We start from the raw sequence: 57,671 nt of genomic DNA on the forward strand, positions 1-57,671 counted from the left end.
GAACGCTGATCAGCCTGTGGGAGCGAGCCTGCTCGCGAAAGCGATCTATCAGGCGAAGCCAATTTCAGCGCTTCTCCAGCTTGTCCGGCAAAGGCGCAAACAACGCCTCGATATCATCGCTCTGCAGTTTCCAGTCCCCGGCCTGGCGCCCATCCAGCACACCGGCCGCGAGGTCGGATTTTTCTTTCTGCAGATGCTGAATCTTCTCTTCCACCGTACCTCGCGCGATCAGCTTGTAGACGAACACCGGTTTTTCCTGGCCAATGCGATAAGCGCGGTCGGTCGCCTGGTTCTCTGTCGCCGGGTTCCACCACGGGTCGTAGTGAATGACAGTGTCTGCTTCCGTCAGGTTCAAGCCGACGCCACCTGCCTTCAGGCTGATCAGAAAGATCTGACGTTTGCCGCTTTGGAAGTCCTTCACCGGCGTGCGCCGATCGCGGGTCTGTCCGGTCAACAAGGCGTAGGCAACACCGCGTTTGTTCAGCTCGTCTTCAATCAACGACAGCATTGAAGTGAATTGCGAGAACAGCAGGATTCGGCGGCCCTCTTCGAACAACTCTTCGAGCATTTCCATCAGGCTGTCGAGTTTGCCTGACGTGCTACCGCGAGTCGGCAGCGCAGCGTCGTTGACCAGGCGCAAATCGCAGCACACCTGACGCAGTTTCAGCAGCGCCTCAAGGATGATGATCTGGCTGCGCGCGACGCCCTTGCGGGTGATCTCGTCGCGGACTTTCTTGTCCATGGCCAGGCGCATGGTTTCGTATACATCGCGCTGGGCCTCGTTGAGTTCGACCCAGTGAATGATCTCGGTTTTCGGCGGCAGCTCGGTGGCCACCTGCTCTTTGGTCCGACGCAACAGAAAAGGTTTGATCCGACCGTTGAGGTGCTGAAGTCGTACCTCGCTGGTGCGCTTTTCAATCGGCACGCGGTAATCGCGGTTGAAGCTCTTCACATCGCCAAGCCAGCCTGGCAGGAGGAAGTGAAACAGCGACCACAGTTCGCCCAAGTGGTTTTCCAGCGGCGTGCCGCTCAGGCACAGACGCTGGCGGGCGTTCAGCTCGCGGGCGGCATGGGCGGCCTTGCTGTTCGGGTTCTTGATGTATTGCGCTTCATCCAGTACCAGGACATGCAGCGGCTGCGCCGCCAGGCGTTCGACATCCTTGGGCAGCAACGCGTAGGTGGTCAGGATCAGGTCGTAATCCGCCAGGTTCTCGAAATGCTTTTTGCGACTGGCGCCATACAACGCCAGCACTTTGAGCTGCGGCGTGAAGTGCGCTGCTTCATCGAGCCAGTTGGGGATCAGGCTGGTGGGCATCACGACCATGCACGGGCGGTCGAGACGTCCGGCGTTTTTCTCGCTGAGCACGTGCGCCAGGGTTTGCAGGGTTTTACCCAGGCCCATGTCGTCCGCGAGAATCCCGCCGACCTCCAGCTGCCGCAACGACTGCATCCAGCTCAGGCCTTCCAGCTGATAGGGGCGCAGCGTTGCGTTCAAGCCTTCCGGGACACTGGCGGTGTAATCCTTGATGTCGCGCAGGCGTTGGGCAAAGGTGCGGATCTGTTCGCCGCCCTCCCACAACAGTGGTAAGTCCTCCAGCGGATTCAGGCGCGTGGCGTCGGCCTTGCTCAGGCGCAGCGTGGTTTCGCCCGGCTCTTGCAGATAGAACTCGCCGAGGGTCGCCAGCACTGGTTTCAAGCGGCCGAAGGGCAGGGCGACTTGCAGGGGGCCGTACTCGGAATTCGGTCGATTGGGAATGTTCACCAGAATCAGCTCGTCGTCACGACGTCGGGCCAGGCGTTCCGGATTGAGGATTTCGGTGTGTGACCGCATCAGGTTCAGCAGGATCGGCAACAGGCTCAGGCGCTCACCGTTGACGATGATCCCCAGTTCCAGATCGAACCAGTCGCGCTCGGGCGCCTGTTCGACTGTGGCATACCAGTCATCCACTGCCGTCAGGTCGAAGCCGAAGTCCTCGTTGATCTGCAATTCCCAGCCCTGGGTGCGCAGCTTCGGCAGTTCATTGAGGGTGAAGGTCAGCCAGGCGCTGTCGTTGACCATCTCGAACAGTTCGCCAGCACTTTCCGGCAAGGCCTTGCTTTGGCGGGTGGCGATCTTGAAGCCGAGGATGCGTAACTGTTCCCTGTAGGACTGTTCCACTTCCGGGTGGCGTTTTATCCGCAGCGTCTGGGTCTCCTGACGAATCAGGATGTCGGCGTTTTTCTGCCCGGATACGTACTCATCCAGATAGCTGAAGGACAACGCCGCACGGTGCTGGATATAGCGCTGCATCCGGCCATTGCGCGGTTCGAAGGCACTGAACTCGATGCTCGCCAGCCACAGGCGCGGAACCGGTTGCACGTTGTCCACCAGCACTTGTGGTGGAGCCTTGGGGCTACGGTTTTCCAGCACAGCCTGGAGTTTTTCCAGAAGCTCGGCGTCTTTGGCCGCCGCGGGGTAGTCGAGGGTTTCCTGCACTTGCAGCAAGACCGCCGCGCAATGTTTGCAGTTGCTGTGGACCGGGCACGTGCAGGTGGCGTCGATCATCAGCAAAGTGCCTTTGGCTGACTCCCGCAAGCGAATGGTCTGACGGTAAACGTTACCGCCAGAGCCTTCGCAGGCCGCAATGATCGTAGCGTCGCCGGCCTCGACGATCCTGACGCGGTTCTCCAGCGCGTAGCGGCGGCCACGCTCCAGGCTCTGTTCCTTGAATCGGCTGACCCAGGAAGGTGCCAGGGGTTTGCTCAGGGTCGCGGCCATAGGGAGTTAGTCAGTCCGGAATTTCTTCGGGAGCTGGCCGTGGCGCAGGGGCGGTCAACGAGGTGATCTTGATCAGCAGGCCAAGATGGCCGGCATCGAGGAAGTTCAACTGCCCGTTTTTGGTATGGCTTTCTGTTTTCAAGCGTTCACTGGCGGTGACCAGGCCGTCGGTGTTGATCTGGTTGACCCAGAAGTCGGCGTCGACATCGGTGAAACGCCCCAGCTTGATGCTCAGAGTGCCCTCGATAGGGAATTGGCCGAATTGTTCCTTGCCCTCGCTGATCGCGACTTTGGTGGCTTCCTCGCCAAGGTTCTGTTGCCAGGCCTTGTGCAGCAATACCGTGTATTCATTGCTGGTGGTCAGCTTTTCCACTTCATCGTTAAGGCTTGGGGTGCGCAGGCTGTCGGGATTGATGTGTTGGGCGCCGGCGTCCCAGTCTTCCGGTGCGGAACGGGTGACAATCGCCGGCACGGCATTCTGCCGCACCAGAATCATTTCAATCTGATACAGATCATCGGCAAACACCGAGGGGGCGACCAGCGTTAACAACAGGGTCAGTGAGCGAAACAGGCGCATGCGGCGTCCTTCAAGCAGTTTTCGGAATGAGGCGCTCAAACAGCGCCTCTACAGTATTAAAGCGCTCTTCCGGGCGCTCCATCGGGACCATGAATTTGAACATCGTGGCACCTTCGAATTTGTAGCGTTTTGGCTGGCTCTGGATCAGTTTGATCAGGGTCAGCGGGTCGACCGGTGTTTGCGCCGCGAACTCGACCCGACCGCCTTGTGGGCCGCCGTCGACTTTCTTGATGCCCAACAGCTCGGCCTGCAATTTCAGGGCGGTGATGCGTATCAGGTTCTTGGTCGGCTCCGGCAGCAGGCCGAAACGGTCGATCATCTCCACCTGCAGATCCTTGAGGCCATCCTCGTCGGTGGCCGAAGCGATGCGTTTGTAGAGAATCAGGCGTGCATGAACGTCCGGCAGGTAGTCTTCGGGAATCAACGCCGGTACGCGCAAGTTGACTTCCGGACCACCGCCCAACGGTTGATCGAGGTTCGGCTGTTCACCCTTGCGGATCGACTTCACCGCACGTTCGAGCATTTCCATGTACAGCGTGAAACCGACGGCCTGGATCTGCCCGCTTTGGCCATCGCCGAGCAGTTCGCCGGCACCACGGATTTCCAGGTCGTTGGTGGCGAGGACGAAACCTGCGCCGAGGTCCTGGGTGTTGGCGATCGCTTCCAGGCGCTTTTCCGCGTCCGGGGTGATTTGCTGGCGCGGCGGTGTCAGCAGATACGCGTAGGCCTGGTGGTGACTGCGTCCGACCCGACCGCGCAGCTGGTGCAACTGCGCCAGGCCGAATTTGTCGGCACGCTCGATGATGATGGTGTTGGCGCTCGGCACGTCGATGCCGGTCTCGATGATGGTCGAGGCGATCAGCACGTTGAAGCGCTTGTGGTAGAAGTCGCTCATCACCTGTTCGAGTTCGCGTTCGCGCATCTGGCCGTGGCCGATGCCGATCCGCGCTTCCGGCACCAGTTCGGCGAGGTCGGCGGCGCACTTCTCGATGGTCTTCACGTCGTTGTGCAGGTAGTACACCTGGCCGCCGCGCAGCAGCTCGCGAAGCAGGGCTTCCTTGACCGTACTCTTGTTCTGCTCCATGACGAAGGTCCGCACGGACAGACGACGGGCCGGCGGCGTGGCAATGATCGACAGGTCACGCATGCCCGACACCGCCATGTTCAGCGTGCGCGGAATCGGCGTGGCGGTCAGGGTGAGAATGTCGACTTCGCTGCGCAATGCCTTGAGCTGTTCTTTCTGGCGCACGCCGAAACGGTGTTCTTCGTCGATGATCACCAGACCGAGGTTTTTGATCTTCACGTCGTCCTGCAGCAGCTTGTGCGTGCCGATGACGATGTCGATCTTGCCTTCGGCAAGATCCGCGACCGCGGCGTTCACTTCCTTGGCCGACTTGAAGCGGCTCATCACTTCCACGGTCACCGGCCAGTCGGCAAAGCGGTCGCGGAAGCTGTTGTAGTGTTGTTGGGCGAGCAGGGTGGTCGGCACCAGAATCGCCACTTGGCGACCGCCATGCACGGCGATGAACGCCGCGCGCATCGCCACTTCGGTCTTGCCGAAGCCCACGTCGCCGCACACCAGGCGATCCATCGGCTTCGGAGCGAGCATGTCTTCGCGCACGGCTTCGATGGTGGTTTGCTGGTCGGGGGTTTCTTCGAACGGGAAGCCGGCACTGAAGGTGGCGTAATCGGCTTTCGGATCGGCAAAGGCATAGCCTTCGCGGGCAGCACGGCGCGCATAGATGTCGAGCAGTTCCGCTGCCACGTCGCGCACCTGTTCGGCGGCCTTGCGCTTGGCTTTCTGCCAGGTCTCGGAGCCGAGGCGGTGCAGCGGTGCCAATGCGTCGTCGCTGCCGGTGTAGCGGGCGATCAAATGCAGGTTGGCCACCGGCACGTACAGTTTGGCGCCCTCGGCGTACTCCAGGGCGAGGAACTCGGCGGCCTGATTGTCGATTTCCAGTGTCGCGAGGCCAAGGTAGCGACCGACACCGTGATCGATATGCACCACCGGTGCGCCTTCGCGCAGCTCGGTGAGGTTCTTGATGACGGCGTCGTTGTTGGCATCGGCGCGTTTCTCGCGGCGACGGCGTTGCATCACGCGCTGACCGAACAACGGGCTTTCGGCAACCAGTGCCAAGGCTGGATCATCCAGCAGCAAGCCTTCATCCAGTGGCGCAATGGTGATCGCCAGGCGCTCTTTGCCGGCGACAAAATCCGGCCAGCTATCGACGGTCTTCGGCCGCAGTTTCAGGCGTTCCAGCAGCTCCAGCAATACTTCGCGCCGGCCCGCGGATTCGGCGGTGAACAGCACGCGCCCGGGGAACTCGTCGAGGAAACCCGAGAGCGCCGCCAGTGGCTGGGTGGCCTTGGCTTCGATGGCCAGGTTCGGCAGTTCCCGCGCGGGGAAGCGCTCACGGCCGACGCCGGTTTCCACGTCCTGTTGGCTGGCCACCACACGCGGCCAGTTTTTCAGGCGTGCGAAGCAGTCTTCCACCGGCAGGAACAGCTCGGCGGGCGGCAATAAAGGACGGGAGGGATCGACGCGACGTTCTTCGTAGCGATTGCGCACGTCGTTCCAGAAGTTTTCCGCAGCCTGTTCGATACCCGGCAGCGAGAACACTTGGGTGTCTTGAGGCAGGTAATCGAACAGCGTCGAGGTTTCCTCGAAGAACAAAGGCAGGTAGTACTCGATACCGGCCGGGGTAATCCCGCTGTTCAAGTCCTGGAAGATCGGGCAGCGACGGAAGTCGACATCGAAGCGCTCGCGAAACCGCGCCTTGAAGCGAGTGACGGCTTCTTTCTCCAGCGGGAATTCCTTGGCGGGCAGCAGCTTGACCGAATCGACCTTGTCGATGGAGCGCTGGTTTTCCGGATCGAAGGTGCGCAGGGTCTCGATTTCGTCGTCGAACAGGTCGATGCGATAAGGCAACTTGCTGCCCATCGGGAACAGATCGATCAGCGAACCACGTACGGTGAATTCGCCGTGCTCGTACACGGTGTCGACATAACGATAACCGGTGGCTTCCAGCCGGGTGCGCATCTGCTCGACATCGAGCTTCTGGCCGACATCCAGCACCAGGCTGCTGCCGAGCAGGAATTTGGTCGGCGCGAGGCGGTGCAGGGCGGTGGTGATGGGCACCACCAATACGCCATGACTCAGCTCCGGCAATCGATAAAGAGCCGAGATGCGCTGGGAAATGATGTCCTGGTGCGGCGAGAACAGATCATAGGGCAGGGTTTCCCAGTCGGGGAAATGCAGCACAGGCAAATCCGGGGCGAAGAAACTCAGCTCCTGTTCCAGCCGTTCGGCACTTTGGCTGTCGGCGGTCAGCAGCAGGGTAAAGCGCTTGGCAGCGCTGGCGGCCTCGGCGATGGCCAGGCTCAGGGAAGCACCGGGCAGGTTGCCCCAATGCTGTTTACCTGCCGCGGCAGGGAGATGCGGTAGACGCAGAACGGGCACGGAAGGTTGAGCTCCAAGCGTTGCGACAAAGTCGGTAATTGTAGCGGTCTCGGGTGCCGGCTGTCAGTTGCAGATGTGTCTATTACGCGGGTGGAGCGAAATGTAGTGGTAATGACAAAATCGGGCCGTTTATTCGTGAAAATAAGCGAGTATGTAGTGGCAAAACGAAGCGGTGTTACGGATGGTTACGGACAAGGTAGCGCTGCCCCCAAAAAATTGACGATGCTGGAGGCCCCGGTTTTATTGGGCTTCAGCGGAGCGTAATTTTTTTGAACAGGAATTTGTTACGGGCGGTGCGACAAGCGCGCATTGCTACGTGAAGCACAGGGCGGCATAATGTAGCCCCTTTTTTCTGCCCCTACATGTGGAAGGTTCCCGTGACTCAGAAGCCCGACCAGTGTCTTGGTGAATGGATCGACCGTGAAGCACTCGCAGAAGCGATGATTCCGCTTATCGGTCAGCTCTACCGCAATAACAACGTGGTGAGCTCGATCTATGGCCGCAGCCTGATCAATCGTTCAGTCATTGCGATTCTCAAAGCTCACCGCTTTGCTCGTCACCGTCAGTCCGACGACAGCGAGCTGTCCGTCCACGAAACATTCCCGCTGCTCAAGGCGATGAGCGAGCTCAAGCTCGGCGCCGCTTCGGTAGACCTGGGCAAGCTGGCGGCCAAATTCAAGGCTGAAGCCAATGGCCGTACTGCCGAGCAGTTCGTCCGTGAAGAACTGGCCGACGTGGTGGGTCAGCAGAACGCTTCCGGCCGCAAAGGCACCGACGTTGTCCTCTACGGCTTCGGTCGTATCGGCCGTCTGCTGGCGCGCATCCTGATCGAGAAAACCGGTGGTGGCGACGGCCTGCGTCTGCGCGCCATTGTCGTCCGCAAGGGCGCCGAGAACGATCTGGTCAAACGCGCCAGCCTGCTGCGTCGTGACTCGGTCCATGGTCCGTTCGATGGCACCATTACCATTGATGAAGCCAACAACACCATCACCGCCAACGGCAACCTGATCCAGGTTATCTACGCCAAGAGCCCGACCGAAGTCGACTACACCCAGTACGGCATCGAAAACGCTCTGATCGTCGACAACACCGGTGTATGGCGTGATGCTGATGGCCTGGGCCAGCACCTGGCCTGCCCGGGCGCTGCCCGCGTAATCCTCACCGCACCTGGCAAGGGCGCGCTGAAGAACATCGTTCACGGCATCAACCATGGCGAAATCACCCCGGACGACAAGATCATCTCGGCGGCTTCCTGCACCACCAACGCCATCGTGCCGGTGCTCAAGGCAGTCAACGACAAGTACGGCATCGTCAACGGCCACGTCGAAACCGTTCACTCGTTCACCAACGACCAGAACCTGATCGACAACTTCCACAAGGGCAGCCGTCGTGGCCGCGCCGCGCCGCTGAACATGGTGATCACCGAGACCGGTGCCGCCACCGCAGCCGCCAAGGCACTGCCAGTGCTCAAGGGCAAGCTGACCGGCAACGCGATTCGCGTACCTACGCCGAACGTGTCGATGGCCATCCTGAACCTGAACCTGGAAAAGGCCACCACCCGCGAAGAAATCAACGAGTACCTGCGCCAGATGGCCATGCACTCGGATCTGCACAAGCAGATCGACTATGTCAGCTCGCAGGAAGTGGTTTCCACCGACTTCGTTGGCTCGCGCCACGCTGGCGTTGTGGATGCCGAGGCGACCATCACTCAAGATAACCGCGTTGTTCTGTACGTCTGGTACGACAACGAATTCGGTTACAGCTGCCAGGTGGTTCGCGTGATGGAAGACATGGCCGGTGTAAACCCGCCAGCATTCCCGCGCTAAGCCTTAGCTGCACATGAAAACGCCCCGACTTTGGTCGGGGCGTTTTTGTTTGTGCGATGGAGTCACGAGTGTGTTGTCTGGTCCGGCCTCTTCGCGAGCAGGCTCGCTCCCGCAGGGATATGTGTGCGCCGCAGGTCCCATGTGGGAGCGAGCCTGCTCGCGAAGGGGGAATCTCAGCCGGCGTGAGGGTGTCTGATACACCGCTTTCCCAGGCTCGCTCCCACCTTTCTATCGCATAATGGCCGGAATTGGCGTTGTGCCGGGGTTGTTCCATGGGAGGGGGTTCGTTGAACTGGCGGCTGTTTGGAATAGTAGCGTTGGCTGGCATCCTCTCAGGCTGCGACAACAGCGACTCCCTGGGGGCTTTCGGCGGTCCGACCATGGGCAGCACGTACTCAATCAAGTACGTACGCCACGCCGGTCTTCCCGCTCCTGCACAAGTCCAGGTCGAAGTCGAAAAAATCCTGACTGAAATCGACCGGCAAATGTCGACTTACCGCAGCGACTCCGACATCGCCCGCTTTAACCAGTTACCCGCCAACCGTTGTCAGAAAATGCCCGCGTCGATCCTCGAATTGGTCCGCGTTGGCGAGCGGTTGTCGGAACAAAGCGAAGGGGCGTTCGATTTGACCGTGGAGCCGCTGCTCAATCTCTGGGGCTTCGGCCCTCAGGCTCGCGAGGAAAAAGTCCCGACTGCCGAAGCGCTTGCCGAAGTACGGCAGCGAGTGAGTCACTCACATTTGCGTATCGATGGCGATCAGCTGTGCAAGGATGCCGCCGTCGAAGTCGATTTCAACAGCGTTGCCGCCGGTTATGCGGTCGACAGGATCGCCGCCAGGCTCGAAGCATTGGGCATTCACAATTACCTCGCCGAAGCCACCGGTGAGCTCAAGGCGGCCGGCAAGAAGCTCGATGGCTCGCCGTGGCGCATTGCCCTGGAGGCGCCTCGCGACGATCAGCAAGTGGCCGAGCGCATCGTTGCCATCGACGGTTATGGCCTGTCCACCTCCGGCGACTACCGCAATTATTTCCAGCAGGGTGGGCAGCGTTATTCCCATACCTTCGATGCCCGGATCGGTGCACCGGTCTCACACACGCTGGCCTCGGTCACGGTGATTCATCCTTCTGCGTTAATGGCCGATGGCTTATCGACGCTGTTGCTGATTCTCGGCCCGGAGCGCGGTTGGGATTACGCAGAAAAACATGATATCGGCGCATTTTTTGTGATTCGTGCCGATACAGGTTTCGTCACACGCACCAGTCACGCTTTTGCACGCCTCAGCGGCGGGGAAACCGAGTGATTGCGGTGTTAAAGCATTGAAAACTGGTGTTCTGGTGCAGGCGAAAGTAGCCTACGACGCGACCAAGGGTTAATGTGCGCGGCGTTGACGCTTCTATAGACTGTGTCCGGGTTCTGCACTGGCCCCAAATTGTTCCTTCACGCCACAGATCGGCGTGATTTAGCCGCAGGTGCCGATGGCGCCACGGCCTGTTCTGAGGAGTACGCATGGCTGTCTACAACTACGACGTGGTGGTGCTGGGTTCCGGCCCGGCGGGAGAGGGCGCGGCAATGAACGCCGCCAAAGCAGGGCGCAAGGTGGCGATGGTCGATAGCCGTCGCCAGGTCGGCGGTAACTGCACCCACCTGGGTACCATCCCGTCCAAGGCACTGCGTCACTCGGTCCGGCAGATCATGCAGTTCAACACCAACCCGATGTTCCGGGCCATTGGTGAGCCGCGCTGGTTCTCGTTTCCGGACGTGCTGAAAAGCGCTGAAAAAGTCATCTCCAAACAAGTCGCTTCGCGCACCGGTTACTACGCCCGTAACCGCGTCGACGTGTTTTTCGGCACCGGCAGCTTTGCCGACGAGCAAACCGTCGAAGTGGTCTGCGCCAATGGCGTGGTCGAAAAACTGGTGGCCAAGCACATCATCATCGCCACCGGCTCGCGTCCGTATCGTCCAGCCGACATCGATTTCCACCACCCGCGTATCTACGATAGCGACACCATCCTCAGCCTCGGCCACACCCCGCGTAAACTCATCGTTTACGGCGCCGGCGTGATCGGTTGCGAATACGCCTCGATCTTCAGCGGTCTGGGTGTATTGGTTGAATTGGTGGACAACCGTGGGCAACTGCTGAGCTTCCTCGACTCGGAAATTTCCCAGGCCCTGAGCTACCACTTCAGCAACAACAACATCACCGTTCGCCACAACGAAGACTACGACCGCGTCGAAGGCGTGGACAACGGCGTGATCCTGCATCTGAAGTCCGGCAAGAAGATCAAGGCCGACGCCCTGCTCTGGTGTAATGGCCGCACCGGCAACACTGATCAGTTGGGTCTGGAGAACATCGGCGTGAAGGTCAACAGCCGTGGCCAGATCGAAGTCGACGAGGCTTACCGCACCGGTATTCAGAATATCTACGGTGCAGGCGATGTGATCGGCTGGCCAAGTCTGGCCAGTGCCGCCCATGACCAGGGTCGTTCGGCCGCCGGCAGCATCGTCGATAACGGCAGCTGGCGCTTTGTGAATGACGTGCCGACCGGCATCTACACCATTCCGGAGATCAGCTCGATCGGCAAGAACGAGCAGGAGCTGACCCAGGCCAAAGTGCCTTATGAAGTGGGCAAGGCGTTCTTCAAGAGCATGGCGCGTGCGCAGATCGCCGGCGAGCCGCAAGGCATGCTGAAGATTCTGTTCCACCGCGAAACCCTGGAAGTACTGGGCGTGCACTGCTTCGGTTATCAGGCGTCGGAGATCGTGCACATCGGCCAGGCGATCATGAACCAGCCGGGCGAACTCAATACCCTGAAGTACTTCGTCAACACCACGTTCAACTACCCGACCATGGCCGAAGCCTATCGGGTCGCGGCATACGACGGCCTCAACCGGCTTTTTTGAGTGGCTCCGGCCGGTGGCCTGAGCCGGCCGGGGAGACCGATTTCAGCAATTCTCGAGCGTGGCAGTGGCCAAACCGGGAAAGTCTGTAATCAGGCTGTCAACGCCGAAGTCGGCGAGTCTGCGCATCAGCGCGGGCTCGTTGACTGTCCACACCGACACATGCAGCCCCTGTCGCTGTGCCTTCTGCAGGCGTTCCGGCGTGCACAGGGTCCAGTTCAGCGCCAGAATCTCGCAGCCGTAGCTTGCCGCGACCTTCAGCGGGTCGAGCCAGGCGTATTCGGCCACCAGTCCCCTGGACACATCCGGCACCAGGTCCACGGCGGCTTTCAGCACTTCGCGCGAGCTCGAGGTGATGGTCACCTTCTCCAGCAAGCCATGCCGTTGCACCATTTCACGGATGGCCAGTACGGTGGTCGCGGCGCGGGTGCGTGAAGCGCTTTTGACTTCCAGTTGCCAGTGATCGAAATCGCATTTTTCGAACAGTTCTTCCAGCGTTGGAATCGGGCAAGGCTTGATCCAGCCAGGCCCGCCCTTGCGCGCGTCGTAGGTCACCAGTTCGGCCGCGGTATGTTCCACCACCTTGCCGCGCCGGTCGGTGGTGCGCTTGAGCGTCGGGTCGTGAATGACCATCAGCTCGCCATCACTGGACAAGTGCAGGTCGAGTTCACAGCGGCGTACGCCGTGCTTGAGACATTCCTGAAAACCGGTCAGGGTATTTTCCGGTGCTTCGCCCTTGGCGCCGCGGTGGCCGTAGATGAGGGTCACGGTTCTTCCTTAAATTAATTGCCTGATTCGAGTAGTTCGCGGGCCTGGCGTCGATCCTGGGCCTGCTTCTGCAAAATATGACGGGCCAGCAATTGTCGCTGGGCATCGGTCAGGTGCTCGAACTCGGTGCCGACGTCGTAACCATCGCCCTTGCGGTCGCAATGGGTGACGCGGGCGCGCAGCAGCAGGCCCAGCGCTTGCGGCATCAGCACCAGCTTGACCGACAGGTGTGCGCCGGCGGCAATCGGGGTGGGGTGCTGAAACTCGATGCCACCCTCGGAGATGATCACCGGCTGCGGCTCGCCGATCTGCCCGAGCACGGTGAGGGCGATGACCTGGCTCAGCAAATCGATGCGCTTGTTCTGGGATTTCAGGAACGCCGAGAGGGTTCGGTCGCGCTCGCTGATCTGGCGCAACAGGTGTTGCGACTCGAATTCGCTCAGGTGCAATTCGCTGAGCACATTGAAGAGTGGGGAAGCATCCTGCAACACTTCCTGGCCTGCGGCTTCGAGAGCGGACAGGGGCCGAATTTCCAGTGCGATCGTGTCCTCGATACGGTAGTATTCGCGGCGATCTTCTTCATCTAATGTCGACATGGCGAACCCATGGTAGCGGCGGTGGTCTGAGTGTAAAGCTGGTTATCGACCCCCGCCACAAGGACGTTCCTTTTCCCTCCGAACAAGCCCCGACATGTTCAGACCTCTCTTCGTATTTATCGGCACGCGTTATACCCGTGCAAAGCGTCGCAATCATTTTGTGTCATTCATTTCCCTGACTTCGATGATCGGGCTCGCCCTTGGCGTGGTCGTGATGATCGTGGTGCTGTCGGTCATGAACGGCTTCGATCATGAGATGCGTACCCGCGTGCTGGGCATGGTGCCCCACGCGACCATCGAGGCCGGTGAGCCGATCAGCGATTGGCAGGGCCTGGCCACCAAGGTCAAGCAGAACCCGCAGGTGACGGCCGTGGCGCCGTTCACCCAGATGCAGGGGTTGCTGACCAACAACGGCAAAGTTTCCAAAGTCCTGCTCAATGCCATCGACCCGGCGCTGGAGCGCCAGGTCTCGATCATCGATCACTTCATGCAGCAGGGCCAACTCGACGACCTGAAGCCCGGCGAGTTCGGCATCGTCATCGGCGACAAGGCGGCGGCCAAGCTCGGTGCGGCTGTCGGTGACAAGCTGACATTCGTGGCACCGGAAGTCACCGTGACCCCGGCCGGGATGTTCCCGCGCATGAAGCGCTTCACCGTGGTCGGCATCTTCCATGTCGGCGCCGGCGAAATCGACGGCTACCTGGGCATCACCAATCTTCAGGATCTGGCGCGCTTGCATCGCTGGAAACCGGATCAGGTCCAGGGCATTCGCCTGAAGTTCGATGATCTGTTCCAGGCGCCGCGCACTGCGTGGAGCATCGCCCGGGAGCTGGGTGAGGATCACTACTACGCCCGCGACTGGACCCGCACCCACGGCAACCTGTATCAGGCAATCCGTATGGAAAAGGCCATGATCGGCCTGCTGTTACTGCTGATCGTCGCCGTCGCCGCCTTCAACATCATCTCCACGCTGGTGATGGTGGTGAACGACAAGAAGGGCGACATCGCGATCCTGCGCACCCTCGGCGCCACGCCGGGCACCATCATGCGTACATTCATGGTGCAGGGTACGGTCATCGGCGTGGTCGGCACGGCCATCGGCGCAGTGGTGGGGATCTTCGCCGCGCTGAATGTCAGCGCCGCGATCTCGGCGCTGGAAGGTCTGATCGGGCACAAGTTCCTCAACGCCGACGTGTACTTCATTGATTACCTGCCGTCGCAGGTGCAGAGCCAGGACGTCGTGATGGTCTGCTCCGCGGCGTTGGTCCTGAGTTTCCTCGCCACCTTGTATCCAGCCTGGCGTGCCGCGCGCACCCAGCCTGCGGAGGCGCTACGTTATGAGTGAGTCGGGCATGAGTGATAAAGCAATCTTGAGCTGCCGCAACCTGGGCAAATCCTACGAGGAAGGCCCGGAGTCGGTGGAGGTACTGGCCGGTTTGCAGCTGGAGCTGCACCCGGGTGAGCGCGTGGCGATTGTCGGCAAGTCGGGTTCGGGCAAAAGTACCTTGCTCAATTTGCTCGGCGGCCTCGATACGCCAACCAAGGGCAGCGTCTGGCTCGACGGCGAAGAACTTTCGGCACTGAGCGAAAAGAATCGCGGCCTGCTGCGTAACCGTGCCTTGGGGTTCGTGTATCAGTTCCACCACCTGTTGCCCGAGTTCACTGCACTGGAAAACGTCTGCATGCCGTTGTTGATCGGCAAGACCGCGATTCCGGAGGCTCGCAAGCGTGCTACCGCATTGCTGGAGCGAGTGGGGCTGGGGCATCGCCTGGAGCACAAGCCGGCGGAGCTGTCCGGTGGTGAACGCCAGCGCGTGGCCATCGCCCGCGCCCTGGTGAACAATCCGGGCCTGGTGATGCTCGATGAGCCGACCGGCAACCTCGACTCCCACACCGCCCAAGGCATTCAGGATTTGATGCTGGAACTGAGCACTTCGATGCGCACCGCGTTCCTGGTGGTGACCCATGACATGAACCTGGCCCGCCAGATGGATCGCGTCCTGCACCTGCAGGAAGGTTGCCTTACCCCTATCTGATTGGTCGAAACCCGACGCCTGAGAAGGCGTCGGGTCTTTTATTTTTATACGGTGCCCCAGCGAATGTTCAGACCGTTATCGATCTTTATCGGCACGCGCTATACCCGCGCCAAGCGCCGCAATCGCTTTGTTTCCTTCATCTCGATGACCTCGATGATCGGCCTCGCCCTGGGCGTACTGGCGATGATCGTGGTGCTGTCGGTGATGAACGGCTTCCAGCGCGAAATGAGTTCGCGCATCCTCGGCATGGTGCCGCACGCGACCATCGTCGGCGTCAATCCGATTGATGATTGGCAGCCGGTGGCCGCCGCCGCGATGAAGAATCCGGAAGTCACCGCGGCCGTGCCGTTCACCGAGATGGAAGGCATGCTGTCTTACAAAGGCACCATGCAGCCGATCCAGGTCAGTGGCGTCGATCCGGCGCTGGAAGGTCAGGTGTCGATCGTGGCCAAGCACATCGTCCAGGGGCGGCTGGATGCCTTGAAGCCGGGTGAGTTTGGTGTGGTGATCGGCGAAATCACGGCACGCCGCTTTCGTTTGAACGTCGGCGACAAGATCACCCTGATCGTGCCGGAAGTCAGCACGGCACCGGGCGGTATTACCCCGCGTATGCAGCGCCTGAACGTGGTCGGTGTGTTCAAGGTCGGTGCCGAACTGGACGGTTCGATGGCGTTGATCCACGTCGCCGACGCCGCGCAGATGCAGCACTGGGAGCCGAATCAGGTGCAGAGCGTGCGTCTGGCGGTAAAGGACCTGTACGCCGCGCCACAGGTGTCGAGCACCATTGCCACCGGCCTGGGCGAGGCTTACAAGGCTGACGACTGGACCCACACCCAGGGCAGCCTGTTCAGTGCGATGAAGATGGAAAAAACCATGATCGGCCTGTTGTTGCTGATGATCGTTGCCGTTGCGGCGTTCAACATCATCGCAACCCTGATCATGGTGGTGAACGACAAGGGCGCGGACATCGCGATCCTGCGCACCATTGGCGCCACGCCGCGGCAGATCATGGCGATCTTCATGGTCCAGGGCACGGTGATCGGGATTGTCGGCACGCTGATCGGTGGTGTGCTTGGCGTGATCGCAGCGCTGAACGTGAGTGAACTGGTGGGCTGGGTGGAGCGGGTCAGTGGCCAGCACATCTTCAGTTCCGATGTGTATTTCGTCAGCAACTTGCCGTCTGAATTGCAGGGTGGGGATGTGCTGTTGATCTGCTCGGCGGGGTTCATCATGAGCTTTCTGGCCACCGTTTACCCTGCCTGGCGCGCGGCGAAGATCGAGCCGGCTACTGCGTTGCGCTATTCGTAAGCCGCAAGACCGCTTTCGCGAGCAGGCTCGCTCCCACAGGTGCTGCACGATCCTTGTGGGAGCGGGCTTGCCCGCGATGAGGCCGGACCTGCCGGCCTCAATCTCCCTTTGGTAACTCGATCACGAACCGCGTCCACCCCTGATCCGATTGACAACGAATCTGCCCACCATGTGCCCGGATGATCGATTGGGTAATCGCCAATCCCAACCCTGCATGCTCACTGCTACCTTCATGACGCGCCGGATCGGCCCGGTAAAAACGGTCAAACAGCCGCGGCAGCAAGTCTTCGGAAATCCCGTCACCGCTATTTTCGACTATCAGGCTCAAGCCTTTGGGCTGATCCTCGATTCGAATCAGAATCTCGCCATCGACCGGGGTAAACCGCAACGCATTGTCCAGCAAATTGGACAGCGCCCGTCGCAGCATGCTGCGGTCGCCCTCGATGCGGGCCTTGCCGTCACGGCTCAATTTCACCCGGGCGTCTTCGGCCAGCGGCGCGAAAAACTCCAGCAAGACATCCACTTCCTCCGCCAGATCCAGCGGTTCGCGCTTGGGCATCAACAGGCCGTGATCCGCTTTCGCCAGATAAAGCATGTCGTTGACCAGTTGCGCCATCCATTGCAACTCTTCCAGGTTGCTGTGCAGTGCTTCGCGATAGTCCTCGATGGGGCGCGGGCGGGTGAGGGTGACCTGGGTGTGGGTCAGCAGGTTCGACAGCGGGGTGCGCAACTCATGGGCGATGTCGGCGGAGAACGCCGACAGGCGCTGAAAGGAATCGTCGAGACGTCCGAGCATGGCGTTGAAGTGGTGGGCCATTTCCGCCAGTTCCGGCGGCATGTTTTCTGCCGGCAAGCGTGCGTTGAGCGATTGCGCCGAAACACCGCTGGCAACAGCGCTCATGCGCCGTAACGGCCGCAAGCCGCTGCGGGCTGCCCAGGCTCCGAGCAACGCGGTGGCCAGGGCCGACAAACCTACCGTCAACCAGATCAAATGCTGCATGCGTTGCAGGAAATGCTGGTGATGGGTGATGTCCAGCAGCAGGGTCAATTGCGGCGAATCGGGCTTGTCGGTAAACAAGGGGGCATTGAGGACGCGGTAATCGGTGCCGTCGTTGTTGAGCGTCGACAGCCCGGGTTTTTGCGGGAGTTTGTCGGGCAGATTCGCCGAACTGTCATACCAGTGCTTGCCATCGCTGCCGGTGATGCGCAGCGACAGATCGGCTTGGCGGCTCAACTCATCGGCCAGTCTGACGTCGCTGTCGCTCGATTGAATGTCATGAAGCGCCCGCCGCAAACCAATCAACTTGCCATCCAGCAGTTGCTGGTCGAGCTCAATGAAGTGCACTTCGCTGGCGCGGCTGAACAGCACCCCGGCGAACAGCGACACTACCGCCGTGCACGCTGCAAACAGCAATGCCAACCGACTGCTCAGCGAAAGTCGACGCATCAGGCGAGGCGCTCTTCAAGTACGTAACCCATGCCGCGTACGGTGTGGATCAGTTTATTGGGGAATTCATCGTCGATTTTCAGGCGCAAACGGCGAATGGCGACCTCGATGACATTGGTGTCGCTGTCGAAATTCATATCCCACACCTGGGACGCAATCAGCGATTTGGGCAGCACTTCGCCCTGACGGCGCAGGAGCATTTCCAGCAGGGAAAATTCCTTGGCGGTCAGGTCGATGCGCCGGCCGCTGCGTTCCACGCGACGGCGGATCAAGTCCAGCCGCAAGTCGGCCAATTGCAGGCTGGTTTCCTGGGGCGTAGCGCTGCCTCGGCGCAACAGGCTGCGCACCCGGGCCAGCAGTTCGGAAAAGGCGAAGGGTTTGACCAGGTAATCGTCGGCGCCGAGTTCCAGGCCGTGGACCCTATCTTCCACGGCATCCCGTGCGGTCAGAAACAGGACCGGCGTGTCCAGGCCGGCCCCGCGCACCGCTTGCAGAATCTGCCAGCCGTCGCGACCGGGCAGCATCACATCGAGAATCAGCAGGGCGTATTCGCCGCTTAGCGCCAGTTGCTGGCCGGTGTTGCCATCGGCCACCAGCTCGGTATTGAAACCGGCCTCGGTCAGGCCCTGGCGCAGGTAGTGGCCGGTTTTCGGTTGGTCTTCGACAATCAGCAGTTTCATGGGCGACTCAGGCATCTTGATGGAACGAAAGCTTTATACCGTGGGCGGCGACGGTGCAGGCCAACCTGACAAAGTTGTAATCCGGCTGTCAGGTTGCGGGCAGCGGTGGCAGTTTAGAGTTTTCCACAGGCTGAACCTTATTTTGTTGGAGTAAGACGATGTTTTTGCGCAAAACCGCGGCGCTGACCGCCTGTATGTTGGCATTGAGTTCGCCGGTGTGGGCGTCAGGCGGGCATACCTATGACTTCGGCCAACCTGCGTCGGCGGCCAAGGCGAGCCGCAGTGTCGAGGTAGTGATGGGCGACATGTCGTTCACCCCCAAGGCTATCGACATCAAGGCCGGAGAGACCGTGCGTTTCGTGCTGGTGAATAAAGGCCAGTTGTTGCACGAATTCAACCTCGGTGACGCGGCGATGCACGCCAGGCACCAGCAGGAAATGCTGCAAATGCAGCAAAGCGGTATGCTCACGCCTACAGGCGTGAAGGCGATGGACCACGGTGCCATGGGGCATGACATGAAGCATGATGACCCCAATAGCGTGCTGGTGGAACCGGGTAAAACCGCTGAGCTGACCTGGACTTTCAACAAGGCCACCAACCTCGAGTTTGCCTGCAACATCCCCGGTCATTACCAGGCTGGTATGGTCGGCAAACTGACAGTCAGTCAGTAAGCACTCAAAGGCGGGAGCAAAGGCTGTTAGAATCTGCTGATTCTTCAGTCAGGTTTCCGCCATGCATCCCGCAGCCGAACACTCGCCGCTGGGCAAATCCAGCGAATACATCGCCACTTACACACCGTCCTTGCTGTTCCCGATCCCGCGTACCGCAAAGTGGGCCGAGCTGGGCCTGACGGCTGAAACCCTGCCGTACAAGGGCGTGGACTTCTGGAACTGTTTCGAACTGTCGTGGCTGTTGCCGTCGGGCAAGCCAGTGGTGGCGATCGGCGAGTTCAGTATCCCGGCGGATTCACCGAACATCATCGAATCGAAGTCGTTCAAGCTGTACCTCAACTCCCTGAACCAGACGCCGTTTGCCGATACGGCGAGCCTTGAGGCGACGCTGGTCAAGGACCTGTCAGCAGCTGCCGGAAAACCGGTTGGCGTGCGTGTTCGCAGCCTGAAGGATGTCGAAGCCGAAGGTGTCGTGGCGTTGCCGGGCGTGTGCATCGATGAGCTGGATATCAGCGTCAGCAACTACGAGCATCCGCGTCCGGAGCTGCTGCGTTGCGACGAATCACGCATTGTCGAAGAGAGCGTGCACAGCCATTTGCTCAAATCCAATTGCCCGGTGACCAGTCAGCCGGACTGGGGCAGCGTGGTGGTTGAGTACCGCGGCGCGGCGCTGGATCACGCCAGTCTGCTGGAGTACATCGTCAGCTTCCGTCAACACTCGGACTTCCACGAACAGTGCGTGGAGCGGATCTTTCTTGATCTGCAGCGTTTGCTGAAACCGGAGAAACTGACGGTGTATGCGCGCTATGTACGGCGTGGGGGGCTGGATATCAATCCGTATCGCAGTACTGAAGAAGTGCAACTGCCGAACCATCGCCTGGTCCGTCAGTAAAGGTTTTCTGTAGGAGCGAGCTTGCTCGCGATGGAGTGTCAGCGACCTTGGCGTCGACTGATACACCATCGCGAGCAAGCTCGCTCCTACATTGCATCCGTTGGATTCAGATCCCCATGCTGTGCAGGGCCTGGCCAATCTGGCGCAGGGTGCCGGCGAGGGTCGGGTGTTCGAGTTCGAAGCGTTCGACGGCCAGATTGACGTTATCGGCGAGGTTGACGTCCTTGGTCTTGGTTTCGATCTCAAGCTCAAGTTCGATCTGTTGCATCAGTGCGCGCAGGTCTTCGCGCTCGGCTTCTGTCAGCGGAGGATTCTGTTCCAATTGCTCGCGCAGGGCATTGAGCTGGTCTTGCAGTTCGCGGGCAGACATGGCGTTCTTCCTTTTATCGATAGGCACTGGCATAGACCGCAGCAGTACGCCAAAGATCTATGGCTTACCTAAGATTAATCCACTCGCGCCCAACCTGCATGCCTTCATCGGTATGAGGCGGCGATCAGGGCTTTTCGCCCTTGAGCCGACGCAGGCTGATATCGGCCAGGCAGGTGTCGAGTTCACCCAGATGGTCAATCACCGAATGCACGCCCAAACCGAAGAGTTGCATGGTGGCCTTGCCGCGCTTGATGTCCCGTTCCTGCGGGGACAATGCCTGCCATTGGGTGGGTGACAGCCCGCAGAGCGAGCCGCAGGACGCCAAACCGATTGTCCACAGGCCGGCGTTGAGTCCCGATTGCAGCAAGCGCGGTTCGCCGCTGACCAGCACGCAGCCATCCAGCCGCTCGACGTTCAGCGACATCAGCGCTTGCCAGCATGCATTCGGTGCCGGCCAAGGATTGATTGTTGCAAGTTGTTGCGATGGCGACGAGGGTTTGATCCATTCCGGCAGCGCTACGGCCAGGGAATGGCTGAGGGCGGGGGGCAATTCATCGAGCCAGGCGCAGGGGATCTGTTGGCGCTGCAAGCTGTGCAAGCTCTCGAGGGCCCCAGGGGTGGCTTCGGCGTGTTCGACCGAATAGCCCTCGAGCAGACGCGTACGCGCGCCGAAATCCACCAGGCAACCACTGAGACCGAAGAGCACGGCGGTCAGGTTTGGCGCGGTTTGAGGTGATGTTTCGGCGTGCGGCATGTCAACGTCCCTGAAATAGCCTCAAAGCTAGGGATCGTCGGTGACAGTTGCATGACATGGATGTGAATCGCTCACAATCGACAGGCATCATGCGCAGGCGCGCGGCTGCGATGCTGCCTTAAACGGCGTTTACGTCTTATACTAGCGGTCTTTGCGTCGAGCCAAGCGCCCGGCGACTGTACAAATCCAAGGAGTTTTCTATGCGCTGGAGCAATCATCTAGCTCAACTTTGTGTGTGCGCCAGCGCGATGCTGGTTCCGTTCGTTGCCCAGGCAGCGTCGGAAGATGATCCTTGGGAAAGCATCAACCGTCCGATCTACAAGTTCAACGATGTACTCGATACTTATGCACTGAAGCCATTGGCCCAGGGCTACCAGTTCGTGACGCCGCAGTTCCTTGAAGATGGCATCCACAACATGTTCCGCAACGTCGGCGATGTGACCAACCTCGCCAACGATATCCTGCAGGTCAAACCCGCGGCAGCAGGTGTCGACACCGCACGATTGATCTTCAACACCACTTTCGGCCTGCTGGGTTTCTTCGATGTCGGCACCCATATGGGCCTGCAACGCAACGACGAAGATTTCGGCCAGACCCTGGGTTATTGGGGTGTGGGCAGCGGTCCGTATGTGATGCTGCCGCTGCTTGGCCCTAGCACCTTGCGTGATGCGCCTTCGAAGCTCGTCGACAGTTACACCGGCCCGTATCGCTACATGGACGATGTGCCCGTGCGTAACTCGGTTTTCGCGCTGAACATTGTCGATACCCGGGCGAACTTGCTGTCCACCGAGAAATTGATCACAGGCGACAAGTACACCTTCATTCGTAACGCCTACCTGCAGAACCGCGAGTTCAAGGTGAAGGACGGCCAGGTCGAAGACGATTTCTGATCCTGACCGACATATCGAAAAAGGCAGCCTTCGGGCTGCCTTTTTTCGTCTGGAACGGGTTAGTTCATCTTCAGGATTGTAAGGCCAAGTTTCTGACCGCCCCCGTGCTGCTCCTTCACCCACACCACTTCGGTGTCGGCTTCGAGTCCTTTGAGCGCGGCGTGCTCGGATTCGATACGCACGCTAAGCCGGTCACCCACCGTGAACAAACGCGGCGCCTGCAGCTGCATCCCGCTGCTGGAAAGGTCGATGCAGACGGCGGGTACCTCATCCCCCTCATGAATCAGCGACACATCGGCATCGACTCGCATGCGGATGAAATCGCGCTTTTCGCTATAGTCCCGACTGGTTTGACTCATGGCCTTGGTCCTTCCGTTGGGTTACGGTTTTGATGGTTCTTATAACTCCCGGTGCTTTGAAGAGTGTAGACGTCAAGCGACCATCGGCGTGAGCTTGAAACGCCTCGCGGATGGGAGTACCGTCTGCGCCTTAGAAGGGCACCTCTGGTGTACATGTGTGTAGGGCAAACGCTCGAAAACGGTGCGACAGAGAGGCTAGAAAGCGAATCCAGTAGTGTGAGCCGGACCAACACCCGAGCCGCTACGCCAACCTAATTCTGGCGCCGTTTGCCCACATGCCAAAAACCAGTGCCACGCTGCTGATAATCGATGATGACGAAGTAGTGCGCGCGAGCCTCGCCGCCTATTTGGAAGACAGTGGTTTCAGCGTCTTGCAGGCCAGCAATGGCCAGCAGGGTCTTCAGGTATTCGAGCAAGACAAGCCCGACTTGGTCATCTGCGATCTGCGCATGCCGCAGATGGGTGGACTCGAACTCATTCGCCAGGTTACCGAGCTGTCACCGCAAACGCCGGTGATCGTGGTGTCGGGTGCCGGCGTGATGAACGACGCGGTCGAGGCGCTGCGCCTGGGTGCGGCGGACTACCTGATCAAACCTCTCGAAGACCTGGCTGTACTTGAGCATTCTGTGCGTCGGGCCCTGGATCGCGCGCGCCTGCTGCTGGAAAACCAGCGTTACCGCGAGAAGCTGGAAAAGGCCAACCGCGAGCTCGCCGCCAGCCTGAACCTGCTCCAGGAAGACCAGAACGCCGGTCGCCAGGTGCAGATGAACATGCTGCCGGTCAGTCCATGGGCCATTGACGAGTTCAAGTTTGCTCACCAGATCATCCCGTCGCTGTACCTGTCAGGTGATTTCGTCGACTATTTCCGGGTCGACGAGCGTCGGGTTGCGTTCTACCTGGCGGACGTTTCCGGTCATGGCGCCTCTTCAGCCTTCGTCACTGTGCTGCTGAAGTTCATGACCACGCGCCTGCTGTTCGAATCCAAGCGCAGCGGCACTTTGCCGGAATTCAAGCCTTCAGAGGTTCTTGGTCATATCAACCGGGGCCTGATCAGTTGTAAGCTGGGTAAACACGTCACAATGGTCGGTGGAGTCATCGACGAGGAGACAGGTTTGTTGACCTATAGCATCGGTGGTCATTTGCCGTTGCCAGTGTTGTACACACCCGACAGTGTTCGTTATCTGGAAGGGCGTGGTCTGCCGGTGGGCCTCTTCAACGAAGCCACCTACGAAGACCACGTGCTGGAGTTGCCACCGACGTTCAGCCTGACGCTGATGTCTGATGGCATTCTGGACCTTTTGCCAGAACCCACACTCAAAGAAAAAGAAGCTGCGTTGCCCCAACGGGTCAAGGCAGCGGGCGGCAGCCTGGATGGTCTGCGGCAGGTTTTTGGATTGGCCACGCTAGGGGAGATGCCGGATGATATCGCCCTGTTGGTGTTGAGCAGGAATCTTTAATGAGTACCGGTAGAATCCAGTTCGCCGAGCAGGATGGCACTTTCGTCCTCAAGTTCGTCGGTGAAGTTCGCCTGACCCTGTGTTCGGCGTTGGATGCGACTATTGAGAAAATCTTCACCGCGATGAATTTCAACGCGATCGTGATTGATTTGACCGAAACCCGCAGCATCGACAGCACCACGCTTGGCTTGTTGGCCAAGCTGTCGATCCTGTCGCGGCAAAAGGTCGGCCTGCTGCCGACCGTCGTCACCACCCACGAAGACATCACCCGTCTGTTGCAGTCCATGGGCTTCGAGCAGGTGTTCAACATCGTCGACAAGCCTGTGCCTTGTCCTGAATGCCTGGACGACCTGCCGGATCAAGACCAGTCCGAAGAGGTAGTGCGGATCAAGGTGCTTGAAGCGCACAAGATTCTCATGGGCCTGAACGATTCCAATCGTGAAGCGTTCCATGACCTGGTGAATGCGCTGGAGCGGCATTGATTCTCTGAAGTGATGTGGGCCGGACTGGCCCCTTCGTCGGAACGCCGCCCGGAGCCGGCTCGCTTGCACAGGTTCTTCGTTTAACCATTTAACCCGACAGCACCACATACCCCCTGTGGGAGCGAGCCTGCTCGCGAAGGCGTCCTTTCAAACACCACGCCTGTCAGCGGTCAGCGAGCAATCAATCGCGCAGAAAAAAGGGCGAACCTGTGAGGGTTCGCCCTTTTTGCATTCCAACGGCTCAGATCACAGCTTGGCCTGCAGCAACGCCTCAAGCTTCTCTTGGTCACGAGCAAACTGACGAATCCCTTCAGCCAGCTTCTCGGTCGCCATGGCGTCCTCGTTGGACAACCAGCGGAACTGCGCTTCATTGAGATTCAAGCGCGCTTCACCGGTATGACCCGGGGCCAGTTTGCGTTCCAGCTTGCCGGTATCCGCCGCCAGTTTGTCGATCAAGTCCGGGCTGATGGTCAAACGGTCGCAACCGGCCAACTGCTCGATCTGGCTCAAGTTACGGAAGCTGGCGCCCATTACCACGGTTTTGTAATCGTTGGCCTTGTAGTAGTTGTAGATACGTGTCACCGACTGCACGCCTGGATCATCGGCGCCGGTGTACTCGTTGCCGGTGGCTTTCTTGTACCAGTCGTAGATACGGCCCACGAACGGCGAAATCAGGAACACCCCGGCGTCTGCGCAGGCTGCGGCCTGAGCGAAGGAGAACAACAGGGTCAGGTTGGTCTGAATCCCTTCCTTCTCCAGGATCTCCGCAGCGCGGATGCCTTCCCAGGTAGAGGCGATCTTGATCAGCACGCGGTCGCGACCGATACCCGCTTTTTCATACAGCTCGATCAGACGGTGCGCACGCTTCAATACGGCGTCAGTGTCGAACGACAGGCGTGCATCCACTTCGGTGGAAATACGGCCAGGAATGACCTTGAGGATTTCCTGCCCCACCGCGACGCCAAAACGGTCGCTTGCCAGCCCGACATCGCCCTTGCAGTCGCTCACACAAGCATTCAGCAATTCGCCATATGCGGGAATGGCCGCGGCCTTGAGCAGCAGGGAAGGGTTGGTGGTAGCGTCCACCGGTTTAACGCGAGCGATCGCTTCGAAGTCGCCGGTGTCGGCAACCACGGTAGTCATTTGTTTGAGTTGTTCCAGCTTGGAAGTCATGGGCGTGCTCTGTCCTATGGGTCTGATGACATTACCCGAGCGCTGACAGCTGCTCAAGGGTGCAAACGTGTATCGGTGGCCCCAGTGGCAACAACCTGAAAACAGGTGTTTGAAAGGTGGGGCGGTGTATCCGTGAATATGATGCCAAGCGGGATCACAGGTTCAACGCATCAGACGGTTAACACCCATGCATCGGGCTTCTCTGACACCTGTATTCCGTTAGTGCTAGTAGTCATTACGTATATCCCAGGCAGTATTTTAGTCGGGTTGTTATTTATGACGTTATAAAACGTCAATGCAACTTATATAAGCCAGTCCGGAGGGTGCAAATGTTATCTGGCGAGGGGTGTTAGAATAAGTCGAATAACTCCATAGAATAGCGTGTAGTGTGATAATAGCGAGTATGTATTGACTGGAAGTCACTTCACAAAGTGAAGAGGTAGATTTTTTGGATGCGCTTGATGACTTACTTCTGGGCCACGCATTAAAAAAGTTGACCGACGTATTTGAAGAAATCGTGGAAGGGTCGACAACCTCTTCGGACAAGGCGACGGGCGTACTGGATATCAGGCGAACCAAGAGCGAAAAAAGACTTCCCGTCTGGCTGGGGCGCCTCAGAGTCAACACCCCTTATCAAGTGACTCATGTATTGATCGATCAGATGCACGCTGCTCGAAAGCTCAAACGCGACCAACGCTTCGCGGCACAAGTTGCCTTGCTTGAGGCGCTGGTGGAGGAGGGGCTGGCGATGCACATCGCGAGCTATTCTGTGGCTGTTGTAGAGAATCGCCTCAAGTGTTTTTTGGATCGTTGATTTTTACCTGTCGAGCATGTTGCTCATATCCAAAATAGCCTGCACGAGGCGAGAGGAAGTAGGTTGGAGTCAAAACTATACATTGCGCAATACGCTGGCATCACGGTGATGCTTCCGGCAGCGCTGGTTGTCGCCGGTTGGTTGTGGTGCACCGCATCAAGAAAACTCGTCCTCTTATGGCTAAGCGTGCTGTCCGTCGCCTATACCGTCGTTGGTCTCAGTAAAGTGCTTTTCAAGGGCTGGGGAATCGGCCTGGAAAGCCTGGATATCGCGGTCATCAGCGGCCATGCGATGAATGCTTGCCTGGTGTCGACCGTTGTACTGAGTTTGCTGTTGCGCCAACTGGATCAGCGCCTTCGATGGCTGGCTCTTGGTGGAGGGCTGCTGTCGACCTGGTGGTTCAGCGTCCAGTATGTAGGGCAGACGATCCATCCTCTGTCAGAAGCTATTGCCGGGGCGGTTGTGGGATCAGCAGCGGCCTGTGTATTTCTTTTCAGGCTGGAGAAAAGGCAAATCCGCAAAATGCCCCTGCCAGTTCTGGTGGTGGGGATTGCGGTCATCATGTTGAGTACGAGCATTCCAAAGTACACGGCTGAGGGGGTCTTGAACTCTGTTGCCGTGACTTTGTCGGGGGCCGAAAAAGCGTTTATGCAACCTCATTGGCGCACTTCAGGCGAGGCGACGAGGTTGTAGATCCGACTTCATTGCAAGACCTGGGGGAGGGAGCTAAGACTCACTGCTGTTTTTCTCATCAATTCGAGCCAGCAGTTCTGCAGTTTTCAACTGCATCAGCACAACATCGCCACGGCTCTCAACATTCAGCAGGATTTCGAGCTGACTTTCCGAGAGACGAATCCTGAAGCGCCATTCAGCGAATGTCAGGTTTAATCCCGAGCCACCTTTCTCTTCAGCGTCAAGTGCCTTATCGGCATACAGTGCCCAAAGATGCTCCAGGACGGCGATGGGGCTGTGGACTGCGCATCGAATCTCCCCCGAAGAAGGAAAGAGCCCGATGCGTTCCACCAACAACCTAGGTTGTGGTGAAGAAGAACTGGGACCACTTTCGTACGTCCGCAACCAGGTCATCAATCCACTATTGCCCTCGGTGAACTTCTGCCCCAAAACCATATTGCCGGAGGCAAAAGGATCCAGCGATGTATAGGCAGCGTCGATTGGTGATCTGGATGCGTTCATGGTGGTCCGCCTTGCAAAGGGTTACGGCCGCTTGGAAACGCGGCACCCAAGAGCTGAAAAGTAACGTTTACAAGCCGTTCTTATACAAATTTTCGTAACAGAAATTGGTTGCGTCGATGTAGCCTTCCGCTCCGCCGCAGTCGAAACGATGACCTTCGAATTTATAAGCCAGTACACAACCATTCTGTGCCTGCTTCATCAACGCATCAGTGATCTGGATTTCACCGCCCTTGCCGGGTTCGGTATCGGCGATCAAGTCAAAGATATCGGCCGTCAGGATATAGCGGCCAATAATCGCTAGATTGGACGGCGCATCCTCCGGTTTAGGCTTTTCAACCATGCTGTTGACCCGATAAATGCCTTCGCGAATCTGCTCGCCAGCGATGATTCCGTACTTGTGCGTTTGATCGTTGGGCACTTCCTGAATCGCCACGATCGAGCAACGGAACTGCTTGTAGAGCGCGATCATCTGGGACAGCACGCCATCACCTTCCAGGTTCAGACACAAGTCGTCAGCCAGAACCACGGCAAAGGGCTCGTCACCGATCAACGGACGACCAGAGAGAATGGCGTGCCCCAGCCCCTTCATCTCCACCTGACGGGTGTAAGAGAACGTGCACGTCTCCATCAGCTCGCGAGTACCCGACAAAAACTTCTCTTTATCACTGCCGCGAATCTGATGTTCCAGCTCGTAGCTGATATCGAAGTGATCTTCTAAAGCGCGTTTACCACGACCAGTAACGATAGCCATATGCTGGAGGCCCGCGTCACGCGCTTCCTCTACGCCGTATTGGATCAGCGGCTTATTCACTACCGGCAGCATTTCCTTGGGCATGGCCTTTGTGGCGGGCAGAAAACGAGTGCCATAGCCGGCGGCGGGGAATAGGCATTTACGGATCATGTAGGGGTCCTGTTAACTATGCGATAGAAAAACAAATAACAACATTGCTTTATTGCGTTGCTATCAATGAGGGTGGCGAAACAAATACCATAACTTATGTTAGGGTGCATATAAAGAATGAGGAATGTTAGGTTTTGTCTAGGCAAAAACTAAAGAGTGTTATTTTTCTGCATTTGTTTGATCGGCGCGCTCAATCTGGCTCATTCCGAACTTGGGATTCTCGACCTCTGATTTCTACCCGTTGATTAGACCTTTCAAAGAAGTGGCGGGGAAGTCAGGTAATCTAGGGAAAATAGCAGATAGCTGATTATCGGAAAGTTTTAAGCCGCCTTGGCAAATGTGCGAGAGTACGTGTCGGAAGTCAGTGGTAATGGCAACATCCCGTTGTTGAAAAAGTACATCATCTGAAAGGCCGGGCCATTCACCGTAAATTTTACCTCCTCCAACATTCCCTCCAAGAACCATCATCACATTTCCATGGCCATGATCTGTACCACCCGTGCTATTTTCTTTGGCTGTTCTACCGAACTCTGACATGACGACTACAGTAGTAGATTTCCAATTGTCACCAAGCAGTTTTGGAAGGAGCGAAAGTCCGTAACTTAGCTGAGAAAGGTTGGTCGCAAGAACCCCCTTGGCACCACCTTGGTCAACGTGCGTATCCCAGCCGCTTAGCTGCATAAAAGCAAACTGAAAATCTGGCTGAGTGTTGATTAAAGAGCTGAGTAAATGAACGTCTCTGGAGAAAAGCGTAGGAGGTGCTGCGCCATTGTTTGCCATCAATGCCTCCTTGTCTAGCTCAGGTGTATTGATGGACTTAATTATTTCTTCGCGAAATTTCAAGCCCTGGATATAGTCATGATGTAGTGAGGGATTCTGCGAATAAAGTGATGCCAAGGAGTTTCGAAAGTCTGTTCTGTCAACGGGTAAACGAGTTCCGTAATTGTCTTGAGAGTTAATGACGGCGATAGGCTTTTTTCCCGACAAAATCTGGGGGACCGTTGCACCAAAACTGACAGCATTCATTTCATCCAAATCAATACTGTTTTCTACAGCAAGGCGATTCATCCAACCGTCGACTGAGCGCTCGGCATCTGGAATGCCACACTCCATATTAAATTGTGCTGAAAAGTGCGAGCGGGTTTCGCTTGGGCACCCTGACGCAGGAATAAATGCGAGTTGCCCTGAATGCCAAAGAGGAACCAGCGATGAAAGCGCTGGGTGAAGGCCGAATGCACTATTTAATTTATGCATTCCGCCGTCCATTCCCGATAAAGCAATCGCTGTCTTTTCTCGTAGTCGGTAGTAGTTTCTTTCAGCGTGAGGGATCAATATGCTTAATCCGTCTACAGCACCACGGAGCATTACGACAACCAGGCGTGCTTTTGAATCTGACGAACCGGATGGAAGAGCTGCAAACGACGAGTTGAATAAACTATAGGATCCGACGGCACCGAAAAGCTTACAAAAACCCCTGCGATTCATTATGCAATCCTCGGATTTTATTATCGATACATGAAATCAGGACTACTGAGAATCAAAGCGGAATGAACATCTTGGGGAGCCCGCTTGACGTTTGCTATTGTTCCCGGTGATATCCCTGAGCCGATAGTTGAAAGCAAGTTTTGGGCATTGGGTTGAGGATTGCCACCTTCTGGATTCCGCCCCCAGAGTGACATCCAGCCTGCTGCCAATTTGTAGGAAAAGTTTGCTCGATTCATCAAGACATCTGGAGATAACCACGCACTCTCCACATTTTTATAGCCATCCGGTGCCGGCCATGCAAAGAGCCCATTTCCCGATTGTTTAAGCCAACTCTGCAATAGCCTGGAGTCTTGAATTGGAGGTAGCCCTGCAACCCTCAAACTGGAGAGCATATAGTTAAACGGTGTCTTGAATTTCGCCTTGTAATTCTCCGGAGACCAAAATTCATCGCTCTTAAAAATCACTATAAGGAGCTCTTTAATATCTCCGTCGCTTTCAATATACCGCTGAGCCACCTTGTTAACGAGTAACTGAGGTGGCGCGTCATTGACGAAAAGCTCAACGAGCTCATGAGCAATATGTTGTGCAGTTTTTGGGCTCTGGGCGAGTTTTAACAGAGCTTGTTCGCCTTCGCTATAACCACCGCCGGCAGGAAATGAAATACCCAAAAACTGCTTTTCGTTGGGATCGTGATGCTTTGAATCAAACAGAAAATTTCCTGCATTTGGAGCGTTGGGATCGGCGATGTAGGTCCAGCCAGACAATAATCTCGCTAATGCCTTGATGTCCGCTTGGCTATACCCACCATTAACCCCCAAGGTATGGAGTTCCATTACCTCTCTGGCGTAATTTTCATTGACACCTTTTTTGCCGGTGGGCGCGTACCTGTTTCGCCAATTATCCAAATAGTAAAGCATCGCCATTTGTTTGGCATTTGCAAGAAGTAAATCCTTAAATTTACCAAGCGCATAGGGCCGGATGGCATCGTTTTCGTAAGCACCAAGAATAGCGCCATTCGTGGGGGTTTTACTTTCCCAGATATTAAAGTGGTTATACCAAAAATCTACCATTACTTCTTGAAGTTGCGCAGGGCTGTAAAGAGCTCTGAGTATTCTTGCGTCTCGAACCTGATTCACGAAATTCGTTCTGTCTCGAATAAAGGCCTTGCGCGCAGTAGTATCAGTTTGAATCGCTTTGAAAGCCTGGGAGCTGTACTTTCTGTATATTGTTGTCTGGTCCAAATTGATAGCGTCGATCCTGGATAGCCGCTCACTGAGCCAGTCAGGGTTTTTTATACCTTCGGGATTTAGTTGTTGAAGGATGTACTGCTCTAAACCAATGGCTGAAACATTCTGAATGTCTTCTGGTGATGGGCCGTAGCCCAATCTTTCTAATACGTGTACTGCTTTCTGATCCGACGACAAGCTCGGGGGCGCATTGGATGCGTGAGCTGAGTACTGGGAAACAATGAAAGTAACGATTACTCCGCATCTTGATAGTGAATTCATATATTCGGCGCTCCCGAAATTTATGTGGGCGATCGCAAGAAACTCTGTCAAGGATAAATAATATGGAGGCGTGCGTTACAGATCTTTGCTATCAGTGCGATCTTGGGTGTTCTGGGAGACGGTTGAGTCTGGTGTGCTCAATGAACTGGAAAATTGACTATATCTGTTCCACTGTCGGTGCAGTTGTTGGAGTTGGCTGGGTCATTTTTTGATTAATAAAGTTTCTTAGATCGTTACGAAAATTCTGGCTGGAAAATTTTTCTGCGTTTGCTCTGATTAGCGAGGGGGAGAAAATGAAGGATTTCTCAAAGTTTTCGACAGCCTGCTGAATTGCCTCCACGGTCTGGGTAGGAAAGAAGATGCCAGTCTCACCGTCAATTACAGTTTCCAGTGCTCCACCTTTTGAAAAGGCGATTACCGGCGTACCGCAGGCCTGCGCTTCTACGGGAATAATTCCAAAATCTTCCTCTGCGGCGAAAACAAAAGCGCGCGCACGCTCCATATAGCTTCTCAATACCGAGAATTCCTGATACCCCAATATTTCAATATTCGGCGCTGCGTTCTCCTTGATTTTATTAAATTGAGGTCCATCGCCAATGACGACAAGTTTTCGATCTGGCATTTGTTTGAACGCCTCTACGATCAAGTCGATTTTTTTGTAAGGTACCAGGCGCGAAGCGGTTAGATAGAAGTCTTCTTTTTTCTCGATCAAATCAAAGTTTTCAATTGCAACTGACGGATGAATGACAGTCGACTTGCGGCGATATATTTTCCATATCCTTCTGGAAATGAAATCGCTATTGCAAATAAAGTGGTCAACTCCATTTGAGGTGCGATGATCCCAAATACGGATGCGGTGTAACAGCGTACGAGTCAGCCAACCCTTTATGCCCGTTTTTAACCCGGCATCTCTTAGATACTGAGCTTGCATATCCCACGCATAACGGATTGGAGAATGGCAGTAACAAATATGCAGTTGATCCGGTCCCGTAATGACTCCTTTAGCGACCGCATGGCTACTACTGATGATAAGGTTGTAATCAGATAGATCAAATTGCTCGATCGCAAGAGGCATCAGAGGCAGGTAGGATCGATAGTTTTTCTTGGCAAACGGTAATTTTTGAATAAATGAAGTCGTAGTTTTTTTATTAAATATCTCTGTGCGTTGTTCTGTTGTCAAAAAATCAACCACAGTGTAGATGTCAGCGTCTGGGTAAACCGAAAGTATTTCTTTCAATACTTTTTCGGCGCCACCTAAAGTTACCAGCCAATCATGAATAATGGCTACTTTCATATGTAAGTCTCTTTGTGAAAATTAAATAATTCTGTTATTCAAGAAATTGCGCTTGATAGCTTCTTCATAGTGTTGAGAAAGTTATTTCTCGCGTTCTGAATTACAGTGGCATTGTAAGTTCTGGCAATTGCCAGATTTCTGGAAGACTGAGCATGCAGGAGTTCGGGAGAGGATAGGAACTCTACAATTCTACGAGCCAGAAGATCTTCATCATCCGGAGGCACAAGCGCAATTTCATCCAGCAATTCAGGCGTTCCTCCGACGCGCGTTGCAATCGCTGGCAAACCTCTGGCCATAGCCTCAAGCAACGCCCTGGGCAATCCTTCCTGGCGTGATGGCAAGACGAATAAATCCGCAGTGTCCAGTATGTTCCTGATAGGCTCCCCGGAAGACATTTTGCCTGTAAACGTAACATAGTCTTCCAAGTTCAGGTCTTTACACATCTTCCTATAGAGTGGCTCATTGTTGCCATATCCAATAATCGTGAGCTTTGCTTTTATGCCTTTCGTGTGAATAATCGCTAACGAGTTTAATAACGTATCATGCCCTTTCATTTTTCCCTGCATGTTGCCTGTTAAGACAATGTGCGGGGCGGATGTTTTGAGAACATCCATTTTCTTGGCGTTTAAAGCGTAGGCTTCCTCGAAGAGGTCTATCGACGTGAATGAATACGATGTAGCGGATGTGGCGGGTGGGTACCTCAGTTGTAGAGCATTCCTTGTAACATAAGCCGTCGCCACAGCCTTTCGACATTGCCATTTAACCAAGCCAACAAAAAATTTTTGGAAGATACTACTAAGGGGATGATTGTTTAAGGCTTTGGCGCTATAGGAATCAAATGGGTCTGCGCAGACCTCGATGCAAAAAGGGATTCTTTTTAGCCAGAGCACAAAAGCGTAGATGCTGGGAACATTTGCAGGTACCCGCAGTAGATAAGCACTACCTGGAGAAGTTGTGGAAAAGACAGTTTTCAAAATTGTAGGCAGGCTCTTGATTAACCCTATTGGTCCATGTCCCCCAGGAAGTTTTAAGAAGCTAACATTGGGGCCATCAACAGGTAGGGCGGTCGGGTCTTGCTTTTCAAAAAGTCGCCCAACAATAATAACTTGAGAAAAAACTGAAAGGTAACGTCGGCCGTAGGATTCATAATGTAGTAGATTGGAGGCCGGGCGACCGTTAGTTGTTGTGAAAACCCCATCCCTGATGAGATAAATCTTCATGCCTCATACCTTTTTACAATTTCACTTATATTGTCGAATGAAATTTTTTTCAACTTGTTCAGATGTGTTTCATCTATACCTGATTGTAAAATGCTTTCGATTGCATCAAATGCTACGGATGCGGTGGGCAATTGTTCAAAACACCAGGACTCTCGCCCCATCATTTTTGCAAACGACTTCACTTTCGCATCCCAGCCCAACTGTACTGTCGGGATGAGTAAGGAGTTTGCAATGATGTTCGCATGAAGGCGGTGGGAGATTACTGCGTGAAATCTATTGATATTTTTGACAAGATCTACTGGCTTGAGTGGTGTAGCGCTCAACTCTACTTTTGAGGCATATCCCTTCTGTGCGAGGTTTGAGTAGACCTCTTGGCAGAATGAAACATCCTCCACAGAACCATTAGAAAATAAGATAGGGCTTTTGCCTGCTTCCACAAGTTTTATAGCTAAGTCAGTCCAGAATTTCAGTGTCAGGTCAGTAGGTATTTTTTTATTTTTTTCGATGTGAGCTGAAAGCTCTATTGGGTGCGCAATGCCCAAACCGATATTTTCAGAGTTGTCTCGTGCTCGTTCATTTTCAAGGCTGTAGCACTCTCTTGTCCATAATGCAGGATCGACAGTAAGGGCTACACTCTTAGAGTCGTTGACGAGCGTCTGCATCGCTTTTTGACTTTCCTGATCTCTAACACTCAGATGAATCCACTTGTCGGAGCTAAAAGATGAGTTATACAGGCGCCTTCCCAAAAAAGACATTTTGGAAGAAACACCAATTGCATTTGTCGCCAGTTTTGCGTTTATTGACTTGGTTTTACTAATAAGATGGTGAAATTTCAATGGGAAATTTAGCGCCAGGTCGCTAACAAGCTGTCCACCGCCAAAGAGCAATAGAAAACTCTCCTCAGGCGCGTTTTTAGACCATGCGGCATCCAGGCGTTTTTTCATAAACAGATGCCAGGCTACAAATGTCATGAGTGGTTGCAGGATGTGGGGGATGAAAAAGAAGATCTTTTTAGTGATTTTTATATCTTGCTTTGCGCTGGAGCGGTACTCGACTCGACCAGCGATATCTATATGGTTGATAGATGCTCCCGGACTGGCCCTTTTTACTAAGTACTCAGTGCAGTCCGATATTACTCCGTCTCCTAGATTGTCACTGAATTTTGCGGTGCATATAAGGAAATTTTTGGGGGGGGTATTGAGCATCGTTTGCGTCCATGTACGAATTTAAGCATAAAAGGGCTTATGTAGGATCAGGCTCTTGTCCTGGGTATCCTAGCTGACGTGCGCGCTTAAAATTAATCAGCAGTCAAAGTGGTAGCGAGTTCTATCCAACATGGCCCAGAGGAGCAGGCAGGCTGATAGAGGAGGGAGCGTTATTGTTTTTCCTTATTTTCAGGCATAAAGTTATAAGGATTAACGGTATTGTCAAATAGCGAACAAGCTGCATTAAAAGCACATTCATGTCGGTGCCAATCATTAGCAGGGGTATCAAACATGTCACAGGGATTAACAGCAATCTAATATCGCGATCAGGTAAGTGCTTTATCAGGCTTCTGATTTTTCCGACAAACAGGCCTAGCGCTGCATAAAATATAAAAATGCCGGGAATGCCAAAGTTAACGAGTGACTCGCCAAACTGCCCAAGTACAAGCGTGGTCTGCCTGGCTTCACCGCGTTGATAACTGCCGCGACCGTGAATAAGTTCTGTTTTTTCTTTAGTTATTTGGTCTGGTATATAAGGCAAAATTGATTTTGGTATGCTTGAAATGATACTAACCAAATAGGTCCTGCCAAAGGACAGGGGTTGTTCGCCCGATACGATTTTTTTAAGAGCTAAGGTTTGCATATCCATTCGCCCTAGGTCTCTCACTACCAGGTATTGGTCGACGTTTTGACGACTGCTGTGGAAACTTTGACGGGCACTGGTGTCCACAATGGCACTCAGTCCATCCGCACCTGCGATTTTGTACCAATAATAGGAGGTTGCAAACGCTAGCGAAAAAGCAACACCCACCAATAACATTTTAACTGGTAGTTTCCTGATCCAGAAATGGTACATGCCTGCCGCAAATACCAAGGAAAATAGAGTGCTGCTCCTGCTGCCCCGTAACCCTCCAAATAGAATGAAGGTTATCAACAAGCCAGTCATAATCATTGCAAAGCAGTAGTTACTCTTTGCCCATTTTTTATCTTTTATGCAATATATTACAAACATGGCTATAAGAAATTTAAAGCTCTCGGCGACAAGCATAAGCATGCCCATGCCGGCGAAAGGATCTTCGTCCTCAATTCCCGCGGCTTGTCTTGCGGTAAACGTAGCAATAAATCCGAGAATGCCGCCAAAACTTGCATATATGTAGAGTTGACAAATAGCGCATATTGCTAGAAGCGCTAAAGATAAAAATATAAATCTTTTATGATTGAATGTAGCTGGTGTTACGTATGTCGGGCTATTGCGTTTTATTTTTACTCGCGAGAAAAACTTATAAGTTAGAGCGCCGAACAGGTTTAACACAGACCAAAACGAAATCCAGTTCGAATCGCTAGTCAGGGCTGGTAAATATGGCCAGAAGTCCCACGAGACTTGGGAAACCGGGCTGATAAGGAAATACATCAGGCCTGCTAGACCAAGAATGGCGCCAGGGTCAAAACTATCCAACCGCGCACGAGCCCAGTCGACGGTATCCTTGAGGAACACAGAGGATGTTAATACGCCCACAGCCAAGGGGATTCCGATGGCTGATTCGCCGAATATAATTATCAGTATGAAAGCGACACTTGCACAGCAAATGAACGATATGGTTGAGGAAGATATTCTGTTCATTTGGTTTGTTCGGAAAGTTGTTGTGAGGTTTTCGGGGATTCAGATTTAAGAGCGGTTATCAGCGTTATGATATATCCCGATAATGCTACGCTATTTGCAAATAATGTAGCGGCTACGACACCTTGCAAGCCATACAGCGGAATCAAAATAAACGATGCAATCAACGCTGATAAAGATGCCAGTGCTTGTACGGTAACCAGAGATATATTACGTTTCGTAGAAGAGATGGCGTATCCCAGTAAGCTGGTAAGGTATTGAACTGGTGAGATAGCGAACATCAAGGTTAGTAAATATGCATTGCTGGATACTTCGCTGCCGAAAGCCAAGTCTAAAAAATAGTCGGCGAAGAAAAATGACCCCAGCGTACCGAAAGCACTCAAGAGTAGTACAACAAGCGAAGCTTTGATTGTCAGGGTTAGGAATGCTTTAGTGTCTTTCTGGCTAAATTGTACTGCAAGCTTTGGAAGAATGGCCTGTCCGGTAGAGTTGATAACCAGACTTCCGGTTTGCACTATAAAGGCCATGATGGAGTATATGCCAATTGCATGCATGCCATCAGATTGGCCGATAAAAATTCGTGGGATTCCGATGCTCAGGTTTATAAGTAGTGCGGAGATACCTAGTGGCAGACCTGCATACACAAGTGGCATGAGATCTGCGTATCGAGTATGTTCAGTATTACCAGTGCTAGTGATGTTTCGGCTTGTCCATTTTTTATCATAAAATATGCAAACTACCCACCAGGTAATCGTGTAGCAAATAACGCCTGTGATTATACTTCCTGAATAATAGGTTCCCGCTGCAAGACTTGCAGCACCCAGGATGCCTCTGATGGCCAGCGAAATCGCAACGATGCGGTGCTTGTATTGCTTTTGCAGGACGCCATAAAACAGTTCGGATTGGTTTTCCGCGGATTTTGAGAAGGCTACCAGGATGACGACAATGATGAGTTCTGTTGTTGATGACATGACTGCAGCGATAGCAACGCAGAGACTGGCACCAACGGCACTACAGAGCCGACGAAGTTTTTGATACTGACTAAGCGAGTATGAGTTCTGCGTGTCGGTAATGATCTGAGTGCGCAGACCTATATTGGACAGTAACATAATGGGAGCAGTTATCGCCAAAGCAAAGCTGAACATTCCAACCGCTTCGACATTAACCAGCCTTGCCAGAATAGCCAAGATCACGGCTTGGCTAATGGCATAGATACCATTTCCCATCATCATCCACGCTGCACTGTGCTTAATCATTGTTCCCTCAATTTTCGGTTTACCGCGCCTGACGTGCTTTTACTATCTATGAAAGACAGTGTTAGCAGTAAGGCTTTTGTCTAAAAAGGAACCAGCACCGATGACGCAATGCTCACCAACGTTAATCGGTCCGACAATGACGCTATTGGGGTAAATGATTGTGTTATTACCAATTTCGGGGTAGCCGTTTTTTGAGCCAATGGTGCTGTTCTGGTATATTGTAATGTTGCCATGCAAAACAGCATTGTCTCCAATTACTATTCCAACCGGGTGGGGAAGTCTCAAGGCAGGACCAATAATGGCGGTTGAACTGATATCGATTGAGTGCTTCGAGATCAGCAAGTTTCTGATAATGGCACTGAATACCTTGTTTTTGCTGCGTACTAATCGTGTTAGCACGCATGCGTGAATACTTGGATTGAAAAATGATTTAATAAGACTTTTTAAACTAATTGTACTATAGACTGCAATGATGTCGGATTTTATCAGGCTCCTAGTTTTCATTGTTGCTACTCTTTTCTTCGGTGCTATATTTCAAGTACCAATCAGCAAATTTTGCCATTCCAGTTTCTATTGTTGTTGAAGGTTTGAAACCTACATCCTTGATCAAGTCGTCTACATCAGCATAAGTACGAGGTACATCTCCAGGTTGCATTGGAAGTTCTTTTTTTATCGCTTTTTTTCCCAGCGCGTTCTCAATAGAGGAAATGAACTTCTCCAAGGTAATCGGATTGTTATTTCCTATGTTGTATATTTTGTATCTGGCAGTGGATTGTGTTTTGGTATTAGGTTGCGCGGCCGGAATTTTATCCATGACCTTAACGATGCCGTTGACGATGTCGTCTATATAGGTGAAATCACGCTCCATTTTACCTTTATTAAATACTTTAATTGGCTCGCCCATGCAGATTGCTTTGCTGAAGGAGAAATATGCCATGTCTGGTCTACCCCATGGACCATATACGGTGAAGAAGCGTAAACCAGTTGTCGGTATATCGAAAAGGTGGCTATAGGAATGCGCCATTATTTCATTTGATTTCTTTGTGGCGGCATACAAACTAATGGGGTTGTCTGTGTAATCAGTAGTTGAAAACGGAATTTTGTTGTTCATTCCGTAAACAGAGCTGGATGAGGCATAGACTAAGTGTGGTGTATTTTGTGCTCTGCATGCTTCAAGGATATTTATAAAGCCCACAATGTTCGAGTCAATATAGGCTTTTGGGTTTTCTATCGAGTAACGCACTCCCGCTTGAGCTGCAAGATGTATAACTCGATCAAAATTATTATTTGCAAATAATGAGTTGATGGCCGGCGAGTCCACCAGGTCCATTAGTTCAAATTTGAAATTATTGCTTTTTTCAAGCGTTTCGCAGTGCTGTTGTAAGTCAACGAGCCTGTCTTTTTTCAGTTGTGGGTCGTAATAGTCATTGAGGTTGTCAATACCATAGACCACGTGGTTCTGAGCAATCAGTTCTTTCGTAACATGATACCCAATGAAGCCGGCGACACCGGTTACTAGAATTTTCATCAAGCTCGCCCTACGGAATAGTAAGTCAATTCTTTGTTTTTCATTGCTTTAGGGTCGAATAAGTTACGGCCATCAAAAATAACCGGGTTTTTCAATTGAGATTTGATCATGTCAAAATCGGGAGCCCGGAAGTTTTGCCATTCAGTAACGATAATCAGCGCATCTGATTGCTTTAAAGCACTTTCCTTGGTGCCACAAAGTGTCAAGCTATCAACATCACCATAAATCCGTTGTGTTTCTTCCATTGCTTCGGGATCAAAAGCCTGGATCTTTGCGCCCGCAGCCCAGAGTGCTTCCATAATCACTCGGCTCGGTGCTTCACGCATATCATCGGTGTTGGGTTTGAAACTCAGCCCCCACAAGGCAAATGTTTTGCCATACAGATCACCTTTGAAATGCTTATGAATTTTCGAGAATAGAGTGGTTTTCTGTTCGTTGTTTCTATTTTCAACAGCTTTCAAAACCTTTGCGTCGTAGTCAATAGATGTGGCTGTCTTTATCAAAGCCTGAACATCTTTTGGAAAGCAGGAGCCACCATAGCCTACGCCTGGGTAAATGAAGTGATATCCAATTCGTGGATCCGCGCCAATACCTTTGCGGACCATTTCGACATCAGCCCCGAGCATTTCAGCCAAGTTCGCAATTTCGTTCATGAAACTGATTTTCGTTGCAAGCATGCAGTTTGCCGCATACTTTGTCAGTTCTGCGCTACGCACATCCATTACTATTATTTTTTCATGGTTGCGGTTGAAGGGGGCATAAAGCTCGCGCATTAGCTCTTCGGATTTTTCGCTTTCTGTTCCGATAATAATACGGTCAGGGCGCATGCAATCATTTACTGCCGAACCTTCTTTTAGAAATTCCGGATTGGAGATTACATCATATGAAATTTTCACGTCGCGCCGAGCGAGCACTTCCGAGATTCGGTCACTTACGCGTTGTGCAGTGCCTACGGGGACTGTGGATTTATCTACTATGATGCGGTGTTCAACCATGTTCTCGGCAATGGTTTCGGCTACAGCGAGCACATGTTTCAAATCTGCCGATCCATCCTCGTCGGGAGGCGTGCCAACCGCGATGAACTGAATGGTTCCGTGACTTACCCCGAGTGCGGCATCCGTCGAAAATTGGAGGGTACCCGCGTTGAAATTCTTCTTAACTAATTCTTCTAGTCCTGGCTCGAATATTGGGATGATTCCTTGTTTTAAACGTTCAATTTTCTTTGCGTCAACATCAATGCATATGACGTTGTGTCCGGCGTCGGCGAGAACGGCTCCCTGTACTAGTCCGACGTAACCGGTGCCAAAAACAGTAACTTTCATATTATTCACCGTAAGGGGATAAGATTGAGATTTATCAGGCCACAAGCCTTGCGTGGAATACTGTTGTACACCAGAGAATCAAATGGCAGGCGTGGTTCGCCGTACGCCGATTTGGCGTAGCGGCGATTAATGTTTTGTGAGGGATAAGTCAGGTGAAACTGAATTTATTTTTTGTCAGTTACATAGGAATATTGATAGTAGCCATACGAGTTGTAACCAGTTTTTGATGTCGCTCGTTTTTCTACATAGTTAAGAATCGCACCCTTTAAGACGACTCCATTTTGTGCGAATCGCCGGATGGTAAGTTTTATTTCGCCGACCGGATTCATCCCAAATCGTGTAACAATCATCGACGTTCCTGAGTGGCGCCCGACGATAGCGGCGTCCGTCACCGCCAAGATGGGTGGCGTGTCGAGAATGACAAGATCGAATTGTTCACTGGCTTCTTCAAGGAAGTTGGTGAAGTTCTTGTGCATCAGGAGCTCTGCGGGATTCGGTGGGGTTTGCCCGCGGCTAATCAAGAACAGGTTTGGCACTTCGGTCTCATGAAGCGCACTGTTTAAACTGCAACGCGAGGTAAGAATATCGGATAGACCTTTTTCCGCTGGTTTGCCGAAGGACTTGTGGAGATATCCCTTGCGCATATCAACATCAACAATCAACACACGTTTCCCAGACTGTGCGATCAGGGCGGCGAGGTTGGAGGAGACAAAAGTTTTGCCCACAGACGGACTGGGGCCAGAGATCATAAGACGGTTATTTTTGGCCTCCAGCATGGCGAAGTGCAGACTGGTGCGCAGGCTTCGGACCGCCTCAACCGCCAGATCCGTGGGCTGACTTATAGCAAGTATCTGAGCGAATTCTGCCTTTGTCTTTTTAGAGCTGGTCTCTGCTGATTTTTGTAACGTGCTGAAGGGAACAGACGCGTATACAGGCAATCCCAACTGCTCAATCATTTCCGCACTCTCAATCCCTCGGTTGATTGCCCGGCGAAGCATTACGAATATAATCGAAAGGAACCCGCCCAATAGAGTCGCCATGAGTACTACAAGAGCTTTTTTGGGGCGGACAGGCTCTCTCAGATCAACATCTGCATCGTCTACTATATGTACGTTGCCTACGGAGCCGGCACGAACAATATCTAGCTCTTGGGATCGGTTCAGTAATTGGGTATATATTTCCGTACTGACTTGTACATCTCGAGTGAGACTCAACAACTCTTGTTGGGTTGCGGGAAGGCTTTCGACTCTCTTGGAAAGCCCGCTTTGTTTGCTGCTCAACTCATCAATTTTTGAAAGTAACGCTCTATAAGCAGGGTGTTGGGCAGTGAACTTTCTGTCCATCTCCGCTTGTTGAAGCTTCAGTTCCGAAATACTTGTATCAAGCGCAACGATCTGGTCCAGGATGGCTTTGGTTTCCAGACTGATATCAATGGATTTGCTGCGAGTCTGATATTTATTGAGCGCGTCTTCCGCTTCCTCTAGATCTTTACGTACCTGAGGTAGCTGTTGTTTTAGAAAATCAAGACTGGCTGCAGCTTCCGCGGAAGTACGTTCGACATTCTGACGCACATACAGCCGTGCGATCTCGTTCAATGTTTTGACTGCTTTTTTCGGGTCGGTACTTTCCAGGGCTAGCCCTAAAATGCCTGAGTCTTTGCCGCGCTCGCTCACATCTAGAGCTTCCTGATAGTCTTTAATACTGTTCAGGCGCGGTTCACGCATTACAGAGAAAGTAGCACCCGGGTTAGCACGCAACTCAGAAACCAGGATTTCGATCCCATTGCTTTCTGTTTTGGTTCCAACGTGTCCACTCACCAGAAGATTACCGTCCTCATCAAATAGATCGTAGTTACCTTTCTCTTTTGATGTCAGTGTAAGTTCTTCTCCAAGCAAGCGCGGGGGCACATCGAGCTTAAAAACTGTTAGCGATTCTCCCCCCCAATTATATCCATTCATACCAAACCAAGGTTTGGCGATAGAATCGGGGGTGTCTCCCGTATATTTTTTTGCAATGAATCTGCCAAAAACAGGGAAGTAGTTAGGTTCACTCAGGATGTCTAGTTTTAAGTTGTCGATTGCTTTTCCCAGAACGGATCGGGATTTGATAAGTTCAATCTCGGTTCCGGAAGGTGACTCTCCACCCAAGAGGCTGCTCATATCATTGAACCCGAGCACATCATTTTTCTTGGGTTCTACCTGGATGATGGCATTTGCCCTGAAAACAGGCGCGGCCAATATTGCATAGGCTAATCCGCCAATCATAAATACACTGGTGATTCCAGCGATAACGAATTTGTAGTCTATCAGGGTGCCTAACAAATCAAGCAAATCAATTTCTTCGCTTTCATTTTGGGTAACGGTATTTATTGGCGGCTGCTGCATGTATGGACTTCTATATGATATTGGTATGGGAAGGAGGACTTCACGGAGTTAATCGTGTGGCCCACGCTTGTACCGCCTCTTTTATCAAGGCATGTGCATGTTCAAATGCAGCCCGTCCCTGGCGATAGGGGTCTGGTATCTCACGTTCATCTTGCCATTTGCCCAGCAGAAAGACCTTTCCGCGAGCTTCGGAAGACAGTTGGAGTACACTGGATAACTGACGTTTTTCCATAACCAGCACAAGATCTGCATCCCCTAACATCGCAGGGGTTAATTGACGCGCTTTATGGACCGGAGGCGTTTTACCGTGTTGCGCCAACACAGCTAACGCAGTTGATTCAAGAGGGTGGTCGACCAGCGCGCCTAAACCGGCAGAACTGATTTTTATATCAGTTTCCTCTAAAAGCTGCGCAAACATTATTTCAGCCATGGGGCTTCGACAAATATTGCCGGTGCAGACGATCAAAATACTTTTAAACAAGGCAGCTTTCGCCTCTCATCCTGGATGGTTATCGGATCGGGTACGCTTAGATGTCGGGTGTGTTCTAAAAACCTTAGATAGATACGCAATCGTGTGAAAGCTAAGCTCTGCCGTACTTATCTTCAAAGCGGACAATGTCGTCCTCCCCAAGATATGAGCCGGACTGTACCTCAATTAACTCGAGCGGAATCACACCTGGATTTTCTAAGGCATGAATTTGGCCGATAGGGATATAGGTTGATTCGTTTTCGGCGACGAGGTAAGTTTTTTCACCGTTTGTAACCTTCGCGGTGCCACTCACAACAATCCAATGTTCTGCCCGATGATGATGCATCTGAACTGAGAGTTTTGCGCCAGGTTGTACGGTAATGCGTTTTACCTGGTAGCGAGGGCCGTTATCTATAGAGTCGTACATTCCCCATGGACGATAAACTTCTCGATGATTAATGTGTTCATGCCGTCCTGAGTGTTTCAGTTGTTCAACCAGTTTTTTGATGTCCTGCTCGTGCGATTTGTGAGCCACCAACACTGCGTCTTTCGTTTCTACGATGACGAGATCCTGAATGCCTAACGTTGCTACCAGGCGATTACTGGCATGGATGTAGGTATTCAGTGTTCCTTCCATCAATACGTCCCCTTTACGGGTATTGCCTGCCTCATCCTTGGTTGAAACCTTCGACAAAGCGTTCCAGGAGCCCACATCACTCCAACCTGCATCCAATGGGACCAGTACGGCCTCGGTGGTATTTTCCATTACGGCATAATCAATGGATTCATCGGCGCAGTTTGCAAAGATTTCACTATCTACACGAGTGAAATACATATCTTTGGAACCGCGGCTCAGTGCGGATTGGCAGATGGATAAAATTTCAGGACGGTACTTTGCCAGTTCCTCAAGATAACGGCTGGCCTTGAACATAAACATTCCGCTGTTCCAAAGATACCGTTGGCTTTCGATGTAATTTTTGGCGGTGGTCGCGTCCGGCTTTTCAATGAAACGTTTTACTCGATACCCTTTTTCACCAATTTTTTCGCCTATTTCGAGATAACCGTATCCCGTTTCTGGTGTTTTAGGCACCACGCCGAAAGTTACAAGCTTGCCTTCTTCAGCCAGTGGGATAGCTGCCTTCACACTTGCATGGAACTCTGTAATGTCTTCGATCAGGTGGTCCGCTGCAAGTACCAATAAGATGGGGTCGGTGTTCGTAGCGACAGCTTGTATGGCCGCAATCGCTATTGCAGGGGCTGTGTTCCGTCCAACAGGTTCAAGCAAAATGCGAAAGTCTTCTATCCCGAGTTTGAGCAGTTGTTCTGCTGCCAGGAAACGATGTGCTTCATTGCAGATGAGCTGTGGTGCTTGCAGGTCTAATCCGTCAAGTCGTTGGATAGTCGCTTGCAGCATCGAGAATGTTTCATTGGCCAAAGGAAGAAATTGTTTTGGGCGCAGTTGACGAGAGAGGGGCCATAAGCGAGATCCTGTCCCGCCGGATAAAATAATAGGAATCATATCGCTACTCTGCTGAAGTGAGTCATGGTTTGAGTCGGCGCAATCGGCGCAATCGGCGCAGTCACTTAGGTCGCGCTTGGGTATAGGTGGGGCGCGGGCATATGAATAAATTCAAAAAAAGGAATGCTACCGCCCCAGGATCTAGAGTATTAATCCTGAAAACTCTCTGGAGCTGTCGGGTGCTCCAAGCTATTAATCCGATGTTATAGGAAACCCCTACGTCTATTCGGGGCTTCAGTTTCTAACGACGGTTGTTAAAATTACTGCTCACAATGTTATCTTTGCTTTTAACTTGTGTGGCCAAAGATTTTACGTGCCCGGAGGCATTTGTCATGCTCTTTGGAAAGTATTCTTTATATAATTTCGATGCTCTTAATTTCTAACATGTTTTTTTTCGGTATGTCATTATTTTTGCTGACCAAAAATAACAACAACAATATAGATAACTGTTTCTTATCATGAATATAACATTGCTGTTTATCTTTGGAAGTGCTAGCTGATGTCTATAAGATTTATCTCGGCTGTTCGCCGGTCGACCCATTGGAAGGTGGTGTTTTTTTTAGTTTTGCATTTAATGATGATGCTGGGGGTTTTCACGGTTCCTGAATCTGACATTTATTAACATTACGCTCGACACTCGACTGTTATATTCTAGTGAAACGTAACAAAGCCGCTGCTAAATCGCTGAGTTTTATGGAGAAAAGAGAGATAACGTTGGTTTTTGAAACTAACCTTCGCTCTGCGCGACTGATTGAGCTCGACGCGATCACTGGTATCAATGATCTTTCGGTGAGATGATCTACAGAAGGAAAAAAGGAGGGGCGTCGCAGTCGTTCGATGGTTGTATTTGTCGGCGTCTGCTCACTCTTTCGTTTTGGTACTTAGTATCAAACCCTGTATCTAAAATTAGGAGTCTGATATGAAAAAGCTATTTGCTATCTCGTTGTTGACTATCTTGAGTACCTCAGTAATAGCGGCAGAAGAACCGCTGACACTGAGCACTCCGTTGGTGGGTTCAGTCACTGTCGGTACAAGCTTGCTGGTCGGCGCTGCAGTGGTCGCCGGCGTGGTAGCTGCATCTAACAGTGGCGGAAGTTCCAATGGCGGTACTGGTGGGACTGGTGGTACCACCGGTACTACCGGGACGACTAATTGAAATTGTAGTAGCGTTTTGGACAAGGTCACACAGGGTTGCCTGGGTGGCCTTGTTTTTTTGGGTATGCTCTCAACTAGCGTAGTGTCAATATGATTCGTAATTTTTCTGTTGCCATACTGGCAAGTATTACTCTGCAAGGCTGTATGTTTTCCCCCGGTCAACATATGGACACTAGTCAAATCGTTCGTGATGGGACACCTGAGAGCAGTCGTGTTGAGCTGATCCCCATCACGCCTAAGTTGATTGCCATGAACTCGGCCACTCAGGTGGGCGAAACCATTCCCTCAGAGCTTTTGAGCTACTCACCTGGAAGTTACCGGATTGGTGCCAACGACTTGCTGTTTATCACCGTTTGGGACCATCCAGAGTTGACGGCGCCTTCGGGACCACAACAGCAAATCGATGCTAACGGGCGTCTTGTTCGCCCGGACGGCAATCTTTTTTACCCCTACGTTGGCAATATTCCTGCTGCAGGCAAAACGATCGAAGAGCTGCGTGCCTATATTTCAAGTCGTTTGTCGCAGTTTGTTGAAAGCCCTCAGGTAGATGTCAGTGTGTTGCGGTTCGCCAGTCAGAAAATCGTGGTTTCCGGTGCGGTCTTAAGGGCAGGGCAGCAGCCACTCACCACAACGCAACTGAGTGTTGTGGAGGCTGTGGGGGCCGCCGGAATCGATCCTTTGAACGCTGACCTTTCGAACCTGACCCTTACCCGTGATGGTCGCGAATATAAGTTGGATCTGGATGCGCTGAATCGTCAGAACAACTCCCAGTTGCCGAATGTGTATCTCAAGGCGGGTGACCAGTTGTATCTGCCTTACAACGATCGCAAGCGGATCTATGTCATGGGTGAAGTTACCCAGCCCCGGGCCCTGAGCTTCAAAACCAAAACCATGAACCTGTCCGATGTGTTGGGGACGGTGGGTGGCTTGAATCAGGCGACCTCCAATGGCAATGCCGTTTATGTGATCCGGGGTGTTGAAAACCTCGATAAGGAACCGGCGAAGATTTTTCAATTGGAAGCCGAATCACCTTCCGCCATGGCGTTGGCCACGCGTTTTGATGTGCAAGCACAGGATGTGGTCTATGTCGGGCCTGCCAACGTTACCCGCTGGAATCGCTTTATCAGCCAGTTGGTGCCTTCTGCGTCCATCATCGGTATCGGTGCTGCGACACAGAACAACTTGAGCGAAGCCAGCAACAGATAAGGCCCATTTCAGCGTGATAATTATGCGTAAGAGCGCCCTCCTGGCGATGGCTTTCATGCTGTGTGGGTGTAACCCACTGATGAAAGCCTCTTTCGATACCCTTAAAGCGGCCACTGTGGGGCCCGACTCTCTGGAGTTGACCCAGGCTCAAGTGGACGCTGTTCCCTTTCCTCAGATCAAAGTCACCACGTCCTCCAGTGAGGGCGTGATGGCGATGATTCGCCAGCGTGGCGACCTGCAATTCTGGGTTGCATCCGGCAAGCAGGTGTTGTTGATGCGCGATGGTTTGATCGTGCGCAGTGTCGGGCTTGGTATCAATCTCGATGGTACCCGCTGGGAGGGCGAGTCGCCGTTCAAGCGTGGGCTGCACCGGCTGCCCGAGAGCTTTAGCAGCACCCGCTGGATCGATATCTATGACGGCTACCGCGTCGGGATTGCCGTGACCAGCCGGTTTACCCAGGAAGGCATCGAGGACGTCAAAGTGATGGACAAGACGTATGCCTTGCTCCGTGTTGATGAGCGCATTGATGCGCCTCAAATAGATTTCCATGCAGTCAATCGTTACTGGGTCAGGCCACAGGATGGTTTCGTCATTCAGAGCGAGCAGCATATAACGCCGCAAATTTCCCTGAAGGTCATTCAGTTGCGTTCTGAACAGGGAGTTACTCATTGAAGCCTCTGAACATAGTGTTTGCCGGCTTGTTATTAGCGGGCTCAGGTCTGAGCCATGCCGACGTCACGGTCAGTGGTGACGTTCGCACTCCTGGCCAATTCAAGATCCAGCCGGGAGCCCGTTTGCTGGATGTTATTACTGCTGCGCAACCCAATGCTGAAAGTTACTGGTTGGGTGCCGCCTGGTTGCGCCAGCCTTTGCTGGAAGAGCAACGCCGGCTGAAAGTCGGGGTATTGTTTGATCTGAAAGTACTGCAGCGTGGCGCCTTGCTGTTTGGCAAGCCTGCCCGGGCGGCGTTGGCCGACCAGCTCTTTGAAGAGATTGGGCAATTACCGGTTACGGGTCGCCAGGTTGCCGTGCTTGACCCTGTTGCCGTCGAGGTCGGGTTTGCCCTCAACGCTCGTATCGATGACGGCGACCAACTTGTCTATCCATCTCGCCCCGATGCTGTGGAAGTGTTGGGCGCGGTCGCGAAACCTTGCCGGCTGCCTTATCGCGCAATGCAAGAGGCACGTGATTATCTGCAATCCTGCCCACCCTCCACCGAAGCCGAGATGGATTACCTGTGGATTATCCAGCCCGATGGTCACACGCAACGGATAGGCATTGCCTTGTGGAATCGGGAAGAAGGGCACTGGCCCGCCGCCGGCAGCAAAATCCTGGTGCCGATCAATAGCGATGACCTTGATCCGCCTACACCTGAACTCAATCAGCAGTTGGCCGAATTCCTCGCCACTCAACCTGTGGCTGAGGTGGCCCCTTGAAGTTACGTTTTGCAGCGGTCCTGTTGTTGCCTTGTGGTTTGGCTCATGGAGAACCGCGTTATACCCAGAATGATTTCGGTGGCGTGGGCTTATTACAAACACCCACTGCGCGCATGGCGCCTGCCGGCGAGCTGAGTGTCAATGCCAGTCGTACTGAACCCTATACTCGTTATAGCCTTTCGCTACAGCCCTTTGAATGGCTTGAGGGCTCGTTTCGTTATACCGCCATCACCAACCGGCCATACGGCCCCGAGTCACTCAGTGGCGATCAAAGCTACAAGGATAAGGCCGTTGATGCCAAAGTTCGCTTGTGGCAGGAAAGTCATTGGCTTCCTCAAGTGGCTTTAGGATTCCAGGACATCGGTGGTACAGGGTTATTCTCCAGTGAATATTTCGTTGCCAACAAACGCTTTGGCAACTTTGACTTCAGTGGCGGCGTAGCGTGGGGGTACATGGGGAATCGAGGCGATTTCGAAAACCCTCTAGGGTGGGTCGATGACCGCTTTGATACACGTCCACCCGGCGAAGGGACGGGCGACTTCAATGCGAATTATTTTAGAGGAACGCCTTCCTTGTTCGGCGGTGTCGCTTACCAAACACCTTGGGCACCCCTCAGTCTGAAACTCGAATATGAAGGCAATGACTATAAAAACGAGCCGCGTGACAACGACATCAAACAAGACTCCCCCATCAACATCGGTGCCGTGTACAAGCTGACAGATTCGATTGATCTCAGCGCTGCCTGGGAGCGTGGCAATACCGCCATGTTCGGTATCACGCTGCACACCAACTTTGCCAGCCGCAAGTCGCCGGCAAAGACCTACGACCCGCCCGCGGAGCCCCTCCCGGCCAAGGCGCCTGTCACCTCTGTGGATCAGGTCAATTGGGCCAATGTGTCCCAACGCCTGCAAAATAATGCCGGCTATAAAGTGGAACGCATCACCCAGCGTGGCTCTGAATTGTTGGTGTATGGCGAGCAGTCCCGTTATTTCTATTCGGCTAAAGCTGTCGGCCGCGCCAGCCGGATTCTCGACAACAGCGTCAACGACGATATCGATTGGTTCACCTTGGTGAACAAGCGATACGACATGCCGTTGGAAGAAACCAGCGTGCCCCGCGATACCTTTCGCGAGGTGGTCAAAAACGAAGAGCCGCTGCAAGACTTGCATCGTGCAACCGAGGTCAACGCCGCCGTACCGCATACAGAGACCACGCTGTACACCGGGGCGCGTGATCCTTTCTCTTATGGACTGGGTCTGGGGTACAAGCAGAACATCGGTGGCCCTGATGGCTTGCTCTACCAGGTCACTGCCGATGCGGACGCGGAGTATCGTTTCACCCGTAATACCTGGTGGAGTGGTTTGCTGAGCGTCAACTTGTTGAATAACTATGACAAGTTTACCTACGACGCTCCGAGCGGTTTACCTCGAGTGCGCACCGACTTGCGTCAGTATCTGACGACCTCTGACGTCACCATGCCAACGTTCCAGCTCAACCACGCCAAGCAGTTGGATAAAGACGTGTATGGCATGGTCTATGGGGGCTATCTGGAGTCCATGTTTGCCGGTGTCGGCGGTGAAGTGCTGTTTCGTCCTGCTGGCCAGCGCTGGTCTGTTGGCGCAGACCTGAACTTCGTTCGCCAGCGAAACTTCGACCAGGGTTTTGGTTTGCGTGACTACTCGACCGTCACGGGGCACATCACTGGCTACACCGACCTGCCTTTCGAAGCCCAGGCGGCCGTCAGTGTTGGTCGGTACTTGGCTCGCGACTGGGGCACCACGATCGACCTGTCCCGTGAGTTCAGTAACGGGGTGCGATTCGGTGGCTGGGTCACGCTGACCACGGCGACGAAAGAAGAGTATGGCGAGGGTAGTTTCGACAAGGGAATCTACATCTCCATCCCTTTCGACGAGTTGATGAGCATGTCGACGATGCGTCGCGCCAATATCGTTTGGGCACCTTTGACCCGGGACGGTGGTGCACGGCTCAATCGTAGTTATTCGCTGCACACAATGACCGATAGCCGTGACAGTGACCTGTTCTATCGCAACTTTGAGAAGATTACTGAATAAAAATCGGCGATCTGCAGGGGAGAGAAACTCTGCAGATCGCTTTTTTTCGTCAGTCGGAAGGGAATGCGAAGCGCGAGGCGCTGTGCAGAAGTCGCCTGCGCTCGGCCACTTCCATACAGCGCCTTGATGTTCCTACAGTCTGGTGATGCTCGACAGCGGCAGGTTGATACGCTGCTCGCGCTGCAAAAAGTTCATCAGCAACACAACCCGCTCATCACCATCCATCGCTAGAAACAGCGCTTCCAGCTCTGCAAAACTCCCTTGATTGATCCGCACCAGGTCGCCCTGTGTCAGCAGCGTTTGTGCCGACGGTTCGCGCTCGCGCAGTTGCAGATGATCAATCACGTCATCAGCAATCGCTACAGGCTGGCCGCCGAAACTGACCGTCCTCAATACACCACGCGTCGAGCGCAATGGCGCCCAGTTGTCGTGCAGGCTGAGCTGGATAAACAGGTAACCGGGAAACAGCGACTCGCAGAGGGTCTGTCGCTTGCCCCGAAGGAGACGTTCACGTCGATAGGTCGGGCGATAGCATTGATAACCCTGGCGCTGCAGATTTTCCTCGGCGCGCTCATCCTGCTTGGCTTTGCAGTGAATCAGGTACCAGGCGGGGTTGGCATATTGTTTACTCGCGATCATCCGAGTCTTCCTTACATGGCGAGTTGTTGGTTTTGAGTTACGCCAGATCAAGCGAAAAGGGGACCTTCGTCCCCTGATTAATCTGCTGGCGTACAATCAAATAGTGTTCTGCCGTCAATAAATGTCTTTTGACAGCAAGGTGAACGGTGTCTTCACCAGGATTTTCAGATCCAGCCACAACGACCAGTTGTTGATGTACTTGAGGTCGATTTCGACGCGCTTCTGCATCTTGTCGAGGGTGTCGGTCTCGCCGCGGAAACCGCTGATTTGAGCCAGCCCGGTGATACCCGGCTTGATTCGATGGCGAGCCATGTAGGCGAGAATCTTGCCGGAGTAGTAATCGTTGTGAGCAATGGCATGTGGACGAGGTCCGACAAGGGCCATGTGGCCTTGCAAGACATTGAACAATTGCGGCAACTCATCGATTGACGTGCGGCGGATAAAACGTCCGACCGGCGTTATCCGCGAGTCGTTACGGCTGGCCTGTTTCACCTCGCGGTCATCGTGTACGCGCATCGAGCGAAACTTCCAGACCTGGATCACCTTGCCGTTCCAGCCATGCCGATCCTGCTTGAAAAACACCGGCCCCTGGGAAGTGAGTTTGACCGCCAGGCCAATCGCCAACAGCAATGGGCTGAGGACGATGATGGCCATCAGCGCCACGCTTTTGTCGAGCAGGCTTTTACTCAGTGCGGCGGTGGGTTGGCTGGTCAGCGGGCTTTCATTCAGATGGATCGCCGGAAGGCCGTCGACATCACTGACGGAGTGATTGAGCAGGGTCAGACTGTTCAAGTCCGGCACCCAGACAACATCGACGTGGGCATCCAGCAAGTCGCCATACATGGCTTCGATCTGTGCTGCTTCACTCAGGGGCAGCGTGATGTACAGGCGGCGGATATCGTGGGTCTGGATCAACTCCAGAAGTTCCTCCTGCGGACCTACGACAGGTGGCGCACCCATCTCCAGCAGCGGAGTGGCGTCCGAACTGACCAGGCCCACCAACGGGAAATGCTCAAGGGAACGAAGTTTGTTGGCCAAGCCCATAGCCAGCTCGCCCGTACCCACGATGAGTGTTTTCCGTTCGCGTTGAAGCGAGCGCTGGTAGTACTTCGAGAAACCCTGCAACGGGACATACAGCAGTGCCTGCCCAATGTAGCTGCCGACAGCCCAGACCAGAATGATCTGGCGGGAAAACAGTTCATTGGCCTTGCACAGGAAGGCGACAATAGCCAACGCTGCCAAGGTCATTGCCCAACCCATCAATAGCCTGATCAGCCCTTCAAGGAAGTTGTCTTTTTTGGCGTAAACACCACACCATGTATAAGCTGGCACAGATGCCAGTACTGTAAGTGCTGCACAGACTCGATAATAAAACTCTACTGTTCCCGTCTGGCTATAAACCAATAGAAGTAACAGGGCGACAACAAAGCCCTGACCCAATGCCCACTGTCCCCAGAAGGTCAATCCTTTGAGAGTGGTATTTCGATTGATACGAAGATTGTTAACCATGCGATATCCCCAAAATACGTCCATTTGCGTGTCGACAGACAAGAACCAAAATTGATCTGGCAGCGTTATTGTTCTTATAAGATGGCCATGCGCTGACGAACTGAAGAGCCAGGGCGGCGCTGTCGTCAGTAAATAGATTAAGTTATTGGTTTGAATACTGTCTGACGACTTCTAACGACGAGATTAGTGTCGCGGGTTAATATATTGGGGAGGCGTTATAAAAAGTCGACAATGTGACTTGGGCGGTAGAGGTGCTTATTAGAAGGAAAGGAAGGCAGGGGGGGGAGGGGAACCGGTGTGCGTTATTGTTATTGTAGTGCACGGCCAGTGTGAGCATTTTGTTAGCTCAGGTCAGGCTTTTCCCGCGTACGATCTTTTGTATCAGGCAATAGCCACGATTTCTGACTGCCCGAAATAGTCGTTCGCCATTGCTGGCATTCTTGAACTTCTCCTGCAGTCGGCTCAGGCACATTTCGAGACCTCGATAGTGTTCAGGTTCTCGGCCGATGCTGCGGATAAGATCGTCTTTGCTGACCACGCGATCATCATGATGAAGCATTTTCTTGAGCAGCGCGGCTTCCAGGCCAGTCAGGACAATCTCGATATCATCCTTGATCAATGCGCCGTTGCCATTGCTCAAGCGCCAGGTTTCGTCGGCGGAACGATCCGGGGCGTCATCCTTGGCTTGCTCTGCAAACGAGGTGATGTTGATGCGCTGAGTAGTAGGCTGAACCGCTTGCCACTGGGAATTGAACGTCGAAAGAATGCGCTGTGTATCATGCTTGATAACAGGCGAAACCATTCTTTCCACGTGCGGGTAAATAAACTCCATGAGTTTGGGGGCTGAGGAGGGTGGGGTCACGCCTTCAACGAACATTTTTGCCTGGGAAGTACCAAACGAGTTGTAGCGTTTGCTCGATAACAGTGCCTCCAGCTCAAGTTGCAGTGCGGGGCTATGGGTTACTACGACAAAATATTTTCTCGGGAGGTTTGTACTGCTTTCCATGTCGCTCTCCTGAATTGCACGCCTGATTTATTGGTTAAAGGTTGTCGGCAGGGGAGTAATGGCTCCCTTGAAAGTAATCAAAGGGCAACGCTCGCGCCAGTACATGGCTGGCGGCATGCTCGACTCTGTCCGCTATAAAACAGACTTTGGTGTTATGAGCCTGGGCGGTCATGCGTTCGTAGAGGCGATTGAAAAGTTCCGGGTTGCTCGTGAGCTTCAGGCTCAAGTCTAGGGCCGATATGGATATCTTGATATAGTCAAATAGATTCAAGGTTGTAAATATCTCGATACTTTCATCGTAGATATTGTAACCATCGAGCGCGATTTCGATGCCGTGATCTTTTAGTAGATACACGTTGTGGAGAATCTTCTTTTTATCGCTGAAGTTAACCGCTGGCAGGGGGAGTTCATTTAATGCGACCACCAGTGTCTGGCCAAAGCCACGCAGGGCTTCGCTGCACTGGATCAGCTCTTCAGTGAGAGCGGCGTCGGCGAGCGCTGACTGCTCCAGGCAGACAAAGCGGCGACTGAGGTATTTGTTTTGGCTGGAGATATTGCGATCTTTCAGCGAGAAGGCGATCAGACGGGTCTGCATCAGCGCTTCACTGTAGATGGCACTCATCTCATTCGTCGCCGGTGCGTAAGAGGCAAGGGCGGACAGGAACTGACTGTCGTCAGATTTTATTCTGATCTCGCTGCCAAAGGGGCAGTCATCGCGTGTAAGAATCAATTGTCGAGACAAATAGTGATTCGCACGCTCAAAGCGAGGCACGCATTCAGTTGCGTTCATAATGCAAAAACTCCGTTGCATAGTCATCAGGTTGTAGAAATCAAGCCCCTGATTAAGCGATATCCATGCCCGCGAATACTCTGAATGGCGTTGGTGCCATACATGCCTTTTATCTTGCCGCGAAGGCGGCTGATCGATTTTTCCAAGGCTCTTGGGTCATAAAAATTTATATTAAGGCCCATGACGTTGGCGATTTCATCATGACTCAAAATGTGGCTTTTCGTTTGAGAGAACGCCTCAAGAATCTGCATTTCCGCAAACGATACATCCAGTTTTTTATCGTCCCCAATGAGGCACATGCGCGTGGGGTCTAAAAGCAAAATGTCTTTTTTCTGCCATTCCGGGCTACTGAAAATTCCGGAAAATACCTCGGTGCTTTCCTCCGGTGTACCGGTGAACTTGATGCAGTAATCGGCGCCTGCAAGATAATATTTCATCTTGTTGTAGGTGCCTGGCCCCGTGATGGCCGCAAAAATGATCGAGCCCATATTGTCGGAGCGCAGATCCTCGATCAGCGCAATGCTGTCGATAATCGCCTGTGGACTATCAATAATCACAAAAATCGCACGGTACAACTCCGGGTGCTGGTATCTATTGAGCAATTTGCTGTAGCACGTTGCCACTACGGGTATATTGGAACCTGCGTGCCTGGTGACTAATTCTCTGAACTCGTCCGCCAGCATGTGGGTCCGCCCAATGGTGAGAATCCCTGTCTGCTCCTTTACTTGATTGTGAATTGAGATCGTTTTGGTCCCTGTAAGCATCATGCTATGACTCGGCTGGGTGCTGACGTTTGGATGTTAAAGCACCGATTCTCATTTGTGACTGACAATTGGTAACATTTCATCGAAATTTGATGTGATCGACAGGTTTTTTTAACATCGCAGGTGGATTGGACGTGATCGTTTGCGTTCTTGAGGTTAGGTGTGAAGAACTCACCAGCTCGATCTTCCTGATTCAAGCGGCATATCATTGTGCCATCTTTTTCCCGATATCCCGGTTTACTGGCGCCATAAGCTTGACGCTTGGCTGAGCGCGGGTGTCGATTGTAAATTATTATCGGAAGTGATCAGCCGCTGAAACTTTGATTTTTTTGGCATAAGCTCAGGCTTTTTTTTGCTAGAAGTGTTTCGCTCTGATTGGGGATATATAACTTTTTCTCTGTTAGTTAGGGTGATGGACAATTGATAACAAAGGGTTTTAATGCGCAGCTTAGTGCGTTCTACTCTCGCGTTCGCCAGGTGGTCATTGTCAGGATTGATTTGCGCCCTGTTGCAATGAGTTCAAGGTGTTTGAATAGTCAACAGGCCCTTCATGCGATTATCGTGAGGGTCTAACGGGGGATTGATGGATCTGTGGACCACTGTATCGGTGTTGTTTTTAGGGTTGGTTGAAGGGCTCACCGAGTTTTTGCCCATCTCCAGTACCGGGCACCAGATTATTGTCGCGGACTTGCTCGACTTCGGTGGTGAACGCGCAATGGCGTTCAATATCATTATTCAACTGGGCGCCATCCTGGCGGTTGTCTGGGAGTTCCGAAGCAAGATCCTCGAAGTCGTCAGCGGTTTACCCACCCAACGCAATGCGCAGCGCTTTACCTTGAATCTATTGATCGGCTTCATGCCGGCCGTTGTTCTGGGGGTACTGTTCGCCGATAAAATTCACGAATACCTGTTCAATCCGATCACCGTGGCGATGGCATTGGTGGTGGGCGGTATCGTCATGTTGTGGGCCGAAGAGCGAAACCATGTGGTGTACGTCGATCATGTCGACGATATGCGCTGGCCGGACGCCCTCAAGGTCGGCTTCGCACAATGCCTGGCAATGATCCCGGGTACTTCGCGCTCAGGATCGACCATCATCGGCGGGCTGCTGTTTGGCCTGTCACGCAAGGCCGCGACCGAGTTCTCGTTCTTCCTGGCCATGCCCACCATGGTGGGGGCCGCCGTCTATTCCGGCTACAAATACCGGGATCTGTTCCAGGCCGACGACCTGCCAGTTTTTGCCCTCGGCTTCGTGACCGCGTTCCTGTTCGCCATGATCGCTGTTCGTGGCTTGCTCAAGTTCATCGCCAACCACAGTTACGCCGCGTTCGCCTGGTACCGGATCGCATTCGGTCTGCTGATCCTGGCGACCTGGATATTCGGTTGGATCAACTGGACTGAAGCAGCGGCGGTCTGAAGATGTGCACCCGGCTGCGAACTCCGCAACCGGGTGCAGATTACTCCCTAACGCCCTTCGAGCAACTGTGCCGCCTGATCCAGCAAGGCCAACGGCTCCTTGGCTTTGTGAATATCCACCGACAACAACTGCCGAAACTTGCGCGCCCCCGGAAAGCCGGTGCCCAGCCCCAACACATGCCGCGTGATGTGGTGCATCGAACCGCCCGCATCGATGTGCGCAGCGATATACGGCCGCAACTGCGCCAGCGCCTCGGCACGCGTGATGACGGGTGCCGTACTGCCGAACAGCTGCTGATCCACTTCAGCCATCACATAAGGATTGTGATACGCCTCACGACCCAGCATCACCCCGTCAAAGGTCTGCAAATGCTCATGGCAGGCCTCCAGCGTCTTGATGCCGCCGTTGAGAATAATCTCCAACTCCGGAAAGTCCGCCTTCAACCGCGCCGCCACGTCATAACGCAACGGTGGAATGTCCCGGTTCTCCTTCGGCGACAACCCCTCCAGAATCGCAATCCGCGCATGCACAGTAAAACTCGTGCACCCGGCCTCGC

At 53.5% G+C, this 57,671-nt stretch carries 51 protein-coding genes (1 of these 51 running past the window's edge); 19 read left to right on the forward strand and 32 right to left on the reverse strand.

Features of this window, described 5'->3' with window-relative positions:
- Window positions 1–64: 64 nt before the first annotated feature.
- The 3 genes from ACW9HW_RS02750 to mfd are packed head-to-tail and all read right to left on the reverse strand — an operon-like array spanning window position 65 to window position 6,795.
- Entirely contained in the window at window positions 65–2,758 is a 2,694-nt protein-coding gene (locus ACW9HW_RS02750; RefSeq protein ID WP_095196999.1) for a DEAD/DEAH box helicase, read from the reverse strand.
- A gap of 10 nt (window positions 2,759–2,768) precedes the next feature.
- Window positions 2,769–3,335, reverse strand: coding sequence for a CsiV family protein (locus ACW9HW_RS02755; RefSeq protein WP_095196998.1), 567 nt, complete (start codon window positions 3,333–3,335; stop codon window positions 2,769–2,771).
- A gap of 10 nt (window positions 3,336–3,345) precedes the next feature.
- Window positions 3,346–6,795 carry a transcription-repair coupling factor gene (gene mfd / locus ACW9HW_RS02760; RefSeq protein WP_095196997.1) on the reverse strand — a complete coding sequence of 1,150 codons (3,450 nt, stop codon included), beginning with the start codon at window positions 6,793–6,795 and terminating at the stop codon, window positions 3,346–3,348.
- 362 nt (window positions 6,796–7,157) lie between these two features.
- On the opposite strand from mfd, the gene ACW9HW_RS02765 reads away from it, so the two are divergent.
- The 3 genes from ACW9HW_RS02765 to sthA all read left to right on the forward strand — a co-directional run bounded on the left by ACW9HW_RS02765 (window position 7,158) and on the right by sthA (window position 11,523).
- Window positions 7,158–8,621, forward strand: a complete 1,464-nt coding sequence (locus ACW9HW_RS02765; protein ID WP_095196996.1) for a glyceraldehyde-3-phosphate dehydrogenase — start codon at window positions 7,158–7,160, stop codon at window positions 8,619–8,621.
- Window positions 8,622–8,893: 272 nt separating this feature from the next.
- Window positions 8,894–9,922, forward strand: coding sequence for an FAD:protein FMN transferase (locus ACW9HW_RS02770; protein WP_457398147.1), 1,029 nt, complete (start codon window positions 8,894–8,896; stop codon window positions 9,920–9,922).
- 206 nt (window positions 9,923–10,128) lie between these two features.
- Window positions 10,129–11,523, forward strand: coding sequence for a Si-specific NAD(P)(+) transhydrogenase (gene sthA / locus ACW9HW_RS02775; RefSeq protein ID WP_095196994.1), 1,395 nt, complete (start codon window positions 10,129–10,131; stop codon window positions 11,521–11,523).
- Between the two features lie 42 nt (window positions 11,524–11,565).
- On the opposite strand, the gene ACW9HW_RS02780 is transcribed toward sthA, so the two are convergent.
- Together ACW9HW_RS02780 and ACW9HW_RS02785 are read right to left on the reverse strand one after the other, a co-directional pair.
- Window positions 11,566–12,288: a glycerophosphodiester phosphodiesterase gene (locus tag ACW9HW_RS02780; protein WP_095196993.1), complete on the reverse strand. Its 723-nt coding sequence runs from the start codon at window positions 12,286–12,288 to the stop codon at window positions 11,566–11,568.
- Between the two features lie 14 nt (window positions 12,289–12,302).
- Window positions 12,303–12,884 (reverse strand): PilZ domain-containing protein, encoded by a 582-nt coding sequence (locus tag ACW9HW_RS02785; protein ID WP_095196992.1) that lies wholly within the window; start codon window positions 12,882–12,884, stop codon window positions 12,303–12,305.
- A 94-nt stretch (window positions 12,885–12,978) separates the two neighbouring features.
- Here ACW9HW_RS02785 and ACW9HW_RS02790 point away from each other — a divergent pair, with 94 nt between their 5' ends.
- The 3 genes from ACW9HW_RS02790 to ACW9HW_RS02800 all read left to right on the forward strand — a co-directional run bounded on the left by ACW9HW_RS02790 (window position 12,979) and on the right by ACW9HW_RS02800 (window position 16,228).
- Complete coding sequence (locus ACW9HW_RS02790; RefSeq protein ID WP_457398152.1) at window positions 12,979–14,229, forward strand: lipoprotein-releasing ABC transporter permease subunit; 1,251 nt, start codon at window positions 12,979–12,981, stop codon at window positions 14,227–14,229.
- A gap of 7 nt (window positions 14,230–14,236) precedes the next feature.
- A complete protein-coding gene (gene lolD, locus ACW9HW_RS02795; RefSeq protein WP_457398155.1) occupies window positions 14,237–14,920 on the forward strand; it encodes a lipoprotein-releasing ABC transporter ATP-binding protein LolD in 684 nt (227 codons plus the stop codon).
- Between the two features lie 63 nt (window positions 14,921–14,983).
- Window positions 14,984–16,228, forward strand: coding sequence for a lipoprotein-releasing ABC transporter permease subunit (locus tag ACW9HW_RS02800; protein ID WP_095196989.1), 1,245 nt, complete (start codon window positions 14,984–14,986; stop codon window positions 16,226–16,228).
- 97 nt (window positions 16,229–16,325) lie between these two features.
- Here the strand turns inward: ACW9HW_RS02800 and ACW9HW_RS02805 are convergent, their stop codons facing one another.
- Window positions 16,326–17,675, reverse strand: a complete 1,350-nt coding sequence (locus tag ACW9HW_RS02805) for a heavy metal sensor histidine kinase (RefSeq protein WP_457398158.1) — start codon at window positions 17,673–17,675, stop codon at window positions 16,326–16,328.
- Window positions 17,675–18,355 (reverse strand): heavy metal response regulator transcription factor, encoded by a 681-nt coding sequence (locus ACW9HW_RS02810; protein WP_095196987.1) that lies wholly within the window; start codon window positions 18,353–18,355, stop codon window positions 17,675–17,677. Before ACW9HW_RS02810 ends, ACW9HW_RS02805 begins: the two co-directional genes overlap by 1 nt.
- Window positions 18,356–18,513: 158 nt before the next feature.
- On the opposite strand from ACW9HW_RS02810, the gene copI reads away from it, so the two are divergent.
- Both copI and queF read left to right on the forward strand, forming a co-directional pair.
- The gene (gene copI / locus ACW9HW_RS02815; protein ID WP_457398161.1) at window positions 18,514–19,026 is read left to right on the forward strand and encodes a copper-resistant cuproprotein CopI; all 513 of its coding nucleotides are present in this window, start codon (window positions 18,514–18,516) and stop codon (window positions 19,024–19,026) included.
- 61 nt (window positions 19,027–19,087) lie between these two features.
- Window positions 19,088–19,918: an NADPH-dependent 7-cyano-7-deazaguanine reductase QueF gene (gene queF, locus ACW9HW_RS02820; protein WP_457398163.1), complete on the forward strand. Its 831-nt coding sequence runs from the start codon at window positions 19,088–19,090 to the stop codon at window positions 19,916–19,918.
- Between the two features lie 106 nt (window positions 19,919–20,024).
- Here queF and ACW9HW_RS02825 read toward each other — a convergent pair whose 3' ends face one another.
- Window positions 20,025–20,288, reverse strand: a complete 264-nt coding sequence (locus ACW9HW_RS02825) for a DUF4404 family protein (RefSeq protein ID WP_457398166.1) — start codon at window positions 20,286–20,288, stop codon at window positions 20,025–20,027.
- Window positions 20,289–20,412: 124 nt separating this feature from the next.
- Window positions 20,413–21,042, reverse strand: a complete 630-nt coding sequence (locus tag ACW9HW_RS02830) for an HAD family phosphatase (protein ID WP_457398169.1) — start codon at window positions 21,040–21,042, stop codon at window positions 20,413–20,415.
- 200 nt (window positions 21,043–21,242) lie between these two features.
- Between ACW9HW_RS02830 and ACW9HW_RS02835 the strand changes: the two genes are divergently transcribed.
- Window positions 21,243–21,932 carry an MlaA family lipoprotein gene (locus ACW9HW_RS02835; protein ID WP_095196982.1) on the forward strand — a complete coding sequence of 230 codons (690 nt, stop codon included), beginning with the start codon at window positions 21,243–21,245 and terminating at the stop codon, window positions 21,930–21,932.
- Window positions 21,933–21,991: 59 nt separating this feature from the next.
- Here ACW9HW_RS02835 and ACW9HW_RS02840 read toward each other — a convergent pair whose 3' ends face one another.
- Window positions 21,992–22,291 carry a PilZ domain-containing protein gene (locus ACW9HW_RS02840; RefSeq protein WP_457398172.1) on the reverse strand — a complete coding sequence of 100 codons (300 nt, stop codon included), beginning with the start codon at window positions 22,289–22,291 and terminating at the stop codon, window positions 21,992–21,994.
- Between the two features lie 275 nt (window positions 22,292–22,566).
- Here ACW9HW_RS02840 and rssB point away from each other — a divergent pair, with 275 nt between their 5' ends.
- Both rssB and rssC read left to right on the forward strand, forming a co-directional pair.
- Window positions 22,567–23,748: a two-component system response regulator RssB gene (gene rssB / locus ACW9HW_RS02845; RefSeq protein ID WP_095196980.1), complete on the forward strand. Its 1,182-nt coding sequence runs from the start codon at window positions 22,567–22,569 to the stop codon at window positions 23,746–23,748.
- A complete protein-coding gene (rssC, locus tag ACW9HW_RS02850; protein ID WP_095196979.1) occupies window positions 23,748–24,230 on the forward strand; it encodes an anti-sigma factor antagonist RssC in 483 nt (160 codons plus the stop codon). Before rssB ends, rssC begins: the two co-directional genes overlap by 1 nt.
- A gap of 246 nt (window positions 24,231–24,476) precedes the next feature.
- Here rssC and tal read toward each other — a convergent pair whose 3' ends face one another.
- Window positions 24,477–25,403 carry a transaldolase gene (gene tal, locus ACW9HW_RS02855; protein ID WP_095196978.1) on the reverse strand — a complete coding sequence of 309 codons (927 nt, stop codon included), beginning with the start codon at window positions 25,401–25,403 and terminating at the stop codon, window positions 24,477–24,479.
- A 448-nt stretch (window positions 25,404–25,851) separates the two neighbouring features.
- Between tal and ACW9HW_RS02860 the strand changes: the two genes are divergently transcribed.
- Window positions 25,852–26,217 (forward strand): hypothetical protein, encoded by a 366-nt coding sequence (locus ACW9HW_RS02860; protein WP_457398175.1) that lies wholly within the window; start codon window positions 25,852–25,854, stop codon window positions 26,215–26,217.
- 63 nt (window positions 26,218–26,280) lie between these two features.
- A complete protein-coding gene (locus tag ACW9HW_RS02865; RefSeq protein ID WP_457398178.1) occupies window positions 26,281–26,910 on the forward strand; it encodes a hypothetical protein in 630 nt (209 codons plus the stop codon).
- 33 nt (window positions 26,911–26,943) lie between these two features.
- On the opposite strand, the gene ACW9HW_RS02870 is transcribed toward ACW9HW_RS02865, so the two are convergent.
- The 15 genes from ACW9HW_RS02870 to ACW9HW_RS02940 form a co-directional block, all read right to left on the reverse strand.
- Window positions 26,944–27,411 carry a mannose-1-phosphate guanylyltransferase gene (locus ACW9HW_RS02870; RefSeq protein WP_457398181.1) on the reverse strand — a complete coding sequence of 156 codons (468 nt, stop codon included), beginning with the start codon at window positions 27,409–27,411 and terminating at the stop codon, window positions 26,944–26,946.
- Window positions 27,412–27,478: 67 nt separating this feature from the next.
- Window positions 27,479–28,312 (reverse strand): UTP--glucose-1-phosphate uridylyltransferase GalU, encoded by an 834-nt coding sequence (gene galU / locus ACW9HW_RS02875; protein WP_322438515.1) that lies wholly within the window; start codon window positions 28,310–28,312, stop codon window positions 27,479–27,481.
- Window positions 28,313–28,546: 234 nt separating this feature from the next.
- On the reverse strand, window positions 28,547–29,797 hold the full coding sequence (locus tag ACW9HW_RS02880; protein ID WP_457398184.1) for a DUF1501 domain-containing protein: 1,251 nt from the start codon (window positions 29,795–29,797) through the stop codon (window positions 28,547–28,549).
- 20 nt (window positions 29,798–29,817) lie between these two features.
- The gene (locus ACW9HW_RS02885; RefSeq protein WP_457398186.1) at window positions 29,818–31,305 is read right to left on the reverse strand and encodes a DUF1800 domain-containing protein; all 1,488 of its coding nucleotides are present in this window, start codon (window positions 31,303–31,305) and stop codon (window positions 29,818–29,820) included.
- 157 nt (window positions 31,306–31,462) lie between these two features.
- Window positions 31,463–32,599, reverse strand: a complete 1,137-nt coding sequence (locus tag ACW9HW_RS02890) for a glycosyltransferase family 4 protein (protein WP_095196973.1) — start codon at window positions 32,597–32,599, stop codon at window positions 31,463–31,465.
- Between the two features lie 38 nt (window positions 32,600–32,637).
- Complete coding sequence (locus ACW9HW_RS02895; protein ID WP_457398189.1) at window positions 32,638–33,819, reverse strand: glycosyltransferase; 1,182 nt, start codon at window positions 33,817–33,819, stop codon at window positions 32,638–32,640.
- Entirely contained in the window at window positions 33,816–35,024 is a 1,209-nt protein-coding gene (locus tag ACW9HW_RS02900; RefSeq protein WP_457398191.1) for a polysaccharide pyruvyl transferase family protein, read from the reverse strand. The genes ACW9HW_RS02895 and ACW9HW_RS02900 overlap by 4 nt, the downstream gene beginning before the upstream one ends.
- 121 nt (window positions 35,025–35,145) lie before the next feature.
- Window positions 35,146–36,546, reverse strand: a complete 1,401-nt coding sequence (locus tag ACW9HW_RS02905) for a hypothetical protein (RefSeq protein WP_457398193.1) — start codon at window positions 36,544–36,546, stop codon at window positions 35,146–35,148.
- A 95-nt stretch (window positions 36,547–36,641) separates the two neighbouring features.
- Window positions 36,642–37,898 (reverse strand): lipopolysaccharide biosynthesis protein, encoded by a 1,257-nt coding sequence (locus ACW9HW_RS02910; protein ID WP_095196969.1) that lies wholly within the window; start codon window positions 37,896–37,898, stop codon window positions 36,642–36,644.
- A 42-nt stretch (window positions 37,899–37,940) separates the two neighbouring features.
- Window positions 37,941–38,402, reverse strand: coding sequence for a serine O-acetyltransferase (locus ACW9HW_RS02915; RefSeq protein WP_457398195.1), 462 nt, complete (start codon window positions 38,400–38,402; stop codon window positions 37,941–37,943).
- Window positions 38,392–39,426: an NAD-dependent epimerase gene (locus tag ACW9HW_RS02920; RefSeq protein ID WP_457398197.1), complete on the reverse strand. Its 1,035-nt coding sequence runs from the start codon at window positions 39,424–39,426 to the stop codon at window positions 38,392–38,394. Before ACW9HW_RS02920 ends, ACW9HW_RS02915 begins: the two co-directional genes overlap by 11 nt.
- Window positions 39,426–40,748 carry a UDP-glucose dehydrogenase family protein gene (locus ACW9HW_RS02925; protein ID WP_095196966.1) on the reverse strand — a complete coding sequence of 441 codons (1,323 nt, stop codon included), beginning with the start codon at window positions 40,746–40,748 and terminating at the stop codon, window positions 39,426–39,428. Before ACW9HW_RS02925 ends, ACW9HW_RS02920 begins: the two co-directional genes overlap by 1 nt.
- A 164-nt stretch (window positions 40,749–40,912) precedes the next feature.
- Window positions 40,913–43,132 (reverse strand): polysaccharide biosynthesis tyrosine autokinase, encoded by a 2,220-nt coding sequence (locus ACW9HW_RS02930; protein WP_457398204.1) that lies wholly within the window; start codon window positions 43,130–43,132, stop codon window positions 40,913–40,915.
- Between the two features lie 40 nt (window positions 43,133–43,172).
- Window positions 43,173–43,613 (reverse strand): low molecular weight protein-tyrosine-phosphatase, encoded by a 441-nt coding sequence (locus tag ACW9HW_RS02935; RefSeq protein ID WP_095196964.1) that lies wholly within the window; start codon window positions 43,611–43,613, stop codon window positions 43,173–43,175.
- Between the two features lie 100 nt (window positions 43,614–43,713).
- Window positions 43,714–45,120, reverse strand: coding sequence for a mannose-1-phosphate guanylyltransferase/mannose-6-phosphate isomerase (locus ACW9HW_RS02940; protein WP_095196963.1), 1,407 nt, complete (start codon window positions 45,118–45,120; stop codon window positions 43,714–43,716).
- 919 nt (window positions 45,121–46,039) lie between these two features.
- On the opposite strand from ACW9HW_RS02940, the gene ACW9HW_RS02945 reads away from it, so the two are divergent.
- The 5 genes from ACW9HW_RS02945 to ACW9HW_RS02965 all read left to right on the forward strand — a co-directional run bounded on the left by ACW9HW_RS02945 (window position 46,040) and on the right by ACW9HW_RS02965 (window position 50,990).
- A complete protein-coding gene (locus ACW9HW_RS02945; RefSeq protein WP_095196962.1) occupies window positions 46,040–46,276 on the forward strand; it encodes a hypothetical protein in 237 nt (78 codons plus the stop codon).
- Between the two features lie 89 nt (window positions 46,277–46,365).
- Window positions 46,366–47,481, forward strand: coding sequence for a polysaccharide biosynthesis/export family protein (locus ACW9HW_RS02950; RefSeq protein ID WP_207263893.1), 1,116 nt, complete (start codon window positions 46,366–46,368; stop codon window positions 47,479–47,481).
- 13 nt (window positions 47,482–47,494) lie between these two features.
- On the forward strand, window positions 47,495–48,154 hold the full coding sequence (locus ACW9HW_RS02955; RefSeq protein ID WP_371917553.1) for a YjbF family lipoprotein: 660 nt from the start codon (window positions 47,495–47,497) through the stop codon (window positions 48,152–48,154).
- Window positions 48,151–48,918: a capsule biosynthesis GfcC family protein gene (locus ACW9HW_RS02960; RefSeq protein ID WP_457398210.1), complete on the forward strand. Its 768-nt coding sequence runs from the start codon at window positions 48,151–48,153 to the stop codon at window positions 48,916–48,918. The genes ACW9HW_RS02955 and ACW9HW_RS02960 overlap by 4 nt, the downstream gene beginning before the upstream one ends.
- Window positions 48,915–50,990 carry a YjbH domain-containing protein gene (locus ACW9HW_RS02965; protein ID WP_457398212.1) on the forward strand — a complete coding sequence of 692 codons (2,076 nt, stop codon included), beginning with the start codon at window positions 48,915–48,917 and terminating at the stop codon, window positions 50,988–50,990. The genes ACW9HW_RS02960 and ACW9HW_RS02965 overlap by 4 nt, the downstream gene beginning before the upstream one ends.
- Window positions 50,991–51,122: 132 nt before the next feature.
- Here ACW9HW_RS02965 and rfaH read toward each other — a convergent pair whose 3' ends face one another.
- The 5 genes from rfaH to ACW9HW_RS02990 form a co-directional block, all read right to left on the reverse strand.
- On the reverse strand, window positions 51,123–51,629 hold the full coding sequence (gene rfaH / locus ACW9HW_RS02970) for a transcription/translation regulatory transformer protein RfaH (protein ID WP_095196958.1): 507 nt from the start codon (window positions 51,627–51,629) through the stop codon (window positions 51,123–51,125).
- 114 nt (window positions 51,630–51,743) lie between these two features.
- Complete coding sequence (locus ACW9HW_RS02975; RefSeq protein ID WP_457398308.1) at window positions 51,744–53,138, reverse strand: undecaprenyl-phosphate glucose phosphotransferase; 1,395 nt, start codon at window positions 53,136–53,138, stop codon at window positions 51,744–51,746.
- Between the two features lie 346 nt (window positions 53,139–53,484).
- On the reverse strand, window positions 53,485–54,144 hold the full coding sequence (locus ACW9HW_RS02980; RefSeq protein WP_457398215.1) for a winged helix-turn-helix domain-containing protein: 660 nt from the start codon (window positions 54,142–54,144) through the stop codon (window positions 53,485–53,487).
- Between the two features lie 34 nt (window positions 54,145–54,178).
- Window positions 54,179–54,934, reverse strand: a complete 756-nt coding sequence (locus ACW9HW_RS02985) for an EAL domain-containing protein (protein ID WP_457398217.1) — start codon at window positions 54,932–54,934, stop codon at window positions 54,179–54,181.
- A 26-nt stretch (window positions 54,935–54,960) separates the two neighbouring features.
- Window positions 54,961–55,701 (reverse strand): winged helix-turn-helix domain-containing protein, encoded by a 741-nt coding sequence (locus tag ACW9HW_RS02990; protein ID WP_457398219.1) that lies wholly within the window; start codon window positions 55,699–55,701, stop codon window positions 54,961–54,963.
- A 580-nt stretch (window positions 55,702–56,281) separates the two neighbouring features.
- Between ACW9HW_RS02990 and ACW9HW_RS02995 the strand changes: the two genes are divergently transcribed.
- On the forward strand, window positions 56,282–57,115 hold the full coding sequence (locus tag ACW9HW_RS02995) for an undecaprenyl-diphosphate phosphatase (protein WP_095196955.1): 834 nt from the start codon (window positions 56,282–56,284) through the stop codon (window positions 57,113–57,115).
- 47 nt (window positions 57,116–57,162) lie between these two features.
- On the opposite strand, the gene dusA is transcribed toward ACW9HW_RS02995, so the two are convergent.
- Window positions 57,163–57,671, reverse strand: partial view of a tRNA dihydrouridine(20/20a) synthase DusA gene (gene dusA, locus ACW9HW_RS03000; RefSeq protein ID WP_457398221.1) — the 3' portion only. 487 nt of this gene lie beyond the right edge of the window; only the last 509 of its 996 coding nucleotides appear in the window; its start codon lies off the right edge, out of view; the stop codon is at window positions 57,163–57,165.

The organism is Pseudomonas sp. SDO5532_S415 (assembly GCF_054071155.1).

Bases quoted from the DNA above. Each gene is read 5' to 3' on its own strand.
- ACW9HW_RS02870 (WP_457398181.1), bottom strand. From the start codon at position 27,411: ATGAACGCATCCAGATCACCAATCGACGCTGCCTATACATCGCTGGAT.
- ACW9HW_RS02840 (WP_457398172.1), bottom strand. From the start codon at position 22,291: ATGAGTCAAACCAGTCGGGACTATAGCGAAAAGCGCGATTTCATCCGC.
- ACW9HW_RS02750 (WP_095196999.1), bottom strand. From the start codon at position 2,758: ATGGCCGCGACCCTGAGCAAACCCCTGGCACCTTCCTGGGTCAGCCGA.
- lolD (WP_457398155.1), top strand. From the start codon at position 14,237: ATGAGTGATAAAGCAATCTTGAGCTGCCGCAACCTGGGCAAATCCTAC.
- ACW9HW_RS02805 (WP_457398158.1), bottom strand. From the start codon at position 17,675: ATGCGTCGACTTTCGCTGAGCAGTCGGTTGGCATTGCTGTTTGCAGCG.
- ACW9HW_RS02755 (WP_095196998.1), bottom strand. From the start codon at position 3,335: ATGCGCCTGTTTCGCTCACTGACCCTGTTGTTAACGCTGGTCGCCCCC.
- ACW9HW_RS02985 (WP_457398217.1), bottom strand. From the start codon at position 54,934: ATGAACGCAACTGAATGCGTGCCTCGCTTTGAGCGTGCGAATCACTAT.
- ACW9HW_RS02885 (WP_457398186.1), bottom strand. From the start codon at position 31,305: ATGAATTCACTATCAAGATGCGGAGTAATCGTTACTTTCATTGTTTCC.
- rfaH (WP_095196958.1), bottom strand. From the start codon at position 51,629: ATGATCGCGAGTAAACAATATGCCAACCCCGCCTGGTACCTGATTCAC.
- ACW9HW_RS02900 (WP_457398191.1), bottom strand. From the start codon at position 35,024: ATGCTCAATACCCCCCCCAAAAATTTCCTTATATGCACCGCAAAATTC.
- ACW9HW_RS02785 (WP_095196992.1), bottom strand. From the start codon at position 12,884: ATGTCGACATTAGATGAAGAAGATCGCCGCGAATACTACCGTATCGAG.
- copI (WP_457398161.1), top strand. From the start codon at position 18,514: ATGTTTTTGCGCAAAACCGCGGCGCTGACCGCCTGTATGTTGGCATTG.
- ACW9HW_RS02830 (WP_457398169.1), bottom strand. From the start codon at position 21,042: ATGCCGCACGCCGAAACATCACCTCAAACCGCGCCAAACCTGACCGCC.
- rssC (WP_095196979.1), top strand. From the start codon at position 23,748: ATGAGTACCGGTAGAATCCAGTTCGCCGAGCAGGATGGCACTTTCGTC.
- tal (WP_095196978.1), bottom strand. From the start codon at position 25,403: ATGACTTCCAAGCTGGAACAACTCAAACAAATGACTACCGTGGTTGCC.
- ACW9HW_RS02920 (WP_457398197.1), bottom strand. From the start codon at position 39,426: ATGAAAATTCTAGTAACCGGTGTCGCCGGCTTCATTGGGTATCATGTT.
- ACW9HW_RS02940 (WP_095196963.1), bottom strand. From the start codon at position 45,120: ATGATTCCTATTATTTTATCCGGCGGGACAGGATCTCGCTTATGGCCC.
- ACW9HW_RS02765 (WP_095196996.1), top strand. From the start codon at position 7,158: ATGTGGAAGGTTCCCGTGACTCAGAAGCCCGACCAGTGTCTTGGTGAA.
- ACW9HW_RS02910 (WP_095196969.1), bottom strand. From the start codon at position 37,898: ATGATTAAGCACAGTGCAGCGTGGATGATGATGGGAAATGGTATCTAT.
- ACW9HW_RS02890 (WP_095196973.1), bottom strand. From the start codon at position 32,599: ATGAAAGTAGCCATTATTCATGATTGGCTGGTAACTTTAGGTGGCGCC.
- ACW9HW_RS02825 (WP_457398166.1), bottom strand. From the start codon at position 20,288: ATGTCTGCCCGCGAACTGCAAGACCAGCTCAATGCCCTGCGCGAGCAA.
- ACW9HW_RS02945 (WP_095196962.1), top strand. From the start codon at position 46,040: ATGAAAAAGCTATTTGCTATCTCGTTGTTGACTATCTTGAGTACCTCA.
- ACW9HW_RS02995 (WP_095196955.1), top strand. From the start codon at position 56,282: ATGGATCTGTGGACCACTGTATCGGTGTTGTTTTTAGGGTTGGTTGAA.
- ACW9HW_RS02930 (WP_457398204.1), bottom strand. From the start codon at position 43,132: ATGCAGCAGCCGCCAATAAATACCGTTACCCAAAATGAAAGCGAAGAA.
- ACW9HW_RS02790 (WP_457398152.1), top strand. From the start codon at position 12,979: ATGTTCAGACCTCTCTTCGTATTTATCGGCACGCGTTATACCCGTGCA.
- ACW9HW_RS02810 (WP_095196987.1), bottom strand. From the start codon at position 18,355: ATGAAACTGCTGATTGTCGAAGACCAACCGAAAACCGGCCACTACCTG.
- ACW9HW_RS02925 (WP_095196966.1), bottom strand. From the start codon at position 40,748: ATGAAAGTTACTGTTTTTGGCACCGGTTACGTCGGACTAGTACAGGGA.
- ACW9HW_RS02835 (WP_095196982.1), top strand. From the start codon at position 21,243: ATGCGCTGGAGCAATCATCTAGCTCAACTTTGTGTGTGCGCCAGCGCG.
- ACW9HW_RS02975 (WP_457398308.1), bottom strand. From the start codon at position 53,138: ATGGTTAACAATCTTCGTATCAATCGAAATACCACTCTCAAAGGATTG.
- ACW9HW_RS02880 (WP_457398184.1), bottom strand. From the start codon at position 29,797: ATGAATCGCAGGGGTTTTTGTAAGCTTTTCGGTGCCGTCGGATCCTAT.
- galU (WP_322438515.1), bottom strand. From the start codon at position 28,312: ATGATCCGTAAATGCCTATTCCCCGCCGCCGGCTATGGCACTCGTTTT.
- ACW9HW_RS02800 (WP_095196989.1), top strand. From the start codon at position 14,984: ATGTTCAGACCGTTATCGATCTTTATCGGCACGCGCTATACCCGCGCC.
- ACW9HW_RS02950 (WP_207263893.1), top strand. From the start codon at position 46,366: ATGATTCGTAATTTTTCTGTTGCCATACTGGCAAGTATTACTCTGCAA.
- ACW9HW_RS02915 (WP_457398195.1), bottom strand. From the start codon at position 38,402: ATGAAAACTAGGAGCCTGATAAAATCCGACATCATTGCAGTCTATAGT.
- ACW9HW_RS02990 (WP_457398219.1), bottom strand. From the start codon at position 55,701: ATGATGCTTACAGGGACCAAAACGATCTCAATTCACAATCAAGTAAAG.
- sthA (WP_095196994.1), top strand. From the start codon at position 10,129: ATGGCTGTCTACAACTACGACGTGGTGGTGCTGGGTTCCGGCCCGGCG.
- ACW9HW_RS02980 (WP_457398215.1), bottom strand. From the start codon at position 54,144: ATGGAAAGCAGTACAAACCTCCCGAGAAAATATTTTGTCGTAGTAACC.
- rssB (WP_095196980.1), top strand. From the start codon at position 22,567: ATGCCAAAAACCAGTGCCACGCTGCTGATAATCGATGATGACGAAGTA.
- ACW9HW_RS02895 (WP_457398189.1), bottom strand. From the start codon at position 33,819: ATGAAGATTTATCTCATCAGGGATGGGGTTTTCACAACAACTAACGGT.
- queF (WP_457398163.1), top strand. From the start codon at position 19,088: ATGCATCCCGCAGCCGAACACTCGCCGCTGGGCAAATCCAGCGAATAC.
- ACW9HW_RS02770 (WP_457398147.1), top strand. From the start codon at position 8,894: ATGGGAGGGGGTTCGTTGAACTGGCGGCTGTTTGGAATAGTAGCGTTG.